This window comes from Sulfurospirillum sp. HTRB-L1 (assembly GCF_059415125.1).
In genome coordinates, this window is record NZ_JCAHZR010000010.1 from 1 (window position 1) to 56451 (window position 56451).

60 protein-coding genes (1 of these 60 only partly in view) are annotated in these 56451 nt (G+C 48.0%); 38 read left to right on the forward strand and 22 right to left on the reverse strand.

Features of this window, described 5'->3' with window-relative positions; all coding sequences use genetic code 11:
* From AC5SLM_RS12925 to sodB, 6 genes are all read left to right on the forward strand, one after another.
* On the forward strand, positions 1–3111 hold a 3111-nt coding region (locus AC5SLM_RS12925; RefSeq protein WP_495251384.1), incomplete at its 5' end, for a tandem-95 repeat protein.
* A gap of 57 nt (positions 3112–3168) precedes the next feature.
* The gene (locus AC5SLM_RS12930; protein WP_495251385.1) at positions 3169–3777 is read left to right on the forward strand and encodes a transglutaminase-like cysteine peptidase; all 609 of its coding nucleotides are present in this window, start codon (positions 3169–3171) and stop codon (positions 3775–3777) included.
* Positions 3774–5738, forward strand: a complete 1965-nt coding sequence (locus AC5SLM_RS12935) for a bifunctional diguanylate cyclase/phosphodiesterase (protein WP_495251386.1) — start codon at positions 3774–3776, stop codon at positions 5736–5738. The genes AC5SLM_RS12930 and AC5SLM_RS12935 overlap by 4 nt, the downstream gene beginning before the upstream one ends.
* Positions 5710–6360: a transglutaminase-like cysteine peptidase gene (locus tag AC5SLM_RS12940; RefSeq protein WP_495251387.1), complete on the forward strand. Its 651-nt coding sequence runs from the start codon at positions 5710–5712 to the stop codon at positions 6358–6360. Before AC5SLM_RS12935 ends, AC5SLM_RS12940 begins: the two co-directional genes overlap by 29 nt.
* A 69-nt stretch (positions 6361–6429) precedes the next feature.
* On the forward strand, positions 6430–8037 hold the full coding sequence (locus tag AC5SLM_RS12945) for a methyl-accepting chemotaxis protein (protein WP_495251388.1): 1608 nt from the start codon (positions 6430–6432) through the stop codon (positions 8035–8037).
* Positions 8038–8146: 109 nt separating this feature from the next.
* Positions 8147–8743: a superoxide dismutase SodB gene (gene sodB, locus AC5SLM_RS12950; protein ID WP_495251389.1), complete on the forward strand. Its 597-nt coding sequence runs from the start codon at positions 8147–8149 to the stop codon at positions 8741–8743.
* A 38-nt stretch (positions 8744–8781) separates the two neighbouring features.
* On the opposite strand, the gene AC5SLM_RS12955 is transcribed toward sodB, so the two are convergent.
* The gene (locus AC5SLM_RS12955; protein WP_495251390.1) at positions 8782–8991 is read right to left on the reverse strand and encodes a PhnA domain-containing protein; all 210 of its coding nucleotides are present in this window, start codon (positions 8989–8991) and stop codon (positions 8782–8784) included.
* 152 nt (positions 8992–9143) lie between these two features.
* Here AC5SLM_RS12955 and AC5SLM_RS12960 point away from each other — a divergent pair, with 152 nt between their 5' ends.
* From AC5SLM_RS12960 to AC5SLM_RS12995, 8 genes are all read left to right on the forward strand, one after another.
* The gene (locus AC5SLM_RS12960; RefSeq protein WP_495251391.1) at positions 9144–9854 is read left to right on the forward strand and encodes a response regulator transcription factor; all 711 of its coding nucleotides are present in this window, start codon (positions 9144–9146) and stop codon (positions 9852–9854) included.
* A complete protein-coding gene (locus AC5SLM_RS12965) occupies positions 9839–11395 on the forward strand; it encodes a PAS domain-containing sensor histidine kinase (protein WP_495251392.1) in 1557 nt (518 codons plus the stop codon). Before AC5SLM_RS12960 ends, AC5SLM_RS12965 begins: the two co-directional genes overlap by 16 nt.
* 105 nt (positions 11396–11500) lie before the next feature.
* Entirely contained in the window at positions 11501–12886 is a 1386-nt protein-coding gene (locus AC5SLM_RS12970; RefSeq protein ID WP_495251393.1) for a hypothetical protein, read from the forward strand.
* A 13-nt stretch (positions 12887–12899) separates the two neighbouring features.
* Entirely contained in the window at positions 12900–14063 is a 1164-nt protein-coding gene (locus tag AC5SLM_RS12975) for an MBL fold metallo-hydrolase (RefSeq protein WP_495251394.1), read from the forward strand.
* A 46-nt stretch (positions 14064–14109) separates the two neighbouring features.
* The gene (locus AC5SLM_RS12980; RefSeq protein ID WP_495251395.1) at positions 14110–15927 is read left to right on the forward strand and encodes a CobW family GTP-binding protein; all 1818 of its coding nucleotides are present in this window, start codon (positions 14110–14112) and stop codon (positions 15925–15927) included.
* 414 nt (positions 15928–16341) lie between these two features.
* Positions 16342–17154 carry a helix-turn-helix domain-containing protein gene (locus tag AC5SLM_RS12985; RefSeq protein ID WP_495251396.1) on the forward strand — a complete coding sequence of 271 codons (813 nt, stop codon included), beginning with the start codon at positions 16342–16344 and terminating at the stop codon, positions 17152–17154.
* Positions 17155–17244: 90 nt separating this feature from the next.
* On the forward strand, positions 17245–18492 hold the full coding sequence (locus tag AC5SLM_RS12990) for a hypothetical protein (protein WP_495251397.1): 1248 nt from the start codon (positions 17245–17247) through the stop codon (positions 18490–18492).
* Between the two features lie 17 nt (positions 18493–18509).
* Positions 18510–18998, forward strand: a complete 489-nt coding sequence (locus AC5SLM_RS12995; RefSeq protein ID WP_495251398.1) for a YceI family protein — start codon at positions 18510–18512, stop codon at positions 18996–18998.
* A gap of 59 nt (positions 18999–19057) precedes the next feature.
* Here AC5SLM_RS12995 and AC5SLM_RS13000 read toward each other — a convergent pair whose 3' ends face one another.
* The 3 genes from AC5SLM_RS13000 to tpx all read right to left on the reverse strand — a co-directional run bounded on the left by AC5SLM_RS13000 (position 19058) and on the right by tpx (position 21653).
* A complete protein-coding gene (locus AC5SLM_RS13000; RefSeq protein ID WP_495251399.1) occupies positions 19058–19792 on the reverse strand; it encodes a dienelactone hydrolase family protein in 735 nt (244 codons plus the stop codon).
* A gap of 120 nt (positions 19793–19912) precedes the next feature.
* Positions 19913–21109 (reverse strand): NnrS family protein, encoded by a 1197-nt coding sequence (locus AC5SLM_RS13005; protein WP_495251400.1) that lies wholly within the window; start codon positions 21107–21109, stop codon positions 19913–19915.
* Positions 21093–21653 (reverse strand): thiol peroxidase, encoded by a 561-nt coding sequence (tpx, locus tag AC5SLM_RS13010; RefSeq protein WP_495251401.1) that lies wholly within the window; start codon positions 21651–21653, stop codon positions 21093–21095. Before tpx ends, AC5SLM_RS13005 begins: the two co-directional genes overlap by 17 nt.
* Before the next feature lie 122 nt (positions 21654–21775).
* Here tpx and AC5SLM_RS13015 point away from each other — a divergent pair, with 122 nt between their 5' ends.
* From AC5SLM_RS13015 to AC5SLM_RS13025, 3 genes are all read left to right on the forward strand, one after another.
* Positions 21776–22471, forward strand: a complete 696-nt coding sequence (locus tag AC5SLM_RS13015) for an MOSC domain-containing protein (RefSeq protein WP_495251402.1) — start codon at positions 21776–21778, stop codon at positions 22469–22471.
* Positions 22472–22573: 102 nt separating this feature from the next.
* On the forward strand, positions 22574–22822 hold the full coding sequence (locus tag AC5SLM_RS13020; protein ID WP_495251403.1) for a hypothetical protein: 249 nt from the start codon (positions 22574–22576) through the stop codon (positions 22820–22822).
* On the forward strand, positions 22809–23144 hold the full coding sequence (locus AC5SLM_RS13025; protein ID WP_495251404.1) for a type II toxin-antitoxin system PemK/MazF family toxin: 336 nt from the start codon (positions 22809–22811) through the stop codon (positions 23142–23144). The genes AC5SLM_RS13020 and AC5SLM_RS13025 overlap by 14 nt, the downstream gene beginning before the upstream one ends.
* A gap of 3 nt (positions 23145–23147) precedes the next feature.
* Here AC5SLM_RS13025 and AC5SLM_RS13030 read toward each other — a convergent pair whose 3' ends face one another.
* The 13 genes from AC5SLM_RS13030 to AC5SLM_RS13090 form a co-directional block, all read right to left on the reverse strand.
* On the reverse strand, positions 23148–24020 hold the full coding sequence (locus AC5SLM_RS13030) for an ATP-binding cassette domain-containing protein (RefSeq protein ID WP_495251405.1): 873 nt from the start codon (positions 24018–24020) through the stop codon (positions 23148–23150).
* The gene (modB, locus tag AC5SLM_RS13035) at positions 24017–24700 is read right to left on the reverse strand and encodes a molybdate ABC transporter permease subunit (protein ID WP_495251406.1); all 684 of its coding nucleotides are present in this window, start codon (positions 24698–24700) and stop codon (positions 24017–24019) included. Before modB ends, AC5SLM_RS13030 begins: the two co-directional genes overlap by 4 nt.
* Entirely contained in the window at positions 24693–25097 is a 405-nt protein-coding gene (locus tag AC5SLM_RS13040) for a hypothetical protein (RefSeq protein ID WP_495251407.1), read from the reverse strand. Before AC5SLM_RS13040 ends, modB begins: the two co-directional genes overlap by 8 nt.
* A complete protein-coding gene (modD, locus tag AC5SLM_RS13045; RefSeq protein ID WP_495251408.1) occupies positions 25094–25924 on the reverse strand; it encodes a ModD protein in 831 nt (276 codons plus the stop codon). Before modD ends, AC5SLM_RS13040 begins: the two co-directional genes overlap by 4 nt.
* 10 nt (positions 25925–25934) lie before the next feature.
* Positions 25935–26588: a molybdate ABC transporter permease subunit gene (locus AC5SLM_RS13050; protein WP_495251409.1), complete on the reverse strand. Its 654-nt coding sequence runs from the start codon at positions 26586–26588 to the stop codon at positions 25935–25937.
* A 4-nt stretch (positions 26589–26592) separates the two neighbouring features.
* The gene (gene modA, locus AC5SLM_RS13055; RefSeq protein WP_495251410.1) at positions 26593–27288 is read right to left on the reverse strand and encodes a molybdate ABC transporter substrate-binding protein; all 696 of its coding nucleotides are present in this window, start codon (positions 27286–27288) and stop codon (positions 26593–26595) included.
* Complete coding sequence (modA, locus tag AC5SLM_RS13060; RefSeq protein ID WP_495251411.1) at positions 27285–28022, reverse strand: molybdate ABC transporter substrate-binding protein; 738 nt, start codon at positions 28020–28022, stop codon at positions 27285–27287. Before modA (AC5SLM_RS13060) ends, modA (AC5SLM_RS13055) begins: the two co-directional genes overlap by 4 nt.
* Positions 28023–28024: 2 nt before the next feature.
* A complete protein-coding gene (locus tag AC5SLM_RS13065) occupies positions 28025–28441 on the reverse strand; it encodes a TOBE domain-containing protein (protein ID WP_495251412.1) in 417 nt (138 codons plus the stop codon).
* A 102-nt stretch (positions 28442–28543) separates the two neighbouring features.
* Entirely contained in the window at positions 28544–29266 is a 723-nt protein-coding gene (locus tag AC5SLM_RS13070) for an energy transducer TonB (protein WP_495251413.1), read from the reverse strand.
* Positions 29259–29645 carry a biopolymer transporter ExbD gene (locus AC5SLM_RS13075; RefSeq protein WP_495251414.1) on the reverse strand — a complete coding sequence of 129 codons (387 nt, stop codon included), beginning with the start codon at positions 29643–29645 and terminating at the stop codon, positions 29259–29261. Before AC5SLM_RS13075 ends, AC5SLM_RS13070 begins: the two co-directional genes overlap by 8 nt.
* Positions 29632–30060 carry a TonB-system energizer ExbB gene (gene exbB / locus AC5SLM_RS13080; protein WP_495251415.1) on the reverse strand — a complete coding sequence of 143 codons (429 nt, stop codon included), beginning with the start codon at positions 30058–30060 and terminating at the stop codon, positions 29632–29634. The genes AC5SLM_RS13075 and exbB overlap by 14 nt, the downstream gene beginning before the upstream one ends.
* Before the next feature lie 7 nt (positions 30061–30067).
* A complete protein-coding gene (locus tag AC5SLM_RS13085; RefSeq protein WP_495251416.1) occupies positions 30068–30877 on the reverse strand; it encodes a class I SAM-dependent methyltransferase in 810 nt (269 codons plus the stop codon).
* Positions 30878–31008: 131 nt separating this feature from the next.
* Positions 31009–31788: a TOBE domain-containing protein gene (locus tag AC5SLM_RS13090; protein WP_495251417.1), complete on the reverse strand. Its 780-nt coding sequence runs from the start codon at positions 31786–31788 to the stop codon at positions 31009–31011.
* 227 nt (positions 31789–32015) lie between these two features.
* Between AC5SLM_RS13090 and AC5SLM_RS13095 the strand changes: the two genes are divergently transcribed.
* The 7 genes from AC5SLM_RS13095 to AC5SLM_RS13125 all read left to right on the forward strand — a co-directional run bounded on the left by AC5SLM_RS13095 (position 32016) and on the right by AC5SLM_RS13125 (position 39503).
* A complete protein-coding gene (locus AC5SLM_RS13095; protein ID WP_495251455.1) occupies positions 32016–33026 on the forward strand; it encodes an LLM class flavin-dependent oxidoreductase in 1011 nt (336 codons plus the stop codon).
* Positions 33001–34035 (forward strand): FecCD family ABC transporter permease, encoded by a 1035-nt coding sequence (locus tag AC5SLM_RS13100; RefSeq protein ID WP_495251418.1) that lies wholly within the window; start codon positions 33001–33003, stop codon positions 34033–34035. Before AC5SLM_RS13095 ends, AC5SLM_RS13100 begins: the two co-directional genes overlap by 26 nt.
* Positions 34036–34038: 3 nt before the next feature.
* Positions 34039–34830 (forward strand): ABC transporter ATP-binding protein, encoded by a 792-nt coding sequence (locus AC5SLM_RS13105; RefSeq protein ID WP_495251419.1) that lies wholly within the window; start codon positions 34039–34041, stop codon positions 34828–34830.
* A complete protein-coding gene (locus AC5SLM_RS13110; protein ID WP_495251420.1) occupies positions 34818–35837 on the forward strand; it encodes an ABC transporter substrate-binding protein in 1020 nt (339 codons plus the stop codon). The genes AC5SLM_RS13105 and AC5SLM_RS13110 overlap by 13 nt, the downstream gene beginning before the upstream one ends.
* Positions 35838–37835 (forward strand): TonB-dependent receptor plug domain-containing protein, encoded by a 1998-nt coding sequence (locus AC5SLM_RS13115; RefSeq protein ID WP_495251421.1) that lies wholly within the window; start codon positions 35838–35840, stop codon positions 37833–37835.
* A gap of 88 nt (positions 37836–37923) precedes the next feature.
* Positions 37924–38235, forward strand: a complete 312-nt coding sequence (locus AC5SLM_RS13120) for a cupin domain-containing protein (protein WP_495251422.1) — start codon at positions 37924–37926, stop codon at positions 38233–38235.
* Between the two features lie 125 nt (positions 38236–38360).
* The gene (locus AC5SLM_RS13125; RefSeq protein ID WP_495251423.1) at positions 38361–39503 is read left to right on the forward strand and encodes a Fic family protein; all 1143 of its coding nucleotides are present in this window, start codon (positions 38361–38363) and stop codon (positions 39501–39503) included.
* A gap of 76 nt (positions 39504–39579) precedes the next feature.
* Here the strand turns inward: AC5SLM_RS13125 and tupA are convergent, their stop codons facing one another.
* On the reverse strand, positions 39580–40416 hold the full coding sequence (gene tupA, locus AC5SLM_RS13130; protein ID WP_495251424.1) for a tungstate ABC transporter substrate-binding protein TupA: 837 nt from the start codon (positions 40414–40416) through the stop codon (positions 39580–39582).
* A gap of 86 nt (positions 40417–40502) precedes the next feature.
* Between tupA and tupB the strand changes: the two genes are divergently transcribed.
* Together tupB and AC5SLM_RS13140 are read left to right on the forward strand one after the other, a co-directional pair.
* A complete protein-coding gene (gene tupB / locus AC5SLM_RS13135; RefSeq protein WP_495251425.1) occupies positions 40503–41201 on the forward strand; it encodes a tungstate ABC transporter permease TupB in 699 nt (232 codons plus the stop codon).
* The gene (locus AC5SLM_RS13140; protein ID WP_495251426.1) at positions 41201–42235 is read left to right on the forward strand and encodes an energy-coupling factor ABC transporter ATP-binding protein; all 1035 of its coding nucleotides are present in this window, start codon (positions 41201–41203) and stop codon (positions 42233–42235) included. Before tupB ends, AC5SLM_RS13140 begins: the two co-directional genes overlap by 1 nt.
* Here the strand turns inward: AC5SLM_RS13140 and trxC are convergent.
* Both trxC and AC5SLM_RS13150 read right to left on the reverse strand, forming a co-directional pair.
* Positions 42232–42657, reverse strand: coding sequence for a thioredoxin TrxC (trxC, locus tag AC5SLM_RS13145; RefSeq protein WP_495251427.1), 426 nt, complete (start codon positions 42655–42657; stop codon positions 42232–42234). The two genes, AC5SLM_RS13140 and trxC, sit on opposite strands and share 4 nt — an antisense overlap.
* 19 nt (positions 42658–42676) lie before the next feature.
* On the reverse strand, positions 42677–43708 hold the full coding sequence (locus tag AC5SLM_RS13150) for an AI-2E family transporter (RefSeq protein WP_495251428.1): 1032 nt from the start codon (positions 43706–43708) through the stop codon (positions 42677–42679).
* 106 nt (positions 43709–43814) lie between these two features.
* On the opposite strand from AC5SLM_RS13150, the gene AC5SLM_RS13155 reads away from it, so the two are divergent.
* A complete protein-coding gene (locus AC5SLM_RS13155; RefSeq protein ID WP_495251429.1) occupies positions 43815–45065 on the forward strand; it encodes an arsenic transporter in 1251 nt (416 codons plus the stop codon).
* 1 nt (position 45066) lies between these two features.
* On the opposite strand, the gene AC5SLM_RS13160 is transcribed toward AC5SLM_RS13155, so the two are convergent.
* Positions 45067–45540, reverse strand: a complete 474-nt coding sequence (locus AC5SLM_RS13160; RefSeq protein WP_495251430.1) for an arsenate reductase ArsC — start codon at positions 45538–45540, stop codon at positions 45067–45069.
* 267 nt (positions 45541–45807) lie between these two features.
* Here AC5SLM_RS13160 and arsB point away from each other — a divergent pair, with 267 nt between their 5' ends.
* From arsB to AC5SLM_RS13200, 8 genes are all read left to right on the forward strand, one after another.
* Positions 45808–46863, forward strand: a complete 1056-nt coding sequence (gene arsB, locus AC5SLM_RS13165; RefSeq protein WP_495251431.1) for an ACR3 family arsenite efflux transporter — start codon at positions 45808–45810, stop codon at positions 46861–46863.
* Positions 46860–47180 (forward strand): ArsR/SmtB family transcription factor, encoded by a 321-nt coding sequence (locus AC5SLM_RS13170; RefSeq protein ID WP_495251432.1) that lies wholly within the window; start codon positions 46860–46862, stop codon positions 47178–47180. The genes arsB and AC5SLM_RS13170 overlap by 4 nt, the downstream gene beginning before the upstream one ends.
* Positions 47180–47590, forward strand: a complete 411-nt coding sequence (locus AC5SLM_RS13175; RefSeq protein WP_495251433.1) for an arsenate reductase ArsC — start codon at positions 47180–47182, stop codon at positions 47588–47590. Before AC5SLM_RS13170 ends, AC5SLM_RS13175 begins: the two co-directional genes overlap by 1 nt.
* The gene (locus AC5SLM_RS13180; RefSeq protein WP_495251434.1) at positions 47590–48543 is read left to right on the forward strand and encodes a permease; all 954 of its coding nucleotides are present in this window, start codon (positions 47590–47592) and stop codon (positions 48541–48543) included. Before AC5SLM_RS13175 ends, AC5SLM_RS13180 begins: the two co-directional genes overlap by 1 nt.
* Positions 48544–48553: 10 nt before the next feature.
* Complete coding sequence (locus AC5SLM_RS13185; RefSeq protein ID WP_495251435.1) at positions 48554–48835, forward strand: thioredoxin family protein; 282 nt, start codon at positions 48554–48556, stop codon at positions 48833–48835.
* Positions 48835–49278 carry a rhodanese-like domain-containing protein gene (locus AC5SLM_RS13190; protein ID WP_495251436.1) on the forward strand — a complete coding sequence of 148 codons (444 nt, stop codon included), beginning with the start codon at positions 48835–48837 and terminating at the stop codon, positions 49276–49278. The genes AC5SLM_RS13185 and AC5SLM_RS13190 overlap by 1 nt, the downstream gene beginning before the upstream one ends.
* Before the next feature lie 109 nt (positions 49279–49387).
* The gene (locus AC5SLM_RS13195) at positions 49388–51754 is read left to right on the forward strand and encodes an HD domain-containing phosphohydrolase (protein ID WP_495251437.1); all 2367 of its coding nucleotides are present in this window, start codon (positions 49388–49390) and stop codon (positions 51752–51754) included.
* Between the two features lie 75 nt (positions 51755–51829).
* Complete coding sequence (locus AC5SLM_RS13200) at positions 51830–52693, forward strand: PDC sensor domain-containing protein (RefSeq protein WP_495251438.1); 864 nt, start codon at positions 51830–51832, stop codon at positions 52691–52693.
* Here AC5SLM_RS13200 and AC5SLM_RS13205 read toward each other — a convergent pair.
* The gene (locus tag AC5SLM_RS13205) at positions 52673–54052 is read right to left on the reverse strand and encodes a diguanylate cyclase domain-containing protein (RefSeq protein WP_495251439.1); all 1380 of its coding nucleotides are present in this window, start codon (positions 54050–54052) and stop codon (positions 52673–52675) included. The genes AC5SLM_RS13200 and AC5SLM_RS13205 overlap by 21 nt on opposite strands.
* Positions 54053–54454: 402 nt before the next feature.
* Here AC5SLM_RS13205 and AC5SLM_RS13210 point away from each other — a divergent pair, with 402 nt between their 5' ends.
* From AC5SLM_RS13210 to AC5SLM_RS13220, 3 genes are all read left to right on the forward strand, one after another.
* The gene (locus tag AC5SLM_RS13210) at positions 54455–55150 is read left to right on the forward strand and encodes a superoxide dismutase (RefSeq protein ID WP_495251440.1); all 696 of its coding nucleotides are present in this window, start codon (positions 54455–54457) and stop codon (positions 55148–55150) included.
* A 108-nt stretch (positions 55151–55258) separates the two neighbouring features.
* Positions 55259–55942, forward strand: a complete 684-nt coding sequence (locus AC5SLM_RS13215; protein ID WP_495251441.1) for a response regulator transcription factor — start codon at positions 55259–55261, stop codon at positions 55940–55942.
* Positions 55932–56451: the 5' portion of an ATP-binding protein gene (locus tag AC5SLM_RS13220; protein WP_495251442.1), read on the forward strand. It continues 1148 nt past the right edge of the window; only the first 520 of its 1668 coding nucleotides appear in the window; its start codon is at positions 55932–55934; its stop codon lies beyond the right edge, outside the window. Before AC5SLM_RS13215 ends, AC5SLM_RS13220 begins: the two co-directional genes overlap by 11 nt.

Genomic DNA, 56451 nt, shown 5'->3' on the forward strand with positions numbered 1-56451 from the left:
GCTGTGGCAACACAAAACCTCACCGCAGTTGAAGATGGCGACCTTCTTACAGGACAGCTTGTGGCTAACGACATCGACAGCGATGATGATGCGACCACCTTAACCTACACCCTTGTAGGTGACGCACCTGCTGGCTTTGTGCTTAACAGCGACGGTAGCTACAGCTTCGACCCCTCCGATGACGCGTACCAATCCCTTGGCGTTAACGAGACTGCTGATGTCACCTTTACGTGGATTGCCACAGATAGCCATGGAGCTTCCTCTGAACCCCAAGAGGTTACCATTACCGTCGCAGGCACCAACGATGCACCGGTGGCAACAGATGATGGTAAACCAACCTTCACCTTTGGCGCACTTGTTGGCAACTACTATGCTGTGGATAGCGATGACAATGGCTTAAGCGGCGACACCTATGTCAACAACAACGCTTACCTCATCGACAACCTCACTGAGTTTAAACACATTGTTGCTACCACCGACCCTGCTGCCACCTTCGAGGCAACAAAAATATGGTACGGCTATGGCAACAGCAACGGTGTAGCGACAGGCAACAGCCTACAACAATTCTTGGGTGACGATGGCGCGTCCCTAGAGTACACCAACGGGCAAACCAACACCGCCGAGGGGGGTATGCACATCAGCGGAAGCGTGTATATCCAAGCAGGAACATACAACTTCAAGGTTTATGCAGATGATGGCTACGAAATCCTCATCAACGGTGAGAGTGTTGCCAAATACGACAACAACCAAAGCCCATCAACCCGCGTGCATGGCGAGTTTACCATCGATGCAGACGGATGGTATGACATTGAAATGTACTGGTGGGATCAAGGTGGCGAATACGTCTTCCAACCTCAAATCAGTGCCGATGGCGGACTAACCTACACAGCGCTTTCCAACGAAGGAACATACGTCACACCAGAAGATACGGCGTTTACCTTCCAACCTGAAGACTTGCTTGCCAACGATTTTGACATCGACGGCGACGTGCTCACTATCATCAGCGTAAGCAATGCGGTCAATGGTACCGTTGTACTCAACGATGATGGCACCATTACCTTTACACCTGCAGAAAACTTCAACGGCGTCGCCACCTTTGACTACACCATCTCTGATGGCAATGGCGGCGAAGACAGTGCAACGGTAACCTTACATGTAAGCCCTGTTAATGACGCGCCAGTGGCTGTAGATGATGCCCTTGAAACAAACGAGGACACACCGCTTACTATTCCTGTGACTACTTTGCTTGCAAACGACAGCGATGTGGATGGTGACACCCTGAGTATTACCCGCGTTGAAAATGCGACCAACGGCACCGTTGAGCTTAACGGAGATGGCACTATTACCTTTACGCCAGACCATAACTTTAGCGGAGAGGCAACCTTTGAGTACACCATCTCTGATGGCAACGGTGGCACAGATACCGCGACAGTTACTGTTGTTGTTGCTCCAGTAGCAGATGCGCCACAACTTGTGATGAGTATTGCTGAACCGAACGCAAGTGGCACTGGTGCCAATCTGATTGTCAATGGTAGTTTTGAAGACATTTCAGGCATTGACGCCAATGGCAATATCGTAGCCAGTGATTTTGATATTCCTGCTGGAGGGCTAGTTTATAGATTAGAAATTCCGGGCTGGAAACTTGATAATGCCAACTTGTCAGAACCTCAGATTTTTGCCTACCAAGGTGACAGTTACTTTGTAGGCACAGGAGGTGAGCTTAAGTCTTCAAATGCCTCTCTTACCACAACATCTAGCGGTTATGGCATAGAAGACAAAGGGGTTAACAAAAATGAAACACTTATGTTTGACCTCAAAAATCAAGTTGATTCTGCAACGTTTAATCTAAGCGGAAGCACTAGCAGGGGTCAATGGATAGCATATGATGCAAATGGAAGCGAAATTGCCAAAGGCTCGCTAAACGGAGGCGCATTAACCATTGAAGGAATTGGAAAATTCCAATATATTGCTTTCGATGGGGCAACCATCGGCTCCAATAACAATAACGGCTTCTTTGTGAAATACATAGAAAGCTCTGTAAGCATGCCTGCCATGGAACCACACCACCAAGACCATGGAGGGGTAGGTAGCACCGATGGAGACAATTACATGGACCTTGGAGCAAGCCCTGGCAACAGTGCCATCTACCAAGAACTTGAATTGAGCGAAGGCAAGTATTACCTTTCCTTTGACTATGCAGACAAAGCATGGATTGCGGACGAAAACGCAGACTCTGGAAAAATGCAAGTTCTCTGGAACGGACAAGTCGTCTTTGAAACAGATGGCGACAACACAACATGGCTCTCGTCTGGCTTCATTATCGTTGATGCAATAGATGGTATTAACAAATTAACATTTAAAGAGGTAGGTGTCGCCACAGACAATCATGGCATTGCTATTGACAATGTTCAACTTCAACAAAATGTTAGCTATGAATACACTCTTACTGTTACTGCGACATTGAGCGATGATGGTGAGATTTTAGGACCTGTTGTTATTGCCAAAGATTCGCTACCAGAAAATGCAATCTTATTGGGAGATAATCTCACAGAAACCGAAGACGCCTATGTCATTGCAGTTGAAGACGGTGTCGAAGTTACACTTACCCTCAGCACGACTTCTGTCCTTTCCCTTGAGGACATTAATGCCATCACAGGAAGTGTCACCTCCACTGATGGTACAGATACTGCCACCACAACAGCTACGGTCTTCAACGAGGTTGATGGCGACACAGGAACGGAAGGTAACGATATCTTCAAAACCTTCACAGGAGGAAGCCTTGATGGCGGGGATGGCACAGACATGCTACTTATTGAAGATGGCAGTATTGATCTTAGCAATGTTCACAACATTGAAATCCTCAAGCTTGACACCGACGCGCCTATCAGCCTTAGCGTAGAAGATGTGTTTAACCTCACAGACGACAACAATGTCTTGGTCGTTTCAGGCCAAGGGGATGTCCAAATCTCTGTTGACGCGATAGAAAACAACGACGTCTGGACGAAAAACGAAGGGGCAAGTACAGCAGAACAAAGTGTGTACGAGGCGGTTTATAATGGTAGCGATATTACACTCATTATCAACCAAACCGTCGATACGGACATTGTCTAAATACGCTATCATTAGCGTATGAAAAGACGCTTTACCCTTGGTATACTGGCGGCAGCGATGGCTGTCGCCCTTTTTAGCACCTCCGAGTTCATCATTGAAGGCCACTTGCTCGAGAAAGTCGAGAAAGAGTATGGCTTTTTTGCCAAAAACCGTGTAATAGCACTGGTTGGCATGATGAACAAAGCCCAAGAACTTGATGAGCGTGGCAAACTCGAAGCGGTGAATGATTTTTTCAACAAAACCCCCTATGGTCTCGACAAAGACGTGTGGGGCGTGAGTGATTATTGGGCGACACGGTTGGAGTTTATCGGCAAAGATAAGGGCGATTGTGAAGACTTCGTCATTGCTAAGTATTTCACCCTTGTGGAGCTTGGTGTTGACCCTGGCAAACTTTTTATGGGGTATGTTAAATACACCCCCACGAACATCGCCCACATGATTTTACTCTACTACGAAACCCCCCGTTCAGAACCTTTAGTACTAGACAATTACAACCGCAAAATCTTTCCTGCTTCTGCGCGCAAAGATTTGATTCCCGTGTACAGTTTTAGCGGCAGCGCTTTGCTGGACGCCAAAAACGTTCAGTTGGGCAAAATGCTCCCTGCAAGCACGCGGCAAACCCGCGCTTGGGACGAACTCAAAATCATCAAAAAGGACCGCCCATGAGTCTCTTTAAACAGATGGCTATCACCTTCACGCTTTTTTTAGCCCTCGTACTTACTTCTGTGATGGTGCTAAACTTTAACACCGCTACTGAATTTACCCAGCACCAACTCTACACCGAAGCTAAAAATACCGCCCATTCTCTAGGGCTCTCTTTAGCCAAAGCGGCCAGTCCTGATGATTTGGTCTTGATGGAGACCATGATAAATGCCATCTTTGATAGCGGGTATTACGAGCGCATCGCCCTTGTGGGCATCGATGATGCGCCGATTTATGTGCGCGAAACCAAAGTCCTCTTAAGCGACGTCCCCCAATGGTTTGTCAACACCATTGAACTTGAAAGCGTGAGTGCGCACAGTGAAATCATGATGGGCTGGCACCAGTTTGGCATCTTGGAAGTCAAAGGCCACACAGGCAATGCCTACCGTCAGCTTTACCACACCTTTTTAGAATTGTGTAAAACCTTTGCCCTCTTTGGTGTCTTGGTGTTTGGGGTGCTTTACGCCCTGCTCTCCCTCTCGTTGCAGTCTCTCAAGCGCATTGCCGAACAAGCCAGAGCCATCATCGACAATGCCTTCATTATCGAAAAAGAGCTTCCCTTCACCACCGAATTTCGCTCCACCACCAAAGCCATGAACGCCATGGTTGAAAAAGTCAAAGACATCTTTGACCGTGAAAATGAGACCCTTAAACGTTACCACGAACTGCTTTACATCGATGCGCAAACCAAACTCTACAATAGGCGCTATGTTAACACCACCTTGCCAGATTATTTTCAAACGGACACGGAGTTTTCCCGTGGGGCCTACGCCATGGTGAGCATCGACGAGGCGGAACGTTTTAAAAAAGATGCGGGATACGAGCGCTACAACGCACTCATCAAGACTATCACCGAAAGCCTCAAAGAAGCCTTTGGCGCGGAAGAAAACACCATCATCGCGCGCCTCAATGAAAGTGATTTTTTTGTTTTGGTGCCTTTTATGGAACTTGGAAGCATTGCCAAACGCATGGAAAATGTCATGAAGGCCGTCCATGGCGCGATGGAAACACGAACCACCCAAGAAAAATACCCCTACCTTGCAGGGTGCAGTGTGGGGATTTACCAAGAAAATGAAACGCTCAAATCCCTCTTTTCACGGGCTGATTATGGCTTGATGCACTCTAAGAGCGATGAAAATTTCACCGTGTACATCTGCGACAAAGAAGAAGAGCTGCTCACTTTTGGGCGGGAAGAGTGGAAAGAAGAATTGCGCAAAAGCATGGAAGAATCCCGCATCCAACTCGCACGCCAAAGCGTCATCAAAAAAGAAGGGGAAGAGGAGCATTTGCTACACGAAGAAATCTTTTTGCGCTGGCTTGACAACGAAGGAACCTTGCACGCCGCAGGACGCTTTGTGCCCATTGCGATGCGCTTAGGGTTGGTAGAAACACTGGACCGCTACATGATTGAAAAAGTGCTTCTCCACCTCAAACAACACCCTGGCACCCCTGCCCTTGCCTTAAATTTGAGTGGAGATTTTGTCAAAAACCATGAAAACATACAGTGGTTCAAACGGCTACTTGATGACGCATCGCCTGATGTGCGGGAGAAAATCTGGGTAGAGGTGCACAACACTGTTGCCCTCCATGCTCCTGCGGACACCCTCTTGCTAGCGCAAATGCTTAAAAACGCACGGTGCCACTTTGGCCTTGACCATTTCACCCTCCCTTCCCAAGGGGCTGGGTACCTCCAAGAGTTACGCCCTGAGTATGTCAAAGCCAGTAGTCCGTATTTGCACGATGTGTTTTATGACACCCTTACTGGCCAAGGACGGGAAAACTTCACCAACCTCATCCGAAGCTTGGGCATCACGCTCATCGCCACCAATACCGAAACCCAAAACGAAGTGCGCACCTTGTTTCCCATGGGTGTTTCCCACTTCCAAGGTAGGCATATTGCCTCTGTTTCGCCTCTCGTGTCGTAGCACACTCCTTCTTGGCGTGCTCTTGGCGTTTGCTTGGGCGCGTCCTTTTGTGCTTTCACCAGATTTTCTTGAAGCACAAAAGGCCCCTTTGGCACACCCTATTTTAAAAGACTACGAACGGTTTATGAACGAAGTCGCATCGGAAAACTCTTTACATGTAAGGCTTGAAAAAGTCAATCGCTACCTCAATGCCATTGTTCCCATGCACGACGCGCACCAGTATGCTTCTGAGGATTATTGGGCTACTAGGGGCGAATTTTTAGCCAGCGGGGGTGGGGATTGCGAGGATTATGCCATCAGCAAATACTACACCCTTAAGGACCTCGGGGTTTTGGCCGCGTCCATGGGCCTATGTGTCGTGCACGACCGCTACAGCGGGGCTTGGCACATGGTGCTAGCCGTGCAAACGCCTGACTCTTCTACTCTTGTGCTTGACAACCTTAGTTTTAAAATTCTTCCTTTTTTTCGTCGTACAGATTTACGTTTGGAGGTGTGCATGAATGAAGAGCGCGTCTTTACCATTGACACGCAAGACCGCTGGAACAGCGTAAAAAACCCACCCGCGTTTCCCTCTTTTGAACGCATGTTAGAACGCGTTAGGGCTGAAAAAATCTGGAAATAGCACCCATTTTTTACGTTCATTTTACGTTGAAACACTATAATGCCAACACTTTATTTTTAAAGGATTTTCATGTTGCGGACTATTCGGGCAAAACTTTACATGTTATTAGCCATTCTTGTGATTGGCTTTTCATTTCTTGGTTACGAGATTGTTAAAAACTCTACGTTTTCCAAAACGGCACTGACCCGCATGTTGCTTTTGGGGGAAATCGAATACTACGCCGCTAGCGCCATGGCCGAGCTTCGGGGCTACCAAATGTTTCTCTCGCCCCAGCGCCTTGAAGGCTACAACGCGTCCTATCAGAACCTGCAAAAGACCCTTGATGACCTTCTTGCCATCACCCGCTCTACCGAAAACCAAGCACGCTTACGCAACCTCAAAGAACTCGCTCAAACATGGGCCAAAGCCAATGAACCACGTCTTGTGATTTTACAAGCCCACGGAACCTTGGCACAACAAGAAAGCTTTATGCGCACGCACCCCACGGAGCACCAAACCCTCATGCGCCTCACCCAAGAGTCAGCAACTTCTTTTGATGCATTCATCAAAATAGCACACACACTAGTAGAGCGCATGCGTGACAATAACATCGCCACCATCGAGAAAAATGAGCTCTTTATAGAAATCGTTCTGAGTATCATTGGGTTGGTGTTTGCGGTGGTGTTTTTTATCATCGCCCGTTCTATTCAAGCTTCTGTAAGCAAAGCAAAAGAGGCCTGTGAGCACATTCAGCGCACCAAAAACCTCTCAGAACCCATCGAAACGGGTGCGCACGATGAAATCGCCGATGCGATGAATGCCGTCAATGCACTTTTGCGCGACCTTTCCAAGGCTATCGACGGTGCAAAACACACGGCCATCGAAAACGCATCGGTCGCCCAAGAACTCTCCAGCACCTCACTGAGCATCGGTAGACGCACCGAAGAGAGTGCCACGCAAATGGACCAAACCACCCAAGCCACCCAAGCGGTCGCTTCTCTTTTGAAAACCAGCGAAGAAAGCTCTTCCCATTCGGGTGAGCTCATCCAAGCTTCTGCGCTAGAGGTTGATAATGCGGCCAAAGAGGTGTTGGAAGTTTCAGGGCAGTTGCAAAACGTCGTCGTGCAACAAAACGCGCTCTCTACCCAACTTGAACAGCTTAGCACCCAAGCCGAAGAGGTCAAAAGCGTGCTCTTAGTCATCGCCGACATCGCCGATCAGACCAATCTTTTGGCCCTCAACGCCGCCATCGAAGCCGCCCGTGCGGGAGAGCATGGACGCGGATTCGCGGTCGTGGCCGATGAAGTGCGAAAACTGGCCGAGCGTACCCAAAAAAGTTTGGATGAGAGCAATGCCACGGTGGCACTCATCGTCCAGTCTGTTGCTGCTTCGGCCTCAAGCATGCAAAAAAGTGCGAAAAATATTGAAGTGTTGGGCGAAAGGGCCAAAACTACCGAAACCTTGATGCGCAAAAGTGTTGAGGGCATCACGCGCGCTAAAAATATCGCCCTTCAAACGGTACAAGATGCAAAAAATGGTGCCACAGAAACCGCCCAAACCCTCAAGCGCATCCAAACCCTCAATGAACTCACGTCCACTAACGCCAGAAGCGTTGAGGAAATCGCCTCAGCGGCAGAACATCTCTCCAAGCTTTCTGAAAACCTCAGCCATTCACTGTCTGTTTTCAAAACGTCTTAAGAACACTGCGGGGAGACTTTCCCCGCACATCTTCCTTTAAAACGCCAGTATCCTTTAAGTCCCAAGCAGGTAAAATACAAACAATAACTTTTCTTAAAGGAGAACAATTATGTCATTTACACTACCTGATTTACCCTATGACCCCAACGCCCTTGAACCTCACATTAGTGCCAACACGCTAGGATTCCACCACGGAAAACACCACCAAGCGTACGTCACCAATCTTAACAATTTCATCGAAGGAACCGAGCTTTCTAGCCAAACCCTCGAAGAGATTATCATCGCTGTTGCAGGAGATGCGAGCAAAGCAGGCATCTTCAATAACGCCGCGCAAGTATGGAACCACACCTTTTACTGGCACTCCATGAAGCCAAAGGGTGGTGGTGAGCCCACAGGGGCTATTGCTGCAAAAATTACCGAAGATTTTGGAAGTTTTGAAGCGTTTTTCAAAGAGTTTAAAACCGCAGGTGCCACGCAGTTTGGAAGTGGATGGGCCTGGTTGGTGCTTGAAGGTGACAAGCTAAAAATCACCAAAACCTCCAACGCCGACACACCCCTAGCCCATGGCCAAAAAGCCATCCTCACCGTAGACGTGTGGGAACATGCTTACTACCTTGACTACCAAAACCGACGACCCGATTACTTGGAAACCTTCTTCAAGCATCTTGTCAACTGGGATTTTGCTAACGCCAACCTTACCGCGTAAGCCTAAGCGGGCGCAAAGCCCGCTTACATGTAAATATTTTACGCTTTTTTCAAAAACTCTGTTTTTAATACAACCGTACTTTTGCCAATACGGCACTCTACTTCACTAGCACTGTCTGTCAGGCGAATGCCTTTGATGACTTCGCCGCGCTTGAGGGTTTTTGGCATCCCTTTGACTTTGAGGTCTTTGACCGTCATGACCGCATCACCATCTGCTAAAATATTGCCATTACTATCACGTGCTTCCATGGATTTTCCTTGTGTAAATATTGGCGCATTATAACGACAGCGCGCTGATAAAGAGTTTTACATCCCTTTTTTGAAAGTAACCTTTCTCTCATTCTTCCTTTAAGTCTGCCGTGCTACAATCCCCACAAATGCCTTACTTTTTTGAGGATGCCATGGACCAAAATGCCCTAAAAAAACTCATCGTAGCTTGCAAGCCTTTGCGTGTTTTATACGCCGAGGACAACCCGCAAGTACGCCTGCAAACAACCAAGATGCTCTCCTTGTATTTTGACCATATTGTCGCAGCAGCCGATGGAAAAGAGGCGTGGGAGCAGTTTCAAGTCCAGCCTTTTGATGTGGTTTTCACAGACATCAATATGGCAGGAATGGATGGGCTTGGACTCATCGAGGCCATTCGGGGCAAAGATTTACATGTACCCATTGTTGTGTTTTCTGCTTACAACAACCCTGAGTATTTTCTCACCACCATCAAATTAGGCATACAAGGCTATTTACTCAAACCCTTTCAGCTTGAAGAGGTTGTTCAAACCTTGCAAAAAATCCTCTCCCTCTCCCACCATACTTCTCCTTGCACCCTTGAATTAGAGGGAGGGTATTGCTGGGACAAACAAATCAAATGCCTGTGTTATGGAAAACAAGAAGTACCTTTAAGCAAACGGGAGGTGTTTTTATTCGACCTACTCACAAGCTCAAAGGAGCGCATTTTTAGTAGCGAAGAGATTGAAATAGCTGTTTTTGACGATGATGTGTGTGAAAACAAACGGGTGCGAAACCTGCTCTCAAGGCTTCGCCAAAAACTCACGTGCGACTTGATTTGCTCTGTTTATGGGGAAGGATACAAACTCCGATGGCATCACCCCTGAGCCCCCAAAGCCTTCACGCACAACAAGCCGAACGCTACGTGCAACTGTTTAACAACAGCGGCGTAGGGATTTTTATTGTAGATAAAGAACGGCTCATCGTGGAAGCCAACGATGCTTTTTGTAAAATCTTTGGGTACGCCCACGAAGAAATCATCTACCAATCCGCCCTTTCCCTTCACCTCTCTTACGCTGCGTATGTCAATTTTGCCGAAATTGCCTTCAATAAAGTACGCCAAAACGAAGCCCTCAACCTCAAATACCGCTTCAAACACAAAAATGGTCACGTCCTTTGGCTACGCATTGCGGGAGATTCCATTCCTTCCAATGAAGAGGTGCTCTGGACGATTACCGACATCACAAGTACCGTAGAAGCGCAAGAAAAGCTCAAAAACAGCGAAAAGCTTTTGCGCAATGCCGAAGCCATTTCCCACCTTGGCAGTTGGGAGATAGACCTGGCCACCCAAACCCTCACATGGTCCGATGAAATGTACCGCATCTACGGAGAACACAGGGAAACCTTTACCCCCACCCTTGAAACATTTGACAACTACCTAAACCCCGAAGATGCCAAGCGCGTTAGGCTCCTTAATCAACAAGCCATTTTTAGCAAAAAGACAGAAAAAATCGACTACATGATTTGCCGAAAAGATGGGGGCAAGGTGTTTATCAGCACCCAGCGCAAAGCCCTTTATGGAGACGATGGAACCCCTTTAAAGCTCGTGGGAACCTCCTTGGATGTCACCCAAAGCAAAGAAAACGAACGTCGCATCCACCACCTCAACAAAGAGCTTCACGAAGAAGTCAAGCGCCAACTCCAAACCTTGCGCGAAAAAGACAAACAACTTCAATTCCAATCCAGACTCGCCCAAATGGGGGAGATGCTCAGCATGATTGCCCACCAATGGCGCCAACCGCTCTCTGCCATCTCCGCCACTACAGGTTTTCTTTCCATGAAGCTGTTGCTTGAAGAATTTGATGCCACCGTTTTTACCCAAGAAATATACCACATCGAAGAATACGCTAGCCATCTCTCCCAAACCATCGATGATTTTCGCAACTTTTTCAACCCTATTCGCCACAAAGAAGAGGTCTCCTTGGAGGCTATCGTAGAAAAAACCTTGACCATCATTCAACCCATCCTAGACGCGCAAGGCATTTGTGTCCACACCTCTTTCTCCTCCCAAGAAGCTTTCTTTTCCCACAAAAACGAGTTAGGTCAAGTCCTTTTAAACCTCATCAAAAACGCCCAAGATGCTTTTGAAGAAACTTCCCCCTTGCGCCCAACCCTCCACCTTGTTACATGTAAAGATGCGCGCTTTTTGTATTTGATTGTCAAAGACAACGCAGGAGGTATTGACAAGGCCATTGCCCCGAAGATTTTTGATGCCTATTTTTCTACCAAATTTGACAAAGGCGGCACAGGCGTGGGCCTGAGCATGTCTAAAACCATCGTCGAAGAGCATTGCCAAGGAGAGCTTTTGGTTGAAAATGACGACGAAGGCGCTGTCTTTACTATCAAAATCCCCCGCAAAGACATTTAAGAGACAATCTTTCCCCTTTCCGCTTTTTTTGCGAGACAATCCCAAGACACTCTTTTTCTATACTGGTGTTAAGACTTTTATAATCTTGACACAAGGAGAGTTACGATGGAAACACCACTTTTTCTCGAAGAGAGAAGTTTGGTTAAGCGCTACAGCGGGCCCTTGCCCTTGCTTCTCAACACCCTGTTTATCGCCGTGCTGTTTTACGTAAGCTGGTGGATTTTTCAAGACCCCAGAGGCATCATGCGCATGTACACCCCTTTTGAGGGCTACATGTGGTGCCGTTGGTTGTTGGTTATCATGATTTGGATAGCCTACATTTTCGACTTTTGGCCCTTTAGCCGCAGTTGGCTAAAAAACACGCACCCCCTTGCCAAAGGCGTGATACTTACTGCGCTTACTGTGGTGCTGTTTACCCTTTTACTTAAGGTCTTTTTTGAGATTATCTTAGGTGAGCTGGCCATCGCTTACTTTAGCCCCAAACAACTCCAAAGCCTAGGCCTCATTGAATTTTACGCCATTGAGTACTCGGCCCAAGCCATCTTAATGTTCGCTGCCATCGCTTCGTGGTTAAGCCCTGCGTGGGTTGTAGCCGCTGAAAATGCGCCTTGGCAACACCTCAAACAACCCGTTAAAGGGTTCACGGTTTTGATGTTTACTTTTTTCCTCAGTTTCATCGTCTATTTTGTGGCCTTTCACTCTCACATGGCCATCTTATTTGACCCGTGGCAAGAATTTACCGCCATCACACCTCCTTGGTGGGAAGGCTTTGCTAACACGGTACACGGAAACTTTAACATTGCGTGGATTATGTGCTGTACGGTCATCGTGTGGATGCACGAAACCATTTGGGAACGCTATCCTTTTTCCATGATTGAGCGCCCTTGGCTACGACGTAGTGCTTCCTTTTTTGGCATTATCGCCATCGCCGTGGCCATTAGCTTTTTCCTTTACTACGCCCAAGAATTGGCATGGGGCGAAGCGATTCGAGGCACAAGACGGGATGAATCTCCGGATTGGCGTTGGTTACATGTAGGGGAATTGGCCATCTTTTGGTTGGTGCCGACACTTTTTATGCACTTTTACCTAGGCAACGGCGTGAACCGTTTTAGCAAACCTATCAATGTCCTCTTCCGCACCCTCATTTCCATCGCGGCGGCGGTTGCTTTGTATTACGTGTACTACAAAACTGCGCACCTGTTCCTCGGCACACAAAAAGGGTTTTCACACCCACAACAATTCCCCATGGTGCCCATGATTTGGCTTGTTAATGTGATGCTCATCAACTACTGGTTTATGGACGGATGGCCAGGATGGCGGCTCTCGCGAGAGGGTGAAGTGGTCAAACCTGCCCATGCCGTTCATGAAAAATACGTCCTCACTCCTGCGTTTTACCGCGGTGTGATTGGGGGAACACTTGGTGGGGTTGTCTTTTATTTTGCCCTTGTTTACCTCTTGCCAGCCATGACCAATGCGCTGCGCATTTACTAAAAAGGAGGCGATAATGCCAACAACACAAACGCAAGGACGACGGGAATTTCTCAAAGGGGCAGCCACAGGTCTTGGACTTGGAACGCTTAGCGCCATGGGAATCTTCTCCTACTCCCCCATGCGGGCATTTTTTCTGCCCGAGGCTGAACGAAAAATGGCGGATTTTGGTGCGTGCAAAAGCGTAAAAGTGACCAATATCTCCGAAACAAGCTGGTTTGATAACTCCATCTTAATGGGCGACATCAAAGGCGCGGGTGGCCTTTTGGTCAACCAATACGACTACAACTGGGCCCCTTTTGGGGACGGTTCGGGGCTAGCCAAAGGAAGCTATGAGCGAGGCATTGCCAAAATCAAACACTTACTCCCCAATCGCCTTGAAGAGGCGTGGGAGATTATCAAAACAAACAGTGTCAATCCCGACAACGCGGGAGGCTTTGCCGCCCTCGTGGAAATCGAAAGCTTGGAGGGCAAAAAGACAAAATACCTCCTAGATAGCGGATGGTCTTACGCGTGGATGGACGAATGCTTCAAGCGCGAGGGCATCGACAAGATGCTTCAAAACAACGAAATCGAAGCCCTCATCATCTCCCACGAACACTTTGACCACTTTTGGGGATTGCCCGTGACCATGAAGTACGCCCCCAATATCAAGATTATCATCCCTGATGGATTTTACAAAGAAGGACTTGCGTACATCAAAGACTCAGGCCACACGGGCGAAGTGGTGGTTGCCAAAAAAGGGCGCAATGACTGGGAGCCTGGCTTTTGCACCTACACCTTTGATGTGCCTATCATTTGCCGTGTTTTTGGAGAGCAATCCCTCTTTGTCAACGTGCAAGACAAAGGGCTTGTGAGCATCACGGGGTGTTGCCACCAAGGCATCATCAAGTTTGCCGACACGGCCTACAAAGAGCTCAGATACGACAACGACCAAATGTACGGGCTTTACGGAGGTTTGCACATTTCCCCCTTTGAAGATTGGGATCCAAAGTACGATGACCTTGTGATTTCACTGGGAAAATGGGACTTTCAAAAAGTCGGGTGCAACCACTGTACGGGCTTGTTGACCGCGCAAAAATTTATCCGCGCGGGCTATCCTGTGGTGGAAGGAACCGCCCAACATCGCTCTAAAAGCAAAGCCTACCTTGGCAATGGCGACATTATCACCTTTGGCTAACACGCTCACCCAAGGGGCGTCAAGCCCTTTGGGGAAAGGATAACCCATGCGTATCAATGACCTTTACCCTCTTGCTTTTGAGCACACCGCACAGGGCTTTCGCACCCTCATGCGTACCGTGCTTATCAAGGCAAATTACGACGGGGTCTTGAAAAAAAACACAGGTTTTAGAGGCATGCATGTGAGCGAAGAACGCCAAGAATGCTGGACGCTCAAGTTTGAACAATTCGCTGGCGTTTTTGGGATTTTTCTGGCCAACCTTGATGACACGTTTGGCCATTTTCACCTGCATTATTTTCCCTCTCCCCAAGAAGCCTTACTGGAAAAATGTTCTTTAGCAGAAGCTTGTCTTGCCAATGCCCCTGATTTTATCGACAAAGTGCGTGCTTTTTACGCCCACGATGCCCTCTTGGGCCATTTTTTCATTGGCACTTTGGCCTTACATGTAAACCCAAAAAACGAAAGCCTTTATGGGGCGTATCAGGGGCAAATTCGGGAGCGTATTTATGCCAAAGATGGCGTGGCCAACCCCCTTGCACCCCACACGCAACTTGTGCCAAAAGAAGGGCTTGATAAAGACTTCCCCGCCTTTCGTTTGCTCTTGCCCCTCATGCACTTTTTCAACACCGCCCTTTTGCGCCTCACCCAAGAAGCGCCCCAGTACTTTGAACTCTTTCGCGCCAAAGGAACGTGCTTAACGTACGATAACGCAGGCGTCTTTCACCTCGCTGCTGATGCGGGTTCTGTGAAGCTTTTGGTGGCCACAGGCTACGGGGAGATGGCCCACAGCACCTTAACCCAAACCCTTTTAGCAGGAACTCAAGCTAAAAAAATGGATGATTCTAAAAGCCTTACACTTTTTTTCCAAAAGGCACCGTGGTACGAACTCGATGCCAACAACCACCTCATCACCACCCCTTTTACCCAAGAAAATCCAAAGCCAAAACTCATTGTCGTGACGGGTTTTTTAGGCTCAGGAAAGACCAGTTTTTTACAGCACTACATCGAACACGAAACCCAAAACAATCGCTTTGTGGGGATTATTCAAAACGAAATTGGGAAAATCGGCCTCGATGGCAAGCTTTTGGATTATGATTATTCGTTGGTTGAGATGGACGAGGGGTGCGTGTGCTGTTCCCTTTCGGGCCAATTGCGCGCAGGCATTGGGGCCCTCACCCAAAAAGCTTCCCCCGATACAATCTTGCTCGAAACCTCGGGCGTAGCCAACCCCTTTAACCTCCTGAGCGAACTGGACGAACTGGACGATTTGGTGGATTTTGAAGCCATCGTGACGGTGGTGGATGGGGTGAATGCCTTAGAGCTCTTTGAGCAGTACCGTATTTTTCAAGACCAAGTGCGCGCGGCGGATGTGATTTTACTCAACAAAAGCGACCTACTCGATGAAATCACCCAAGCCAAGGTCTACGCACGCATCCTTGCCAACAACCGATGCGCTGCCATCTTGCCCGTGGTGGAGGGAAACATCCACCCTAACACCTTGCGCCACTCCATCGTGGCTTCCACTTCGCACATCGCTTCTTTGGTTTCCGAAGAAGAAAGCGCGCCGCACACCCATGTGCACGATGGGCTCTCAAGCATCAAATTTTCGCTAACAGCACCATTGGATAAAGCACTGTTTTGCACCTACCTTCAAAAATTGCCCCAAAAAATCTACCGCGTTAAGGGCGTGGTCTATTTTACCGGCGAGCCTCAGGCTTGGGTGGTGCAGTACGTCAACGGCCAATTTGAATTTTTAGAACAATGGGATACAAACACTGCCGAAGCGTTTTTGGTTTTTATCGGCAAAGATTTGGACAAGGGGTATTTTGAGGGGCCAAGGCAACCAGTGGCGAAGCCTCTTTAACCCTTTACATGTAAAGGGTTATGACACCATCACTGCACACTCGAATACTTTTCGTAGCAAGGTACTTGCGTGAAAATAAAAGAGCTTTAGTAATGATTAAATTTTAACCTTATTTATTTATTGGAAGTATCTTTTTTCACCAAATCCGTTCTCGTTTTTTTCCCGTAATACGACGAATTATTTATTTATTTTTTTTTAAAATTTCCCCGCGAAAACCATCCTTTTTCTTTACACTATTGAAGAAAAACACAAGAAAAGTGTCAAAAAATCCATTTTTTTTGCCATTTTTTTTTGATACAATCCATTTTAAACAATAATTACACTCATAATCTACTGCAAAACACTAAGATTTTTGAGCCATTTTGCCCTTTGGATGACGAAAAAAATCATCCAAATTGCATGAAGGGAGGCCCCATGACCATGCCAGCGTTCATCAACCCCAGCTACATCCTTGATAAAGAAATATTTCGCGTGCGTAAGATTGATTTTACTGACCCTGTGCCCTTGCATAAACATGCGTGCTATGAACTCTTTTTTGCCTACAAGGGCGAAGCGCGCTTTTATGTTGATAATGAATCTTACTTCATCAATCAACCCTGCCTCCTTCTTGTCTACCCCAACCGCGTTCACGGATGGGACGCCATCAGGGAGTTGCAAGGGTATGTGCTAAAGTTTGATACCACTGTTTTTACTGACCCCTCTTTCTTAAACCGCATCTCCGCCTTTCAAAGTGACCTCATTTTCCTAGAAGAGCGCGAAAGAATCATGATGATTCACAACACTTTTAAGGCCCTAGAAGACGAGTACCACACTTCTCTTTCCTTTAAAGAGCACACCATCAACAGCCTTTTGCAGATTTTGCTCGTTTACATTCAACGCTGCGTTCCTTCAACACTCGCCCCACAAGCTAGCCAAACCCTCATTGCAAAACTCAACGAAGCCATTGCACACAACCACTACGCCCTTGCCAAACCCACCTTTTATGCCAAAAAACTCAACACCAGTGTCCGTCTTCTCAACAAAGCAACCAGCGAAGTGGCCGACCAAAGCCTAGGCCAATACATCCGCAACCAAACCATCCAAGAGGCCAAACGCCTCCTTGCCTTTGAAACCATGACGTGCAATGAAGTGGCCTATCGCCTTGCTTTTTCAGATCCTGCTTACTTTAGCCGCTTCTTTAAACGCGAAGTTGGCACTGCCCCCAAAACATTTCGAGGCGAGTGCTAAAAAGTACAAGTTTTTGTATTTAAAATCCATTTTAAATTTTTTTACTAGCTGATAGAATTAATCTTGAAATTATTTTCAGGAGGAAGTTTTATGAAAAAATCTACTGTCGTACTGCTTAGTACCGCACTGTGTGCATCTTTGGCCAGTGCTAAAGTCGAGCATGTGTTTGAGCCTGCAAAAGACACATCTGCTTTTACGGGTGTGGAGTGGGACTGGAAAGCCGCTCTATCGTTTTACTACCAAGGGTTAACACAAGACTACACGCCCGTAACCGGTAGTGCAGAAAAAATCGATAATGGCCTCATTCTCCCCAACGCCAACCTTGATATTTACGCCAAAATCTTGAGTGGTTTTAATGTCAAGTTGCAAACCATGCTCTCTTCTAGCCACCACCCCGAAACGTACGTTAAAGGCGGTTACGCGACTATCGACAACCTTGATTTCATCACGCCGGGCTTTCTTGGTGACGTGATGGCAAACACCACCATCAAAATCGGGGTAAATGACATCAACTTTGGTGATGACCATTACCGTCGCACCGACAATGCCGAAGTAACACGCAACCCATTCATCGCCAACATGGTCGTTGAGTCTTACATGCAAGCCTTTCACGTGGAAGTCTTGCACCGTTTGCCAACACTCAATGCCTTTGTCGTGGGCGGTATCACCAACGGAAAAGCACAGCCCAACAACGTTGTCAAAACGACCGACACGAGTGATGCTAAAAACGCCTCTTATGCCCTTTATGGAAAAGTGGGTTTTGACAAGCAACTTAACGACGCATTGCGTGTGAGAATCACCGAATCCCTCTACTGGCAGCAAAAAGCGGCACGGGGCGACTTGTACTCGGGTGATAAAGCGGGTGACACCCTAGCAAACATCTTTGGCGCTTCAGCTTCTGCGACCTCACAACACACATGGAATGCCATGAGAGACAACACCCTTGGGCAAACTTACGCGGATATCCTTGCGTCTAAAACCAACTTTTTTGTCAAGTACAACGACACAGAATTTTACGGGTTGTATGAGATTGTTGATGGTGAAATGCGAAGTGGTGTGAGTATGGATTTGAAACATTATGCGTTTGACGTAGTGCAACGCTTTGCCAATGACAGATTTTACGTAGCAGCGCGCTATGAAAATGCGGTTAGAAAATACAGTGGTGACGTTAACGGTGATGCTGAAATTACGCAGTATCAACTCACTGCTGGCTGGTTTTTGTCTAAAAATGCCGTGGCCAAAGCCGAGTACATCAAGCACGAGCGTAGCAATTTTAACGAATACAATGGCAAAGCTAAATTTGACGGCTTCTTGATTTCCGCTGGCCTTAGCTTTTAATATCTCTAGGAGGAAGCATGAAAAAATTAATGGTTAGTCTTTTATTTCTTTCAAGTATCTGTTTTGCACAAAGCAGTATTGAGATTCACGGAACCTCAACACTGCACGATTGGAAGATGGTCTCTCAAACCATCGATGTGGGTGCATTTGAGAGCGAAGGTGGGGTGATTTTGGCCCTTGATGTAGGGGTGCAAATCGAAACCCTCAAAAGCGGCGACGCTGGCCTTGATAAAAAAGCCTACGAAGCCCTTAAAATCGACAAAAGTAATGTCATCACTTTTTCCCTCAAAGAGCACAACGTGGAAAATAAAACCCTCCGCGGTGTTTTTAAAGTGCTCGACATGGAACGCGAAGAAACCCTCACTCCTGAGGTTATCGAAGTAGACCGCGTGGCGGGAAGCTTTGAGGTAAACATGACAGACTTTGGCATCACGCCACCTTCGGTTATGTTTGGCGCCATCAAGTCTGGCGATGCCATTACGGTGAAGTACGACATCCAAAGATAGTCGACTTCCACACTCCTTAGAAAAATACCGAGGCTAGGCTAAGAGCCTCGGTGACTCCTTTATTTCCCAAAAACCTCTTTCAAATACCCGCTAAAACGCTCCCACGACTTGCGATCAGCTTCGGCATGGTAACGGGGTGAGCCAAACACGCTAAACGCATGGGGTGCGCCACTGTACGTGTGCATTTCATGGGAAATGCCTGCACTTTCAAGCTCTTTAGCAAAGGTGGCAAACTCTTCCATACTAATGGCCGTGTCTGCGGTTCCGTGAAACACAACCACCTCACCCGTGATGCCCTCCACGCTTTGTCCTTGTGGAGTAGCCAACCCTCCATGAAAAGAGACAAAGGCTTTAAGCGGCGCACTTGAACGGGCAGAATCCAAAATCACCGTACCGCCAAAACAATAGCCGATGCCTATGGCATTATCCACATTAGCGCCCGCTTGCCTTGCCGCGTCAACACCTGCTTGTAAAATCGCCCGCATTTTGGGGCGGTCGTTGTACAAATCCCCTGTCAATGCGCGCCGTTTTTCCACCGTGTCGGCGACAACACCCTTACCGAACATATCCACCGCAAAGGTAGCATAGCCCATCGCGTAAAGCATACTCGCACGCTTTTTTTCGTACGCATCTAGCCCGTCCCAATCGTGCACCAACACCACCAAAGGCGCCTCTTTATGGGGCGAAGTATAATACCCCTCGTACGCCTTGCCCTCGACTTCATACACCACAGGCGCTCCATTAGCAAAGGCCAATACGCTGGCACAAATCCATCCTACAATACTTCGGGTCATGGTTTCTCCTTAGGGAAGATTAACGTAGTATTTTACGTCAATCTTAACCCTCCTTGGCCAAAACCTTCTTAAATCTTTGAAGCTAGTCCCCAGAAGTAAAACGCGCTTAACACACCCTTGCTACTTCTCAAACAAAATCTTCCCATACCGCCCTGCCCACCAACCAAATACCCCTAGCCACGCTAGGGCACTCAGGCCAATAAGGCTCGTGTAATGGCTAGGCACCAAGTCTGCGCCCACGCGCAAGAGCGTCATGGTTTGCACTAGCCCAAACAGCGCCACCGCGTAGCCATCGGCCACAGGCGTGCGCCCTGAGTGGCCCAATAAAACCCGCGTGCCAAAGCCAATAAGCACGGTCGTAAAATACCCAAGCGCTAAGGCGTGCAGCGGTGCGTGGCCAAAATGCCACCCTAAATCAAACCACTGGGAGAGTCCTTGGAGCGTGAAAAGCAAAAAGCCCACAGGCGCCCACCAAATGGAAAGAAACAGCACCCATAAAATAGGCGGAGACTGGCGAAAGGGGAGTTTCCACCGCACCAGTTCAAGGGTGATAACCCCAAGCAAAAGCCCATCGGCAAGCAAGGCATTAAACCCCAAAGACTCTAGCGCCACTTTCAGTAAAAGCCCGCCAAACACTAACGGCAAAAAGTACTTAGACTTGCGCACTTCGTATCCTTGAATGCGGTTAGCCGCAAAGAAAGGAATCATCTTTTGCGAGACCACAATGACCACCAAAAAGAGGTACATGTAAAAGCTCATGGTGAGCGCTACATGTAAGGTCGGTGCAACAAAGGAGGCAAAAAACAGCACTTGGGCGAGTGCGCCAAACGCAAAGGCTAAAAGCATCCACGAAGTGTCTTGTTTGTTAGGCACGCTACTTTGACGCTGAAAATCCCACAGCACCCACACCAGTTTTCCATACCCCACAAACACAAGCATCAGGGCAAGCAACACCCCTGTTTCAGAAATAAAACTGAGCACTGCCAACCCTACGCCACCAAGATTTAAGGCCAATGCGGGCCACAGATAAGCGGCCTTTGGCGCACTTGGGCGCGCAAGGTAGCGGGGAAAGGTGGTAAGCAAAAAGCCCACAAAAAACTGGGTAAACACCACAAACGCCATGGCATACCCGTGGTAAAATTCTGGCCTTACATGTAAGGCAATCCACCCGCTAAACTGCATCCCAAGCAGGGCTACAAACACCACCCCTTGCACAATGCCCGCAAAGAAAAACAACCGATGGGGCAATGCCAAGAGGTTTTGCCACGGCGTGGTTTTGGGGCTTGGCGGGGGCGTGAGGCTACTGACAAAAACCACAACAACTCGCTCCTTGGTTTGCCGCCGCGATGGCTTTTTGGAGCGCCTCCTCATAGTTTGGCTCGTCCGTGACATTTGGGACAATTTGCTTGTACACCACACGACCGTCTTTACTGACGATGAAAATTGCCCGCGCGCACAGCCCTTCTAGTGGCCCGTTTTCAATGAGCACGCCGTACGCTTTGGCAAAGGCTTTGGCTTTAAAATCACTCACAAAGGTGAGGTTTTCCACCTCGGAGCGGTTGCAAAACGAAGCCGCCGCAAAGGGCAAGTCCATGGAAACAAAGATGCCCTCAATGCCTTCTTGCTGGGCCAAACGCGCGCTAAACTCATGGGCTTCTTTGGCGCATATGGGCGTGTCAAAGGAAGGGGCAGTGAGGATAAGCTGGATGGTATTGCCCTCCATTCCAAGAGTTTTTGGCTCCAAGTGGGGATCAGGAAGTGTCACAATGGGCGCAGGGTTCCCAAGCTCCAAAGGGGTTCCGCCAAGGCGCAAGCGTTCGCCCTTAAAGGCTGTGTAGTCGGCTTTGTCTTTAAATAGCATGCATGTCTCCTTATTTTTAGGAGTCATTTTATCCTATTTAGCATCCTTGATGCATTGATGCACATCAAAGCTTTTAAAGGTTGCTTGGATTAAAATCAATCACTTATCAGTGGAGCGTCCCCATGCAACAGCCTTTTAGCACCGTCCTTGCCCTCAAAGTTGGTACCGCCCAAACCACCTCCCTTCCAGACTCAAACCGCAAAACAATGGTTTCAGCCATCATTAAAGAGCCCGTGCAAAGCGCCGCCCTCTCCCTTTTGGGATTTGAAGGAGACGAACACGGCGACCCCGCCCACCACGGAGGATTGGTTAAAGCTGTTTTTATGCTAGGAACCAAAACCTACGCCGCCATCAATGCCTTGTGCGGCACAGCGTTTAGCCCGATGGAGGCGACGCAATTTGGAGAAAACATGGTCTTTTCTGATGTGGGAGAAGAGGACGTTTGCGTGGGAGATATTTTGCGCGTGGGTGAAGTGCGCCTCTGTGTCACCCAACCCCGCCAACCCTGCTGGAAACTGGGTGCGAGTACCCGCATCCCCACCATGACACAGACCATTTTTCGCCACGCTCACACGGGATGGTACGCCAAAGTCCTCCACGAAGGACGCGTGCAGGTGAACGACACCGTGTTGCTAGAAAAGCGCCCCTTTGCCCATCTCACTATCCGCGCCCTCAACCAAAGTTTATTAGACCCCAAAGCACACAAAGCGCTCATCCAAGAAGCCCTAACTTGCGACGTGCTTGGCCCTTCCTTTAAAAGCGCACTTGCCAAAAAAGCGGGAGGCGAGGTGGTTGACTTGTCTTATCAAACCCTTTAAAAAATGAAAAAAACGAAGCACTAAAGCCTTACATGTAAAGGATGTTGTAATGTTTTAGTTTATAAGTTATAATTCTTATAGATTAAAACTAAAGGATGTAAAATGCTAACCTACGGTGTTACCGACATTCAAAACAAACCTTCCCTGATAAAAGGGATGGGTATTGCCCAGATTGTCGACAAAAGAGCCCACGCAACTTTGGGGTATTTCATCTCTTCAAAGTACGAAAGTTACATCAGGCCCATTCTTGACCAAATCGACAAAGATGAAAAGCGCGCCAAACTCCACAAGCTAAAGCACCATCAGGACTTGGAATTTGCTGAAATCGGGGTGGATGATGGAATTGCATAGAGGGGATATTGTCATTGTCAATCTTTACCCCAAAAAAGGGGATGAAGTGGGAAAAATACGGCCAGCCCTTATCCTCTCAGGAAACGATGAAAATGCCATTTTAGACACAATCATCCTCATTCCCCTCTCAACAGACCTTATCGACGACATGCTTCCTTATCGGATGCGAATACCCAAAAGAGGTGGCCTTAAAGAAGATTCTGACCTTCTTATAAACCAAATCAGAACCCTCTCAAAAACACGCATCAAAGAAAAAATCGCCACAGTAACCGACGCGGAATACACGTTAGTCGTGGAAGCACTTTGTAAAAATTTTCAGTAGCGCCTATAGCACATGAATGAGCGGATTAAAGGCTTTGGAAGAGAGCGTGACGCGCTGCCCTACATGTAAAGCGTTGGCTTCTTTAGCGCTAGAGACGACTTTGATGATGTCTTGGCCCACAAGCACACTCACCACAAACACGATGTCGCTAGGCTCGATGGCGACCACTTCGCCGCTAAATTTGAACTTACCGCTGATGTTGCCCCCGCCAAAAATCTCCGCAGGGCTCCCTTGGGAAACTACCTTGCCATTTTCCAGCTCCACAACCTCTTGGGCAAGCTTGTACACCTCGCCAATGTCATGGCTCACCAACAACGTCGTGAGGCCAAAGTGCCGTTGCACACGCAAGAGCTCATCTTGAAGTTTGGCGCGCATAGCAAAATCAAGAGCAGAAAGCGGTTCGTCTAACAGCAAGATTTTAGGCTCTCGCACTAACGCGCGCGCGAGGGCTACGCGTTGGGCTTGGCCGCCTGAGAGGGTGATGGGTTTTTCGCTGGCCAATGCCTCAAGCTCCATCACTTCCAACACTTCATCCACCTTAGACACAGGCGCGTTTTTCTCTAGGGCATAGCGCAAATTTTCCCGCACATTCATGTTGGGAAACAGCGCGTAATCTTGAAACACAAAGCCTACTTTGCGCTTTTGCGGCGGGAGGTTAATCCCTTTTTGGCTATCAAACCATGTCTCGCCCTCTACCACAATGCGCCCAGAATCAGGCGCAAAAAGCCCTGCTATCATCTTTAAAATGGTACTTTTTCCCGCCCCACTTTTGCCAAAAAGCACGTTTAAAGAGGCTTCTTGGAGCCTTACATGTAAAGCCATTTCAATAGGCCCATCGGCCCCGCGGAGGGTTTTATTGAGTAAAAATTCATTCATCTAATTTCCGCCTTCAAAAAGTGCTTGTTGATGCCGTACACAAAGAGCAAGATGGCAAAAGAGACCACAAAGAGGGTAAGAGCGTAGTTGTTTGCCGCCGCGTAATTCAGGGCTTCGACTTCATCGTAAATGGCAATGCTTGCCACTCTGGTTTCCCCTGCGATATTCCCGCCCATCATGAGCACTACCCCAAACTCCCCCACCGTGTGGGCAAAAGAGATGACGATGCCCGTAAGAAGCGAGGGGCGAATGTTGGGCAAAAGCACGCGAAAAAGCACATTAAGTTTGCTTTTGCCTAACGTGTACGCCGCGTCCATGAGGTTTTTAGGCAGCGCTGAAAACCCGCTTTGGATGGGGTGCACCATAAAAGGGAGTGAAAAGATGATGGACGCCACCACTAAGCCTTCAAAACTAAACACAAGCCGCAAATCAAAGGTTTCATCTAGCCATTTTCCAAAACCATCCCGCGGGCTAAAAAAGACAAGCATGTAAAACCCAAGCACGCTGGGAGGAAGCACTAAGGGCATGGAAACGATAGCCTCAATGATGGGCTTAAAACGGGTTTTCGTGAGGGCCAAAAAATACCCCAACGGCACCCCGATAAAAAGCAACAACACCGTGGTGATGCCTGCTAGTTTGAAGGTGAGGCCCATGGTTTGCACAAACGCATCATCAAACATTGCGAACCTTTTGCAGGGTAACTTCGTTGGCTTTAACAAACCACATAAAGGATTTTCCCGCCTCCACGCCAAGACGTTTTAAAGAGGCTGTGGTAATCATCGACACCACCTCATCCTCCCCAAACCCAAACCCCACTTCGCTCACAAGTTCTCCTTGGTTGACCCACAAAACGGGCGAAACAAAAGCGTTCGCCGCGCTCACGGAGGATTTGGGTGTGGCGATGAGCACTTCGCTTTCTTTAAACAGCACCTTCACGGCCGTCCCCTCTTCTAAGGGGGCAAAGGCGTCGATGTCTACCATGAGCGCGCGCATGGCGTGTTCTCCCACACGCAAACTCACCTGCGAAAGCAAGGCAACACTCTCTATCTTTTCCACTTTGGCACGCAGAATATTCACCGTTTATCCTTGGGGCGCATGGTTACTTTCACGTCTTTTGGCTTGGCAAAATAGGGCGAAGAGGTCACGAGAAAATCCACCCCGCACGCGGCGGTCGCTTGGGCGTTGCTTACGTTGATGCCGCCTGTGGCCGAAAGCAACACCTGAGGGAATTTTTCCTTAAGCTTCACGCACCGTTTTAGCTCCTCATAGCCCATCTTTTCGCACTGTAAAATATCTGCGCCAATGGTAGCAAAATAGAGTGCTTCTTGGAAGTTTTCCACCTCAACGGTGATTTTTTTCTCCAAAAATCTTTGCTTAAGCTCCCAAAAATGGCGCGCAAGGGCTTCTTTATCGCCCAAAAAAATGCGGTGTTGGGCAAACACTAGCACCGAATCGTACAGCCCCAAACGGTGTGGCGCACCACCACCTGAGAGCACGGCGGTCAACATCATCTTTTTGGTGCCGGGGAAATGCTTACGCGTGGTAACCACTTCCGTGCGAGGATTCCCCTGCTTGGCCTCGTGCACCAAGGCTTTGGTGTAACTGGCCACGCCACTTAAGTGCTCCAAAAGATTTTGCGACACCTTCCACGCTTGGTGCAAGGCTTGCGCACTACCGATGCAATGCAAGAGGCGTTCCCCTGCCCCAACTTCCTCACCCTCATGGGCATCAAAGGTAAAAGCCAGCCCAAGCTCTTGTAAAATCTCTTTCACATAAACGCAACCACTGAGCGTCATGGCTTCTTTGGCGTGCATTTCCATCACCCCACTTTGCCCCCCAATGCCAAGCCCAAGGGTCGTAATGTCCATCATTCCTACGTCTTCTTCTAATAATACGTTGCCCATTTTTTCCTCTTTACATGTATGCTAATTTTTTCAATCCTAAAAAGATGCCCGTCGAGACAAACGCCAAAACAACTGCGAGTATGATAGCCTTTTCTAAGTCTCCTCCAAAGGCGTGGTTGTAAATGGCCAAGGAAAGGGTGTCGGTTTTGCCGATGATGTTGCCCCCAAGCATCAAGGTGATGCCCACCTCGCCCAAAGAGCGTCCAAACCCTAAAAACAAAGCGATGAGGATGACTTTTTTGCTGTTAGGCAAAACGACCCGCATGAGGGTCTCAAACTTCCCTTTTCCCAGAGTATACGACGCTTGGGCGTAGCGTTTGGACTGCTCGTCGATGGCCGACTGGATGGGTTTTACCACCAAGGGTAACCCCGCCACAAACGAAGCGATGAGCACGCCCCAAAAACTAAAAATGACTTCCACCCCCCACAAAGCTAGCGCCTCACCAAACCAACCGTTCTTCCCTAAAAGCAAGAGCAAAAACAACCCCAGTGCAATGGGTGGAAAAACGATGGGGATGCTCACCAGCAGGTCAACAATCCCCTTTAAAAAACTCTTTTGACCACTCAAATAAGTGGCCAATCCCACCCCCAAGACCAAATGCAGCGCCACCGTCCATGCCCCTACATGTAAAGAAAGCAGCGCAGGCCCAAGGAGCCAATCCATAAGGCTAGAGCCCGTGTTTTGTGAGGATGTGACGCGCTTCTTGGCTTTTAAGAAACGCTAAAAATAGGTCCATCTGGGGGCTTTGCTTGCCCTCAAGAACGACGGCGATGATGCGAATGGGTGCGTAAAGATGCTCTTCAATCACCACGCGGTTGCCCACTTTTTGGGCGATGCCAAGGTAATCTGTTTCGTTTAAAAACCCCGCGTCCACGTCGCCACTGACCAAATACGCACTCACCTGTGGCACGGTTTGTACTACCACTAACTTCTCTTTGAGCGCGTCATAGTGGGGCGTCAAAAAGGTGTTGGCCGCGTTGCCATAAATGGCCCGTTTGGGGTCAGGCATGGCGATTTTAGCGATGCGCTTTTCAAAAAGCGTCTCCACCGTGCCCTCTTTTTCTTTGGCAAATACGAGTACGAGTTTGCCTTTGCCCAGTTCCACCACTTCCTCGTATTTAACCCCAAGACGGTTGATAAATTCTTCATCCCCGAAAAAAAGGGCTACCTTGTCCGTGTGGTCAAGTTGCTGTTTGATCTGTTGCATGTTGCCAAAAATAGGGTTAATACGCACGCCAGATTCTTTCGTAAACACTTCCAAAAGCTCCGTAATGGGGCGTTTGTACCCTGCCCCGCCCGCAATCACAAGCTCGTTTGCTACAAGGGTGAAGCTCAACAGTGCTGCAAGAAAAAGCGCTCTCATTGGGGCGTTCCAAAGCCGTATTTTTGAAACACTGCTTGGGCCTCTTTAGTGAATACAAAGTCTGCAAAAGCGAAGGCAGTATTGTTGTCTTTGGCGTATTTGGTGATCACAAACCCTTGCTTAATGGGCTCATACAACGTATAATCCACTTCCATGTACTCTTCAGGTTTTGCGGTATTTTTGATGAGCGAAAATGCCACCAAGCCAATATCCGCCGCACCCGTGTCCACAAACTGCACGCTCTGCCCGATGTTTTCGCCTTGGGCGATTTTGCCCTCAACCGCCTTGCTAAGCCCCGATTTTTCGATGATTTGCATGGCCGCAACCCCATAAGGCGCAACCCGTGGATTGGCGATGGAAATCTTTTTTACCTCGGGCGTACCAAGCACGCCAAGCCCCTTGGCTACCAAGGCAGGATTGTGCGAATACAACGCCACCGTGCCAAGCACAAAGGGTTTTGGGTCACTAATGGCATCCCCTTGTTTGACCAACGCTTCTACATAACCCATGTTTGCCGCAAAGAAAAGGTCGTACTTAAACCCGTTGGTAAACTGGGCAAAAGCTTTTCCAGAAGCACTGTAGTACATGTCCACTTGGGCGTTTGGATTGGCTTTTTTAAACAACTCCACCACTTCTTCCATAGCAAACTTCGTACTCGAAGCAGCAAACACCGTGATTTTTTCTGCAAACAACGCAACACATGTTAGCATTAACGCTACAATAATTTTTTTCATCTTTACACTCCCATGATTAACGCACTGGCTTTGACGATGGCAACAACCTCGTCCCCTTTTGACAACCCTAAACTTTGCATGCCCTCTAGCGTAAGACTAGAAACAATTTTATCACCTCCGACAGCGACGATAACTTCGCTACTTACAGGCCCCTTGGTAATCTCAAGCACTTTCCCTTTAAACTGGTTTCTTGCGCTTAACTTTAGGCCATTTCCTTTGGCGAGCATAACCGCATTGGCTTTAAAAATAGCGGTTGCGTTCATCCCTACATGTAAGCCCAGATGCTTAACGCTCTCTTCGGTCAATGTCGCAGTAACACGCATTCCCTCTTTAGTTTCAAGCACCACCTTGGCATTGACTGCCCCATCTTGCACTTCAATGATTTTACCGCTGATTTGATTGCGCGCACTTAGTTTCATACAACTCCTTTTTAGCAAAGTTTTGGCAGTATAACGCGATATAACTTAAAATACAACGACGCAATTGATGAAAATTTAAACACGCAACTATTCGCCCAACCCTCACAACAACCGATACGCCACAGGCACCTTCACCGTGATACGCACGGGAGGTTTAGGAAAGAAGCGGCTTGCGGCTTGAATGGTTTCGAGGGTGTGTTGGTCCAAAAAAGCGTGGTTTGAACTTTGCACAACGCTAAGATTTAGCACTTCCCCTTGGGGTGTAATCTCAAAGGTGACGATGACTTCTCCTTGAAGTTTCAGCTTTCGTGCCCGCAACGGATAGCTTCTGTGTTGCAAGAGGACCGCTTGCAAGCGTTGCAAATAGACCTCCTCTTCCCATGCTTGCGCTCTTCCTTGAACAGGCAAAGAGACAGGAGCGTGAGCGGAAGCTCCTTGGGATGAGGCGATTAGGACCGTGTTTGGCATCCTTGTACCAACAGGGATTTCTTGAACAGGTTCTTGGGGTGTTTCGTTGGCTGTTATGTCCTCTTCAGGAGGAGCCTTTGGTGCGGGTTTCTTTGGCTTCGCTTTGGGTTTTTCTTTTGGCGGCATCGGGCTAACAAGAGGCGGTTGCTTGGGTGGCGGGGGACTTTCTTTGGGAGGTTCAATCGCCAAAGGTGGAGTTTCTTGCGCAGAAGGTGAAGTAATGTGCTGAAGAGAAAGAACAAGAGGACGCTCGTGTAGCACGGGTGGTTTTTGGGCAGGTGTCTCTAGGAGTAACCCACCCAAGACCAGTACATGTACACTCGCCGAAAGGCCCATCCCCCACGCCAGCTTACTCATCGTCTTTGACCATAATCCTTACTTCGGTGTAGCCTTTGGTTTTTAAGATGTCCATGACTTTTACAAAGGTACCAAAGGCACTTTGGGTGTCGCTACGCAAGACAATGGGTGTTTGGGGCAAAATGGATGCCAAAGATACCTCTAACGCTTCAAATGCAATGGGAGAACCGTTTACATGTAACCGGTTGTCTTGGGTGATGGTAATCTCAAAGGGCGTTAAGGGTGTGGGAGCTTCTTCGGAGCTTGCCTCAGGAAGGGTCACGCTTATGGTACCTTGAGAGATAAACGTTGAAACCGTTAACACAATGGCTAAAAGTACCAACATCACATCAATCAACGGGATGACATTGAGTCCTTCGGGACGCTTAAGGGCGCGCATGGAGGCTTTTCCATTGGTTCATGAGCACATCCACTTTACGCAAACAGGCCGAGTAGACCATCAAGGAAGGAATGGCTACCAAGAGCCCCAGAGCGGTTGCTTTAAGGGCCAATGAAAGCCCTACAAGCACGGCGTCGGTGTTAATCCCACCGCCGCTTCCCATGTCGTAAAAAGTCACCATCACTCCCGCTACAGTGCCTAGTAATCCCACATAGGGTGCATTAGAACTCACCACCGAAAGAAAGGTGAGGTGACGAGTCAGGGTTGTTTCAAGGGCGTAAATGTCACTAAAACTTGCCACGTTACATGTACGGTAATACAACCACCGCTCAAGAGCAAAGCCAAGGGCAAGCACACTCATCATACCCAGCACTCCAAAAACCGCATAGTCCATGTAGGTTTTTAGCCATTCCATGAGGCTCTTAATACCCTTTGGGGCAATAGGTGTGTTTTCGTACCGTAGAAAACAGAACAACCCCCTTTTCCGCTTCCGTCTTCACCAATACCCTATTCCCTTGCATAAACATCTTGATGACCGCTTCAATCACGCTCATATCAGGTTCCACTTCTTTACGCATCAGCATCATGGTGGCATATTCCTTGGCTTCTTCGGGCGAAAAAATATCTTCCCACTCTGTCTCAAAAAAATGGGTTTGACAGGGAATATTTTTTCGCTTTAGCGTCTCAATAAACTGCTTTACCTTAATACATCCTGTAGATGTTTTGTCAGGGATGTTGTGAAACTGTGCGAGTGCGTCCAGAAAGAGGTTCTTTTTATAAGCCCCCCATCCTACATAAATCCCCGTGTCATGTGTCACGTTGAGCATTTTTTCAATTGCCGCTTCACTAGAGATGGCAGGGCTCAACGACGCCATGGCGATGTCATAGGTCTGCTCAGGCGCGTAGACTTCCCAATCGCCTTGACAGATGCAAATATTGGCCTCTAGCTCCAGTACTTTCGTGTACTCGTCAAGGACGCCTAGCATCCCTTCTGAAATATCAAGTGCGGTGATAGAGGCACCTTCTTTAGCTAAAGGAATGGCCACCGCCCCTGTTCCACACCCAATATCTAGGATGGTTTTTCCTGAAAAATTCACCCCTTGTTTTCCGCACCATTGCAGCACATGGCGTACATCTTTTTGCATCGCTACGTCGTCGTAACGTGGATAGGTTAATGCCATTTTGTCCCAAACACCCATTGCTTTTTCTAAAACATCCATTAGAGCCCCCATGCAAATCCTTTAAATTTGATACCGTAGTATAAATGAAAATATAACGGATTTGCAAAGAAAATACAAGAGAGGGGTGGTTAAATAATGAACATCGTAGTATTAAAAAATAGCATCAGACGCCTAAAATAGCATCAGACGCCTAAAATGACATTAGAAGCTTCAAAGCATGCGTAGACTTTTTGGCCATCTTCAAGGGCTAACGCTTTACATGTATGGTTAGAAATGGTGGCGGCGATGGTACTTTTACTCTCAAGCCCCACAATCACTTCCGTGTGTGTGGCGCCCTCTATAAGGTCGATAATCGTGCCTTGGAGCTTATTTTCATAGGAAGCGCCATCGGGTTTTTCTTTGAAAATAAGCACCGAACTGGCCTTGATGATGGCAATGGCTTTGTCGTGGACGCCAATCCCCAACGTCTCGAAACTTTGTAGGGTAATGGAAGAATAAAGTTTATCAAATCCTTTCACCGTCAGCTCAATCTCGGCACGCACGGCGTCTGCTTTGATGCTAGTCACCACGCCCAAGAGTTGGTTTCTCGCACTTAAGCGCAACGCAACCCTATCAAGAATCGAAATCATCTCTTCCATGGTTTCGTTATCTTTGGAAAAAAGGTCTAAAAACTGCTGATGTTTTTCTTCAATGGTATGAAAAGCTTTGATTAATGCCTCGCCTCTGGGGGTTAAAAATGTGCCGCCTCCTCCTTTTCCACCACTCACACGCTCCACCAACGGCGCGTCGGAAAGGTTATTCATGGCATCCACTGCGTCCCATGCCGCTTTGTAACTCATCTTCATCCCCTTGGCGGCTGCATGGATGGAACCCGTGAGTCGGATTTGCTCCAAAAGCTCAATCCGCCCACGGCCAAGGTAGTTTTTATCGCTCTTTGTCATCCACAATCGCGCTTCAAGCATGGTATTCCTTTGTGCTATCAATGGGCAAAGTATAGCCAAATCGCGCCTAAGGGTCAATTTTTAATCACCTTAGCGTTGTATTTTAAAATATATTACGATAGACTTTCCCTATCCTTTTCCTAAGATACGCCCCACGTGTTTTGCCATGGAACATATGGGGTGTTTTTTGTTTGAAATACGTGATTATTTTAAGATACTACGACCTAAAAAAGAGAGGCTTTGTTGCGATGCATTACGGGCTGTTTTGCTTATTTGAGCGATTTATGGGATCACAAAAAGAGGCTATCGACGACCAATTTAAACTCGTTGTCTTAGCAGATGCGTTACACTTTGACCAAGCGTGGTTTGGAGAGCATCATTTTAACAACTTTAGTCTTTGCCCCTCCCCCACCCTTTTGCTCTCCTATGCTATTGCCAAGACACACCGTATTAGACTTGGATGTGCAGGATTCTTAGCACCTTTTTACGATCCCATCCGCCTTGCGGAAGAGATTGCGATGCTTGATATTTTAAGCAAAGGAAGGCTCAATCTTGGCTTTGCCAAAGGGGCATTTGCGCCCGATGCTAAACATTTTGACGTTACCATCCAAAACCTACGGCCCAAAATGTTTGAATGCGTGAGCGCCATAGAACGCCTTCTTAATGACCTCACGCCCGCAAATTTCAAAGGCACCTTTGTTGGCTTTGAAGCAACCAATATCCAACCCAAGCCCATTCAAGAAGACATACCCACCTACATCGCAACCTTTTCTTCGATAGAGACTGTTATTTTTGCAGCCCAAAGAGGATTTGGCTTGATGTTCTCCCAAGGAGCAACCCTCGAAGAGTGTGTCTATGCTTGCGAGGCCTATGAGGCTATCGCGGGTGTCAAACCTCAAGTTATTCTCTTGCGTACCCTATGCGTTAACCCCGACCATGCACAGGCTGTTGCCTTTGCGCGGCCCATCCTCGACCATTTTGTAAAGTCTATGCGTGCTGCTTCTTCTTTTGGCACTGCACCACACTTTGATTCTCAAAAATACCAAACCCTTATTGCCCAAAGGGATGTTTTTTTTGATGGCGAAAAGATGTTTCGCTGCGGCATTATTGGCAACGAAGAAGCGTGTATTGCCAAACTGCGAGACATTAAACAGCATATCCAAAACGTTACGGTTGTGTTTAAGCCACTAGGCACAAACTTTCTCGACAACAGCACGTTTCTACGGAGATTCAATGACGACATTCGCCCCTACTGTTAAACAGGTTTTTTTATTTGCAGGCATGGTGCTTTTACTGTGTTTTTGTATCCTTAGTGCATTTTGGATAGGGCACTATCCTATCTCCGCTGCTCAATACTACGAAGTAGTGCGTTATGGGCTTGGGCTGAACCACGACACTTTGGCAGTTGAAAACATTCAGGCCATCTATACGATTTTATACGACATACGCTTGCCCCGCATTGTTGCTGCTGTGCTTATCGGGGCAGGACTTTCTGTCTCGGGGGCTGTGTTTCAAGGCATCTTTGTCAATCCGTTGGTCTCCCCAGGCATCTTGGGCGTACTCTCAGGCGCTTCCTTTGGTGCAGCTCTTGGGATGTTGGGCGCTCATACACCCCACGTGGTACAACTATGGGCCTTTGGGTTTGGGTTTATAGCCGTGTTTATGGCACTAGGTATCGCTAAGTTTTATGGCAAAAACAACACTGTTTTAATGCTCGTGCTTGGCGGCGTGATTAGCTCTTCCCTTTTTGGCGCATTGCTCTCCTTGGTCAAATACGTTGCCGACCCTTACAATGCACTGCCTTCCATCGTCTATTGGCTCATGGGTTCTTTGGCTTTGGTGAACAGCGAAGGTGTGCAAATGGCTACTCCTATTATGCTTGTTTCCATGCTAATTCTCATTGCTTTTAGCAAGCATATCAACGTGTTAAGCCTTGGGGAAGAAGACGCCAAAGCCCTAGGTGTTTCGGTAGAAAAAATCCGTTTTATTCTCATTGTTCTTGCTACTTTACTGAGCGCCATCAGTGTCATGCTTGCAGGTATCATCGGCTGGGTTGGGCTTGTTGTGCCACACATTGCGCGTTTTTTGGTGGGGGCAAACCACATGGTACTGCTTCCTTTTTGTGCCCTTTTGGGTGCGGTGTTTTTACTGGTTGTGGATTCTCTTTCACGAGGTGTTTTTAGTGTTGAAGTACCCCTTGGCATCTTAACGGCTTTGGTTGGAATTCCTGTGTTCATACTAGCACTCCAACGCACGGCGCGGCGGTAGCCCATGCTAAGACTTGAAGAAGTAAGTTGCAGCTATGGCACCACAACCGTCTTAAGCGATGTGGGGTTTCATGTAAAGGCAGGAGAGATTCTTTCTCTCTTGGGTGCCAACGGCAGCGGAAAAAGCACCTTATTAAAAGCCATCGTCGGATTGCTTCCTTATAAAGGAAAGGTGCACATCCAAGAGACTGAGGCCAAATACCTTAGCGCATCTAAGCGCGCGGCATTGTTAGCGTACGTTCCTCAAAGTACCTTTGTGCCTTTTGATTTTAGCGTGCTAGACATTGTCCTTACAGGGCGGTTTCATGCGGCTTCTTTTGGGCTTAGCTACACCAAGAAAGACAAAGAAATCGCGCGGTTGGCACTAAAGCGGGGGGGTATTGCCTGCTTTGAAAATAGGATTTACCGCACCCTTAGCGGCGGGGAGCAGCAATTGGTGCTCATTGCGCGAGCATTAGCGCAGCAAAGCGCGCTGATTGTTATGGATGAACCCGTAACAGGGCTTGACCTTGGCAATCAAATGCGCCTGCTTGACACTTTACAAACCTTAGCGAAAGAGGGGTATGCCATTGTACAAACCACCCATTATCCAGACCATGCTTTACGCATTTCTGATGTAGTGGCGTGGATTCATGAAGGCAAGGTGCTTGATTGTGGGATGCCCGAATCTGTCATCAGCACTAGCCGTATTCACGCCATTTATGGTGTGGAATCTCAAACGGTCGTCGACCTTCGAGGCTCGCGTCATCTCTTGCCGCTAGGCTTTACATGTAAGGAAACCTCATGCGCTTTTTAATTTTATTGTCGTCTATCTTACTGTTTTCCACAGCTCTTTGTGCTCAAACGGATATGCTAGGAAGAACCGTGCCCGTTCCTGTGCACGTGACTAAAGTCTTTTCCGCATCTCCGCCCATGATGGTGTTGTTATATACCCTAGCACCCGAAAAAATGGTAGGAATAAATTACAATTTTCTAGAAGTGGAAAAACGCTTTATGTTGCCCGCCGTACAAACCTTACCTGTATTGGGCGGGTTTTTTGGCGGAGGGAATCATGCCAATCTTGAAAAAATCCTTTCTTTAAAACCCGACATTATCTTTGCCTGGGACACAAGCCACCAAAGTGCTGTGGCCTTTGAAAAAACCTTAAACACCTTTGGCATTCCCGTGGTATACATCCGCCAAAACACCCTGCGCGACAGCCTTGAAGCACTCACGGTGGCGGGAATCTACCTCAAGGAAGAAGCACGTGCACACACCCTTGTTGCGTATGGAGAAGCCAATCTAGCCCGTGTGGAAAAAAGTGTTGAGACCTTGGGAACGCGACCACGAAAACGGGTCTTTTTTGCCCAAGGGCAAGATGGATTAAATACCGAATGCTCTAACGACCGCCAATCTGAAATCATCTCTTTCACAGGTGGGGTCAATGTTCATGCGTGCCCCAACACGCCAGAGGGAAGTTACAAGCGTGAAAAAATCACCCTTGAAAAACTTTACATGTACGACCCTGATGTCATCTTTGTGCGGGAAAAAAGCTTTTTTGAAAGCCTACATGACACGCATCCGTGGCACAACCTCACCGCATACCAACAAGGACAGATTTACCTCGTGCCCTCTTCCCCTTTTGCGTGGCTGAGCCGACCGCCCTCACTGGTACGATTTTTGGGGGTTGTGTGGATGCACCATGTGTTGTATCCCGAGCATTTTCCTGTTGCTATTGACGAAGAAATTAAAAAATTTTACGAAATGTTTTTACATGTAAGTTTAAGCGATACACAAATCCAGCATCTACTAAAAGGAGAGTAAATGAGAAGAGTGATTTTAGGAAGCATCATTGCTGCGGCGGCATTACAAGCAGATGTGTACGAATTGGGGCGGGTAGAAGTGGTGGCCCAAACGGACATCAGTCAAAACAAGGCGACAGAAGTCGTCGATGCCCAAGTGATGAAAGAAACCGAGAGCAAAACTGTCGTGGAAGCCTTGCAGTACATTCCTGGTGTTTTTGTAGACCAAACGGGTGCTAAAAACCAAATGGACGTGCGGGTGCGTGGGTTTAAAAAGAGTCGCGTGCCTGTTTTTGTGGATGGGATTCCTGTGTATGTACCCTATAACCGCGAAACCGACCTTAGCAGATTTACCACTTACGACATTGCTGAAATCACGGTATCCAAAGGGTACACCTCCCCTATGTACGGGGCAAATACCATCGGTGGGGCTATCAATATCGTCACTAAAAAGCCTAGCAAAACCTTTGAAGGAGAGGTGGGTGCTGGTATTTTTAGCGGAGACGGACACGAAGAATACGTGACTCTTGGCACCAACCAAGGTACCTTTTACGGACTTTTGTCAATCTCTAATTACCAAAGGGACTATTTTAATCTTTCAAAAGACTTTACCGACAACGGCCATCAAGAAGGTAAAAAACGCGCCAATTCTGACAATAAAGACCGCAAACTCAACCTCAAAGTCGGTTACACGCCCAATGATACAGACGAATACTCCTTTAATTACATCGTGCAACGGGGCGAAAAAGGGCAACCTTATTACGCAAGTGATTTGACCGCACCCTTCGTAGGTAGCAATATGCGAAACCGCTACTGGCGTTGGCCTGATTGGGATAAAACCAGTTACTATGTCATCACCAAAACTGCCCTAGGCGACATGGTTACTCTCAAGACGCGCTTTTACAGGGATGAGTTTTATAACTCAATGGAAAACTACGGCAACCTACCAGGTGCTGCTAACGCCACAACGCCAGTTGATACTTCTGCTTATGATGACTATTCGTTAGGCGGCAATGTTCAGCTAGATTTCAAGCTATCTGATAACCAATTGCTAAAATTCTCAGCAACACAAAAAAGGGATTTCCACAAATCTATAGACTCTACCCAACCTGGATTAGACACAAAAACAGAGGGCACAACCACCTCGCTAGGGATAGAATACGCGTTGCAAGCAAACGCAAAACTTACGTGGGTTGTTGGGGCATCTTATGATAAAAACAAAGTGGATAAAGCAGAGTATGTCACAGGAGGAAATATTAGCGAATACGACAAATACGACTCCGACGCCTTCAACCCTGCCACAGCACTTTACTACAGCCTCAACGACGCCACGACCCTTTACGGGAGTATCGCCAAAAAAAGCAACATGCCCACGTTGACAGAACGCTACTCAACCCGCTTTAACATGTTCGTGCCAAACCCTAGCCTCAAAGCTGAAAAATCCCTCAACTATGAAGTGGGCGTGGAACATAAACTCAACGATGAGCACCTTGTAAAGGGCGCTATTTTCTTAAACTACTCCGATGATTACATCGCGTCCGTATCGGTTGCACCTTCTGGAACCTGCACGAGCAATTGCAGTCAAAGTCAAAATATCGGCAAAGAGGAGCACAAAGGGTTTGAACTTTCCTTGGACTCTTACTGGAGCGATGCGCTCTCAAGTAGCGTGGCATACACCTACATTGACGCTAAGGTTAAAGACAATGCAGACAACCCTTACGTGAGCGACATTCCAAAACACAGCCTCATCGCAAGGGCGAAGTATTCGCCGCTGAGTGCGCTAGACATCATCCCGCAAATTCGCTACGAGAGTGAGCGATATGTGCGCAGTGAAGCCATTTACAGCGACTACAAAACCAAAGAGTTTTTTCTCATGGATATCAAGATTGCCTATCGCGCCATGAAAGATTTAGAGCTCTCAGCGGGCATAAAAAACCTCTTTGACAAAGACTATTTTTACAGTTATGGCTACCCTCAAGAAGGCCGAAGCTATTATGCTAACGTACGCTACACCTTTTAACCTTTTGCTTGCCCCATGCTATTTGGGGTAAGCAATTACTTTACATGTAAAGAAAAAATGGGGTAAGATGGGCAAAAAAAGGAAGGTCATGGCCCACTACAACCTCTTCACTCCCGTGCCACACTTAGAAAACGAAGAACACACCACCACCTTGCTCTCTCATCCGCACGCCACCCTCTTGCGCCTCGTCTCGCCACCCCATTTTAAAAGCGCGCCATTTTGCCAAAAAGAAGACGAGTGGGTGAGCTTGCTCCAAGGAGAAGCGACCCTAGACATCGCAGGAAAATGGCACACCCTAAGGGCAGGCGACACCGTGTTTATCCCCGCTAACACGCCCCATCAGGTGGTGGATACTTCCGAAACACCTTTGGCCATTTGGCTAACGGTACATCTGTTCTAGGGGGTTAATGCAAACACCGTTTATAAAAGCAAAAGGGGGTCTAAGCTCCGATAGAAACGATTAATAGCTTTAATCGGCTCATATTGTGGTACTATTAAACCCACTAATCGTTTCAAAGGTTGCGCATGGAAGCAGGTACTAAAAAATGGATATGGCAACACCATGATTATCCAAATTTTCACTATGACACATTAAAATTAACCACGCTAATCAGTCAGATTGACTACAACAGAGGCCTGCTTGAGGGCATGTCAAAACTCTTTGGCGAAGATGATGTTGTAACCATTGAAGTAGAAACCTTAACGGACGAGGCACTTCACACCTCCTTAATAGAAGGTGAAGTACTTAAAAGAGAAAGTGTCAGGTCATCTTTTAGAAAAAAACTGGACAAAGAGTTTGATGCAAGAAACGACAAACACGCGACCATAGCAACGGATAATCTTGTTGAAATTTTAATTGATTCAAATTTAAATAAAGCAAATCTGAGCCTAGAGAGACTCCACGGTTGGCACAACTGCCTTTTTGGACACACGGGGTATAGCAAATTAGACAAAATCCGTATTGCAACATTTAGAAGTCATAGTGATATGGAGGTTGTCTCAGGTGCGATGGGATATGAAAAAATCCACTACAGAGCAGTTCCCGTTCAGAGGTTTAATGAGGATATTAACACCTTTTTAAAATACTGCAATCAAAGCAATGAAAACGTGTACATAAAATCTGCAATAGCACATATTTGGTTTGTGATTATCCACCCTTATGATGATGGCAACGGAAGAATCGCGAGGGCTATTACGGATTATATCCTCTCAAAAAATACATCAAGCATACCGTTCAAACTCTATTCTATCTCCACTGCAATCAGTCACGAGAGAAAGGGCTATTATGCTATTTTAGACGAAACGACGAACCTGCTTTTAAACAAAAATTTTGACATAACGCCTTGGCTAGAGTGGCACTTGCGGGTGTTAAATAACGCAATGGAACAAGCGTTAAAAAACATTGAGTACCTTGTGCAAAAAACAAAGTTTTGGGGCAGACACAAAAATCAAGCACTAAACCGAAGACAGATAAAAGTGTTAAATAAAATGCTTGACAAAGGTGCAGAAAACTTTCAAGGTGGATTAAATACAAAAAAATACATCTCACTGACAAAAGTGAGTAAAGCAACAGCCGTTAGGGACATTGCCGAGCTTTTAACCTTTGGATGCATTGAACACATCAAGGAAACCGCGGGTCGAAATGTGAGTTATAGGGTCAAAATCTAAACGCTTACAGTTTGTTTACATGTAAGGCTCAGCCCTGAAACATGCTGTTTTGGCATATTTCAGGGTCTAAAAAAAATCACTCCTTGCGGGTAGCCGCGTCGGGGGTGAAGAGTTGTTTGTCGAGCAGTTTGAATGCGCCAATGGCGTGTTGGATTTTGGGTGAGACAATCCATTCTATAAACTGTGTCGCGCCTTTGTAATCGGCTTTAGCACAGTGTTTTGGGTTGACCGCCATGATAGAGTAAAAGTTATTCAAATTCGCATCACCCTCAAACACGATGACAAGGGGTGGGTTGCCTTTGTGGTTTGACTCGTATTTGATAAACGTGCCGCGATCTGCTAGGGTTAACCCTTTTTGCTCCATAGCCACGTTAATGGTCGCAATCATCCCCTGACCCGCTTCAATGTACCAAGGTTCGCGCTCAGGTATGGCGCCAGTGGCGGCCTTCCAGACGCTTTTTTCTTTGGAGTGCGTGCCCGAATTATCCCCGCGACTCACAAACTTAATCTGCTCCTTTTTGACGATACTAAAGGCCTCTTCAATGCTTTTACCCGCAAATTTTGCCTTGTATTCTGGTGCGCCCAAGATAACAAAGTCATTGTACATGACGGGTTTTCTATCCACGCCAAAACCATCTGCCACATACTTTTTCTCCAGTGCTGGAGCGTGCACAAACACCACGTCCACATCACAATTTTCCCCAAGCTTGAGCGCATTGCCCGTACCAACAGCTATCCACTTAAGCTCTACGCCCGTGTCGCTTTTGTACAAGGGTGCAAGCACGTCAAGTAAACCTGTATTGTCCGTACTGGTCGTGGTCGCCATCTTGAGTTCGCCCGCGTTTAAAAGTGACACAGCAAGCACAAAAGCCCCTAAAATTCGGCCTCTTAAGCGAGGTTTTACTGAAAACATAGGATAATCCTCCTTCGATTATGCAAATTTAGAACATTCGAATGGTAGCTTTTCTTTACCATCGATGTCAAGACAACGGGGTGGGCATGGAGTTTATTACACAAGGGGTCGTGGAGGCCTTTTGGCTGTTGGTGCATTTGGACGCGGAGACCATTTCTGCTATTGATGTCACCCTTCGCACCTCGACCATTTCTATTTTACTGAGCATTGTGATTGGCTTTCCCCTTGGCTTTATCTTGGGCTTTTTTGATTTTCCCTTGCGTAAAACCTTTCGCCTCATCTCCGACACCCTCCTTGCCACACCTACCGTTGTCATCGGCCTTTTGGTTTACGCGTTCATCTCTTACCGCGGGCCCCTTGGCGAACTTGGCTTGCTCTTTACGATGGAAGGCATCATCATCGGCCAAACCATTCTGGCTCTTCCTATCGTCGTTTCCCTCACCGCTTCGGCCATTGAGGGGATGGACCGCAAGCTGTACTACACCTTAAGTTCTTTTGGACTCACCTTGCCGCAAATGGTGGGCAATGTGGTCTGGGAACTGCGCCACGGGCTTTTGGCCGCCGCGGTCACGGCCTACGGGCGCGTCATCGCCGAAGTGGGCGTGGCCATGATGATCGGCGGAAACATCAAATACCACACCCGCACCATCACCACCGCCATCTCCTTAGAAACTAGCAAAGGGATGTTTTCCATGGGCATCGCCCTTGGCATCGTGCTCATTGGCATCGCCTTTTTAGTCAATCTCTCTCTTAATTTTCTGCGCAAAAACGCAAGGCAGTACTGATGCAACAGCCCCTTTACACCATCACTTCCTTGCAAAAAAACCATGGCCATAAACCCGTCCTTGACATCAAAGACATCACCCTTTACGAGGGCGAAATCATCGGCCTCGTGGGTTCAAATGGGAGTGGCAAAAGCACCCTCTTGCGCCACCTTGCTTTTTTAGAAACTCCCGACAAGGGCGAGGTGTGCTACCGCGGCTACACCCCCTCAACCCTCCCCTTACATGTAAGGCGCGAAATTGGCACCTTGCTTCCTGAACCCTACCTTCTTAAGCGTAGCATCAAAGACAATTTACTGTTTGGGTTGCGTGCGCATGGCATCAAAGACGACGAAACCGCACGCCTTCATGAAGCCCTCGAACTGGTAGGTTTGTTGCCAAAAAAATTTCTCAAACGCTCGTGGCATGAACTCTCTAGCGGTGAAACCCAACGGGTGGCCTTTGCAGCGCGCCTCATTTTGCGGCCCAAAACCTTACTCCTAGATGAGCCAACCAATAGCCTAGATATCAGCGGCGTGCCCGTGTTTACCGAGGCTATTTTACACGCGCACGAAGCATGGAAAAGCACCATCATCATCGCTAGCCACGACCTTGACTGGCTCTCTTCTATCGCCACACGAAAGCTAGGCTTGCATTTTGGACGCATGATGGAGTTTTCCACCACCAACCTCATCGTGGGCAAGTGGATTGAAGAAGGGGAGTCTTTGGTCTACCATTTTAACGCCACCGAGTCCATGGCCCTTCCTAAAAACTGGCGCATCGGTGAAAAACGCGGTGTGGCTATCAACCCGCGCATGATTGAGATTTTCTCCAAAGAAATGGCCTGTTACAGCACCAACAATTACATTTCCCTCAAGGGGATTGTGCGAGAAATCCTCCACCTAACTAAAAGCAACGAGGTTTCCATCAAAGTAGCGGTGGGAAGCCAACTCATCGAGTGCATTGAGCCCTTTGAGGTCTTTAAATCGCGCCCGTTTTACCCCTCACAACCCTTGCAGATTTGCTTTTCCCAAGAGGCTATTAAGATTCCAAATTAGCCAACAAACCCTTGGGTGAGGCTCACAATCGCGGCTTCTTTAAGAGCTCCTGACATGCGGTAAAGCTCTTTGCCTTCTTTAAACACAATGAGGGTAGGGATGGAGCGCACGTCAAAACGCTGAGCCAGCCACTGCTCGTCTTGGGTGTTAACTTTGGCAAACAACGCTTTGAGGGGAAAGTGCTCCGCCGCTTTGGAAAAGGCTGGGCCCATCACCTTGCACGGCCCGCACCACGGCGCCCAAAAGTCCACTATTACGGGGATTTGCGAGTTTTCTACCACTTCATCAAAATTTTCTGAAAAGAGTTCAATGACGCCAGTATAAAGCAACGACTCACGGCATTTGCCGCAGTTTGCCTTGGTGTAGTGTTCTTTTTGAGGGACGTTATTGAGGCTAAAACAATAGGGACACATCACACGCATAGTTTTCCTTTATCGTAGTCTATTCTGCTTGATACAGTTGCACCAGTCGCATGAGCGAGAGCAACATGGCTACAATCGTTGGGCCTAAAATGATACCAAAAAATCCAAACATCCCAATCCCAGCTATCATGGCAAAAAAGACGAGTACTTCGTTCATGCCACGCGCTTGACCAAGCAAGTGTTTGTTGACCCAACTCACCACCACAGGACGGGCGAAGTTGTCTACCAATGTCCCAAGCACAAGCGCTGAGTAAAGAGCAATAACCACAGCGGCGGTTGTGGAGAGGCTCAAGTAAGCATACAGCCCCACAGGAATCCACACCAACATCCCGCCCACCACAGGAATCATCGACGCAATCCCATAAAGCAGTCCCAAATACAGGGCATTTAGGTCATAGAAAAAGACAAGTATCCCAAACAACGCCCCTTGCAAAAACGCCGTGATAAAGAGTGAATAAAAAAGCGACCGCACGGTGATGGAGGTTTCTTTGATGAGGGTATCGGTATTGGATTGAGACAATGGCACGGTTTTAAACACATAATGCACCATCTCTTTGCCGTAAATGAGCAAGAAAAAGTAAAACAAAATGATAAACAGTGTGTCTTTCACCAGCGAAGCACTTTTGGCGGTAATAAGCCCCACGTACCCAAAAATAGTTTTACTAATGGACGCAAGGTCAAGATTGGTGTAAAACTCCATCACGCGCTCTTGGATGCCGGGAGTTCTTGCCAAAAGGTCTTCGCCTAGCTTCGCCACTTCCACCACGCGCGCTTGCACCAACCCCAAATCAATCTGCGACGCCAAAGCCACGCTTTTAAAAACCAAGTACCCCAAAGGCACAAACAGCACGACCATCATGAGTAGCAACATCGCCACCGCGCCCACCACGGGATTTTTAACATATTTACAAATTTTTATATAAAAACTGTGCGTAGCCGTAGCCAACACCATAGCGATGATAAAGCTCCCCAAATACCCCTGAAACAGTACAAAGGTAGCATACACAGCCACGCCCAACATAGTAGCCAATACAAGGGGTTCACGACGCATAGCCTTCCTTCAAAAAGTAGTGATTAAAGGCAAATGATACCATAAATACACACTTTAAGAGTTCTTGTGTTAGCGTTTCATTTTCCGTTACATGTAAAGGATTAACGTGCTAGCATTGGGCGTGTTTGGGGTGACGTTATTGCTCGTTTTGTGGCGGCCTTTGGGGGTGCCTATTGGCACTTCTGCGTTGCTTGGGGCGGGTGCGGCGTTGGTGTCTGGGGTGGTCACGGTGGGTGATGTGCTTGAGGTAACGCACATTGTCTGGGACGCGACCTTGGCGTTTTTGGGCATCATCTTGCTCTCTTTGGTGCTAGATGCCATCGGGTTTTTTGAGTGGGCGGCGCTGAAAACGGCACGCCTTAGCAAGGGCAATGGGCACGTGATGTTTGTGGGCATCATCCTTTTGGGTGCCCTTGTTTCGGCACTGTTTGCCAATGATGGCGCCGCCCTCATCCTCACGCCCATCGTTTTGGCCAAAATGCGCTTGTTGCGCCTTGATGCCAAAGCCCTTTTTGCTTTTGTGATGGCAGGCGGGTTCATCAGCGACACCGCCTCCAACCCCCTCATCATCTCCAACCTCACCAACATCCTCACTGCGGGGTTTTTTGGCATCGGTTTTAGAGAATACGCCCTAGCGATGTTTCTCCCCAACCTCTTAGCCATCCTTGCCTCCACCGTGGTGTTGTGGCTCTTTTTTCGCCGCGCCATTCCCCGCACCGTGCCTACCCACGCCCTCCCCGCTTCCTCCACCGCCATCAAACACCCGCGCATGTTTAGGCTAAGTTGGTGGTTTTTAGGGTGGTTGCTCGTGGGCTATTTGGTGGGCGATGGGTTAGGACTTCCTGTCTCACTTTTTGCCCTTGGGGGCGCGCTCGTGTTTTTGGGGCTTGCCGTGGGCCTTAAGGCTGTTGAAGTAAGGGGTATCTTGCGCGACGTGCCGTGGCAAATCATCTGGTTTAGCGTGGGGCTTTACGTGGTGGTTTTTGGCCTTAAAAACGCAGGGTTGACGGACACTATCGCGGAATTGTTGCTGTGGTTCAAAGGCTTTGGCCACACCGCGCACATTCTTGGCACAGGCTTTTTAGCCGCACTGTTAAGTTCCATCATGAACAACCTGCCCGCCATCATGGTCATGGACATCGCCATCCAAACCACGGGTGACACCTTTTTAGCTTACGCCAACATCTTAGGGTGCAACCTTGGGCCAAAAATGACCCCCATCGGCTCCCTTGCCACCTTGTTGTGGCTGCATGTGTTAGCGCAAAAAGGGGTGAAGATTGGGTGGTGGGAATACATGAAAGTGGGGCTTATCATCACCCCACCCGTGCTGCTAGTGGCGCTACTGGGCTTGGTCTAGCCTACCGTCCAAATTTCCACTCACTTGGGGCATTTTGGGCGATTTCTCCCTTGGAAAAGAGCACCAAAAAGTCCTCCACGTGCGTGCGGATAGCATCGCGGATTTCACGCACTTGCGCCATTTTTTCCTCATCCGTTCCCTCTACTTCAGCAGGGTCTTTGAAACTCCAGTGGATGCGGTGGGAGACCCCAGGAAAAATGGGGCATTTTTCCGCATTGCCCTCATCGCATACGGTGATGATGTAGTTAAAGCGAAGCCCGCGCTTGAAAAAATCAAACACGCTATCACTTTGCTTAGCACTAATATCCACCCCGACTTCCTCCATGGCGCGCACCGCCAAAGGGTTTAGCCCACGGGGTTCAAACCCCGCGCTCATAGCGGTAATATCGCCATGGGAAAGTTCGTTGAGCCATGCCTCAGCCATCTGACTTCGCCCGCTGTTGTGGATGCACACAAACAGTACTTTAGGATTCATTTTCGTCCTTATAAAGATTTTAGCACTAGTCCAAAGGGGCGTTGAGCGGATTTTTGAGGCCATAAAGCGCTCAGGAGGTGCGCTGGCCGAAAATCCTCGGAGGTTTGTCAGGACGACAAACCGAGAATGAGCGAGACGTCCCTTTGGGTTAGTGCATGCATCTTACGCCCGTTTTATAACAAAACGGTTACTAACGTTTAGAATATATTAAGATATGTTGATATATAGTTCCATCAGTTTCATTTCTTTACATGTAAGGATATTTCCATGGAAAATAACGCCCAACCCTCTGGTGGCATCGGCTTTTTTGAACGTTACCTCACCGTGTGGGTAGCACTGTGTATTGTTGCGGGAGTGGCCATCGGTCAGCTTTTTCCTGCTGTTCCTCAAACCCTGAGCCGTTTTGAGTACGCTAACGTTTCCATCCCTGTGGCGATTTTAATTTGGCTCATGATTTACCCCATGATGCTCAAAATCGACTTTGCTAGCGTCTTGGAAGCGGGCAAAAAACCCAAGGGGCTTATCATTACATGCACCATTAACTGGCTCATCAAGCCCTTTAGCATGTACCTCATCGCCGCACTCTTTTTCAAAGTCATCTTTAGCGCCTTCCTCCCTGCATCTTTAGCCAACGAGTACCTCGCGGGTGCTATTTTACTAGGAGCAGCACCCTGCACTGCCATGGTCTTTGTGTGGAGCCACCTCACCGAAGGCGACCCCGCCTACACCCTCGTGCAAGTAGCGGTCAACAACCTCATCTTGCTCGTCGCGTTTACGCCTATCGTCGCGTTTTTACTGGGCATTAGCGATGTGTTTGTGCCTTACAACACCTTGTTGCTTTCGGTCTTTTTGTTTGTGGTCATCCCTTTAGCGGGCGGGTATCTCTCCAGACGCTACGTCATCGGGCGCTACGGATTGGCGTACTTTGAAGACGTGTTTGTCAAAAAATTTAGCGGCATTACCGTAGCAGGACTGCTCCTCACCCTTGTTATCATCTTTACCTTTCAAGGAGATGTCATCTTGGGCAATCCTTTACATGTACTTCTCATCGCCATTCCGCTCACCTTGCAAACCTTTTTTATCTTTTACATTACCTACGGGTGGGCAAAAACATGGAAGCTTCCCCACAACATCGCAGCACCCGCGAGTATGATTGGAACGAGCAACTTTTTTGAACTGGCTGTTGCCGTAGCCATCACCCTCTTTGGTTTGCAATCGGGTGCAACCTTAGTGACCGTCGTGGGCGTACTCGTAGAAGTGCCTGTGATGCTTGCCCTTGTAGGCATCGCCAACCGCACACGCCATTGGTTTGGAGAAAAATGATGGACACCTTCATCGACACCACCGCGGCCGTGAGCAACGAAACGCGGGTGCATATCTTGGCGTTCTTGCAAAAACACGGCAAAAGTTGCGTGTGTGAGCTAGAACACAGCCTGCAAATGGGCCAAGCGCGCCTCTCTACCAACCTCAACATCCTTAAAAAAGCAGGGTTTGTTAGCGTAGAACGCGAAGGGAAATGGGCCTACTACGACCTCGCGCCCAAAACCCCTTTGCACACCCAACTGCTAGAGGCTATTGGGGCTTTACATGTAAAGGTGCCTTGCAAAGTGGATGCATGTGTCATTAAAGGAGAAGGATAATGGGCTCTGTTTTAGTTTTGTGTACAGGAAATTCGTGCCGAAGCATCATCGCCGAAGCCCAAATCAACGCCTTTTTAGAGGGCATTAGCGCTCAAAGTGCGGGTGTAAAAGCCAGTGGTCGCGTGAACCCGCACGCCAAGGCCCTCCTTGAAGCCAAAGGCATCTGGAAGGAAACCTACCACTCCAAAACCCTTGAAGCGGTGCAAGAGCACCCCTTTGACCTCATCGTTACTGTATGTGACCATGCCAATGAAACCTGCCCTATGTTTCCCCGCCCTGCACCCCGCTTGCATGTCAGCTTTGAAGACCCCGATGGCAAAGGGCCTGAGGCGTTTGTGGCGACCTATGAAGCCATTTACGAGACACTCTTGCCGCAAATCACCACCTTTTTTAACAAAGTAGGTGTATGATGTTTAGTTGGTGGGAAGCGCTCAGTGCACAGTTGGTCTTTGGTCTGTTTGGGTTAAAAAAAGGGACGCATTTAGGCGAAGCGGTGCACTTTTTTATCTACGACACTATTAAGATTTTTATTTTGCTCGTGAGCATTATTTACCTGGTGAGCCTCTTGCGGAGTTATTTTCCCGTGGAAAAAGCTAGAGAATACATCGCAGGGAAAAACAAAGTCTTAGGCCATGTGCTTGCCGCTCTTTTTGGGGTGCTCACGCCCTTTTGCTCGTGCTCGGCTATTCCGTTGTTTTTGGGTTTTTTGCAAGCGCGGATTCCTCTTGGCGTAACCTTTAGCTACCTCATTAGCGCGCCCATGAGCGACGCGGTGGTGATTGCCTTGTTGTTGTCCCTTTTTGGATGGAAAATCGCTGCCCTTTATGTGGGGCTGGGGCTACTTGTGGCTATCATTGCGGGGCTTATCATCGGGGCGATGCACCTAGACAAAGAGGTGCTCATCGAGATAAAACCCGTGGACGCAAGTTATGAAGCGCAAAAAATCCCCTTTAACGTGCGCGCAAAGGAAGCGTGGGAATTTACCCGCGATTTGTTTAAAAAGATTTACGTGTATGTCATCGTGGGCGTGGGAATTGGGGCGTTTATTCACGGGTATGTACCCCAAGATTTCATCACCCAATACGCCGGTGGCGATGCGTGGTACGCGGTGCCAATCGCCGTACTCATGGGCATTCCCATGTACGCCAGTGCCGCGGGGGTTTTGCCTCTTGTGGAAGCACTCACCGCCAAAGGGATGCTCATGGGCACCGCCATCTCTTTTATGATGGCCGTCGTAGCACTGAGTTTACCTGAAGCGATGATCTTAAAACGGGTGCTTTCCATGAAACTCATCGGCATCTTTTTTGGCACCGTAGGCTCTGGGATTTTGCTTGTAGGGTTTTTGTTTAATATCATTTTATAGGAGAAGACAGATGAAGATTGAAGTACTAGGCACAGGATGTGCCAAATGTAAAACATTAGAAAAAGTGGCACTAGAGGCTGTGGCAAAACTGGGCGTCTTTGCGCAGGTGGAAAAAGTCGAAGACATCACCGCTATCATGGGTTATGGGGTCATGAGTACGCCCGCTTTGGTGGTGGATGGGGTAGTAAAACTCAGTGGGCGTGTGCCTAGCGTGGAGGAGCTTGTCACCCTCTTAAAAGAGGCCAGTGCGTCCGCTCCCGCCAAAGGGTGCGGGTGTGGTGGGGCGTGCTAATGCGCCTTACTCCCCTTTTGCTCACCCTTGCTTTGTGCGCTTCTTTTGCTTTTGCAAAGGATTTAGGCACGTATTTGCGTGGTTTTGACTACCAAGAACGCAGTGCCATGAAAATCCAAACCCCCGAACTTTTGGTGCTCTTAGAAGAAGGCAAAGCCCAAGCCATCGACATCCGTTTTAAAGAAGAGTTTGAAGCGTGGCACATGGGTTTTAGCATCAACATTCCCCTCAACGAACTGCCTGACCGCCTCCATGAGCTGGACAAATCCAAGCTCATCGTTACCATGTGCCCCCACAATGACCGCGCCAACCTTGCGCGCACCTACCTCATGCTTCAAGGCTACAATGTGCGCTACCTCAGTGATGGCCTTTTGCGCACCGCCGATTTTTTGCGGGGTGAAAACGCCAAAGAGTTCGTGGAAGAATATCAAAAAATTAAATAGGCCCCTCAAGGGTCAAGTCCCGCTCCTTGACCCTTGAGGCCTTTTCGTGCTAGAGTAACGTTTTGCGTGGTTGTTGTGTTTACATGTAAACCAAAACAAAGGGTTTTTGATGAAAAAACCAACCCGTTTTACGTTCACCTTTGGCCTTCTTTCCCTCTTTGTTGGCCTTGCTGTTTTTTTATCCCTTTCGCTCATCGGCTACAGTTACAAGGAAAGTGCTAAAAATTCTTATAAGATGATTCAAAAACGCAATGCAACTGCGCGGCAAAATGTCATTGATAGCCTCAACACGTACCTTAAAAATACTTCCGCTACCCTTTCTGTGCTGATCCACACCCTTGAAGGAAAATCGCTTTTTTATGCCAACGATGTTTTTATGCGCACCTTGTGGGAAATGCTCCTCTCTAATGATAAAATCGCCAGTATTTACCTTGCCGACACGCTGGGAAACTTTATCCAAGCCAGACGCGACCCTAAACTGGCCTTACGCGTCATAAATCTACACGAAAAAGAACCCAGTGACCGCTGGCTACTAAAAGACCGACAATTTAACACCCTTGACACCCAAGACATCGCCATTAACTACGACCCAAGAGTGCGCACCTGGTTTCAAAAAGCCTGGCAAGCTTCAGGATTTTACTGGTCTGAGCCCTACTCTTTTGCCTCCACGAGTGCCTACGGCATCACCGTTTCATTGGCCGATACCGCTTCTTTACACGGCAAGGTAGCGGGTGTTGATTTCACCATTGAGCGCATCACGCATTTACTCCAAGAACAAAGTCAAACCGTAGAGGGACCTATTGTATTGTTTAGTGAAACGGGACATGTAATCGCCACTTCCTTGCAGCTTGATCACGCTCCTCAAAACTTTGACGAACTTGGTTCTGCTTTTTTCCCCGCCTCTTACGAAGCCTTCAATAACGGCGTTTTGCAAGGCAGGGTTTGGGACGAGAGAGGCGTGGCACACTTGTTTGCTTTTTCGGAGTTTTCTTCAGATTTTGGTTTAAAATGGCACATTGGCACCTACTTACAAGAACATAAAGTCACCCAAGAAGCCAACCAAATCGCCCTTGAAACCGCCACGATTTCACTGATTATCTTGCTATTGATTGTCCTTTTAACGTGGTTTTTATTGCGGCGTATCATCATCTATCCCGTGGATCAACTAAAAACCATGAGTGATAGCGTGACAGCCAAACGCTACAACGCAGTGCGTCCCATCAAGACCCGCATTAAAGAGTTTCATCAACTCAGCCACTCCATGGTGCACATGGCTAGAGCCATTAAGCAACACAGCAAAGAGCAAGAAACACTTATAGACGCGTTCATCCACCTCATCGCCGAAGCCATCGACGAAAAATCCCCCTACACAGGTGGCCATTGCCAACGCGTTCCTGAACTCTCCCTCATGCTCGCCAAAGCCGCCGATGCCTCCACGGAGGGTGTTTTTGCTACCTTTAGCTTTCCAAACGAAGCAGCATGGCGTGAATTTCGCATGAGTGCTTTGCTACACGATTGCGGCAAGGTCACTACACCTGAATACGTCGTAGACAAGGCCACCAAGCTCGAAACCATCTACAACCGCATCCATGAAATCCGCACCCGTTTTGAGGTACTGTTGCGAGACGCACACATTGCCTATTTAGAGGGGTGTTTGGAGGGCAAAGAAAACGCGGAAGCGTTGCGTCAAAAACGCGACAAAGCCCAAGAGAAGCTTTACGAAGATTTTGCTTTTTTAGCAGAATGTAACATCGGGGGAGAATTCATGGACGAAGGGCGCATAGAACGCTTGCGCACCATTGCAGCAACCACATGGACACGCCATTTTGATGACCGCCTTGGTCTTAGCAATGCCGAAAACCTGCGCCTTAAAACCCTGGCTGCTTGCCCCCTTCCTTGCCAAGAAACCCTCTTAGGCGACAAACCCGAACACTGCATCCCAAGAGACCATCCCATCGACCAAAAACGCTACGAAGAACTGGGCATCAAGATGGAAATTCCCCCCTACTTTAACAACCAAGGAGAACTGTACAACCTCTCCATCCGCAAAGGAACCCTTAACGACGAAGAGCGCTACAAAATCAACGAACACATCATCATGAGTATCCGCATGCTAAAGACCCTCCCCCTTTTGGAAAACCTCAAAAAAATCCCCGAATACGCCGGTGGGCACCATGAAACCATGATTGGCACAGGCTACCCGTGTAAGCTCACCAAAGAAGAGCTCTCCTTGCCCGCGCGCATCATCGCCGTAGCCGATATTTTTGAAGCTCTAACCGCCAATGACCGTCCGTACAAAAAAGCTAAAACCCTCTCTGAATCTATCCATATTTTAAGCCTCATGGCCAAAGACCAACACATCGATGCTGATATTTTTCGCCTTTTTCTCTCTAGTGGCATTTACGCGCAGTACGCTAAACGCTATCTCAAGCAAGAACAAATTGACGCAGTAGAGGTAAGCCAGTACCTTCAATAGTGACGTGATTAGAAAATAAACCCCTTCCCTTGCTTTTTTGTATTATAATGCACGCCATACCCAAGGAGGGTGCCCATGAAAGAAGCCGTTATTATCTTTAAACGCAACCGCAATATCATCGAGAACTTTATGCGCTCTACCATCGAACTCAACGACCTCACCCATGTGGATGAGACCAACGCTAGGTCCATTTTCAACCTCTTGCGTTCCTTAGAACTTGTCTACATGGTAGACGCGCAGTTTCGTCAAGTGACCTCGTACTTTTACAAAGAAAAGCGCGATGACATCACCCTTGGACTTTCCAAAGGGCACCTGTTTTCAAAAATCAAACTCAACCCTGATACTATTTTTATCAGCAACCCTTACATCAGTTCCCACACGGGCAATATGTGCATCACCGCCGCGCGCCCCGTGGAGGGCGGGTACCTCATCTTGGACTTTAAACTCTTAGACATCTTAAAAGGCCTTTCGCTCATCGAGCTCAACCAACCCTTTAACCGCGCCTCCAAACTCATCTACGGGCTCATCGGATTTGCGCTACTGCTCATGTCGCTCGTATTGCTTGCCTTTGGGGCAAAAGTCAGCATCAACTCCTTCTTTTCAGGCAGTTTACTCCATGACATCGGTACCATTTTTACCCCCATCATCGCCATCACCCTCGCTTTGGCCATTTTTGATTTGGCGCGCACCATTTTAGAACGGGAAGTGTTTTACAAAAACTACAGCGAGTCTGAAGAAGTGGAGGATAAAGTGCTCAGCAAGTTTCTCACCTCTATCATCATCGCCCTTTCCATTGAAGCGTTGATGGTGGTCTTTAAAATCACCTTGAGCGATTTTTCCAACATGCTTTATGCGCTCTATCTCATCAGCGGAATTTCCCTGCTCATCCTCTCTTTGGGTGCGTACAAATGGGTAAGTTTAAAGCGAAGCGCCACTTAACCCGTACCGCACACAGCGGTTTTTTCCTGCTTCTTTAGCAAGGTACATGGCGCGGTCCGCGTAGCGCATCAACGCTTGGGGGTCTTGTGTTTCCAATGGGTACAAGGCCACCCCAATACTCACCGAAAGTTCTAGCGCCATCCCCCTTACATGTAAAGGCTTTCTTGCCACTTCAAGCAAGCGTCGCGTGCTAAGAAGGTGCCCTTTGGGGTCTTTGAGTTCTTCTAAAATCGCGACAAATTCATCCCCACCTAGGCGGGCAAGGGTGTCGCCTTGGCGCAATTGTGCTTGCAACCGTTTGGCAATAATCGCTAAAATCTCGTCACCCACCTCGTGGCCATGGGTGTCGTTGATGGCTTTGAATCCATCAAGGTCAATGTATGCAACTCCCATCAACGTTTTTTTGCTTTTGGCGCGGCACATCGCGTGTTCGAGCCTTTCCATCAAAAAAGCGCGGTTAGGCAACCCTGTTAAAAAATCATAATACGCCGCCCTTTCTAGCTCTTGTTCGTGGGCTTTAAGGTGGGAAATGTCTGCGTACAACCCCACATAGTTTTGAACGTTCCCTTGGGCATCTTCGATGGCACTGATGGTAAGCAAGCGCGGGTATAAGGTGCCATCTTTGTGTTGATTCCAAATCTCCCCACACCAATGCTTTTGGGTCTTTAGGGCTTCCCACATGGCAACAAAAAACTCCTTAGAATGCATGTGGGAGCACAATAAGCGCGGGGTTTGGCCAATGATTTCATCGCGCTCAAAGCCTGAAATCTTCACAAAAGCCCCATTAGCATCCACAATCTTGCCTGCGGCATCTGTGATGAGGATTCCCTCGTTGGCACAGGTAAACACGTTTGCGGCAAGCTGTTGGCGCAGGGTGGCTTCTTCGCGCCAAGCCTTGTCCATCATCACCGCTACCACATTCACCTCCCCTTCTTTGTTGCAATAAAAAGAGGGTCTTGCGCGTGGCGATAAGAGTTGCTCAAGGCTGTGCTTGAACGCTGCTTCCCGTGTCACCTCGCGGGCCACTGCAAAAAATAAGGGTTCCCCCGCAACATCCAAGGGAAAACAGTGCAATGCAATCTCTTTGTGCGCCCCATTGGCACACGCACAAGAGAGACTCAAACGTGTCCCTTCCTCCTTGGAAGCTGCGGTAGGACTAAAAAAGGTATGTAAAGGGGGTTGAGGATGCATCTCTTTAAGCGTCATCGCACAAAGGCATGCAGGAGGAGAGCAAAAAAGCACACAAGCGGCGTCATTGGCATCCATAATCTTGCCAGTATTTGGCGCAACGACAAGCATCGCTGTCGCGCTTTGACGAAAAAAGTCCAACACTGAGGGGACGAAAGTTTGCAGCGGCATGGGCCCTCCCTTCTTCGTTTACAAAGCAGGCAGATACGTGCAATAAAGTCCTATTCAATGCTAGCCCAAAGCCTCTTACAGCTTTCTTATATGGCACAAAAATAACATATTATTTTTACGATTTTCCACCTTTTAACCTCTGTTTTTGCCCCATTGGTTTTGGGTTTAGGTTCAGCCTCTCAAATAATAAAATTAAAAATAATTTATAAAAAGAAATAAAATTACCAATTTAATAAAATTAATCAATAAGCCGCTTTTTTTGACGAAAATATGGTACAATTTTTCTTAGATTGTCTTTTTTAAGTTTTTAAATCTTCTTCCGCGCCAAGAAGATGTCACACAAAAGTTAGAGAAGGCTGTCTACAGGGCAGTACTACAACAGTTACACCTTAGGAGGTTCTCATGTTTACATCCGCTCTTTCACGTCACACCCTTGCGACGCTTGTGCTAGCGTGGCTTGTGGTGCCCTTTGCAATGGCAAACCCTTTTACTCTTGCGCCCCTTCCCTACGCTGCTGATGCCCTTGAACCTGCTATCGACAAAGCAACCATGGAGATTCACCACGGCAAACACCACCAAGCCTATATCAACAACCTCAATGGCCAAGTCGCCACCTATCCTGACCTTGCCAAGATGAGCTTGGAAGAGATAATGGCCAAAATGTCCACCTTCAACACCGCTGTGCGCAACAACGGTGGCGGACACTACAACCACGACCTTTTTTGGAAACTCATGGCACCCGTGGGTAAAGGTGGTGAGCCCTCAGCTGCCCTTAAAGCAGCTATTGAGCGCGACTTTGGCTCCATAGAAAAGATGAAAGAAGAGTTCCAAAAAGCAGGCGCAACCCGCTTTGGCTCAGGTTGGGCATGGCTCATCGTGACTCCTGAGAAAAAACTCGCCGTAACCTCTACTGCCAACCAAGACAATCCTCTCATGGACATCATGGACGTGAAAGGCCAGCCTCTTTTAGCCCTTGACGTGTGGGAACATGCCTACTACTTAAAGTACCAAAACCGCCGCGGGGATTACCTCAAAGAGTGGTGGAGTGTCGTCAACTGGAACAAAGCCAACGCACTTTTTACCGCTGCGACGAAATAACTTCTTGCCATGTAAGGGATTTTTCCCTTACATGGTAGGCTTCCTCTTCTCCTTTCTCTTTTATGTTAAAATACCCCACAAACACCCTTATTCTTGCAAAGAAATGCGATGAGCAATATTTTAAACATTCTTGAAAACCGCACTGTTTTGTACGCCGAAGACGAGGCGGGCATTCGTTCCAATGTCACCCAAATTTTGGGGCTGTTTTTTCAACATGTCCTCATTGCCAAAGATGGCAAAGAAGCGTGGCAGCGTTACGAAGAAGAGCGCCCTGATGTGTTGATTGTCGATATTTGCATGCCGCTTATGGACGGGCTTGAGGTGGTCACGGCGGTGCGAAAAACCAACCAAAACATTCCTATCATCGTCCTAAGCGCGCACCGCGATGAGGCCAATTTGTGGCGCGCGGTGGAGCAAAAAATTTCCAAATACCTCACCAAGCCTTTTCGCAAAGAAGCCTTGCTTGAAGCGTTGCATGTCTGCGCCCTTGAACTTGCAGGCGGAGCCTTACATGTAAGGCTCTCTTTAGACATGACCTATGCGCCTTGTGAAAAAAGTCTTACATGTAAAGAGGGAAAAATCGCCCTGAGCAACCAAGAAAGCAGGTTGTTGGAATATTTCATCGCCAGGCGTGGTCAAACCCTCTCTTTTGAAGAGATTGAAGACCACCTGTGGGGCTACGAAGCGCCCAGTAAAGAAGCCATCAAAGCCCTCATCAAAGCCTTGCGCAAAAAAGTGGGCAAAGAACGTATCAAAAACCACTACGGCATCGGATACACCCTTGATTGCTAACTTGCACACCTTGCATGAGCGCCTTTCCACAAAGCTTAAAACCATCGTTCTTGTGCTTGGGCTTTTTGTCTTGCTCTCCTTCGTCTTTGTCTATTTGCGCTACAAGGACACGCGCACCTTCACCGAAGAGTCCCAAACGTTTTACGTAGAGCGCATCCATTCTGTCTATACCGAAACCCTTAAACGCACGGAAGATTTTTACCGCAACCGCGGCTACGCCAACCTCAACTCCTTTGGTATCAGTGCGGCACTAGAAACCTCCAACGGTGCATTGCTGCAAGAGCTTTCAACGTACCGATGGGAGGTGCTAAAATCCGAAAATCCCCACCTCTCTTCCATGGCCTTTTACACCCTTGATGGCTCTCTTTTAGCCCAACTTGGGCGGGACGTGCCTGCCTCGCTTTCTAGCACAGAGGCCTTAGCGGGGTTTTGGCTTGATGAAAAACTGTGGTACCGTGTGCTCGTGCCGTGGAAGCACTATGGGTATCTTATGTTTGAACTTGACCCTC

What these genes read in the sequence shown, in the direction of transcription:
- AC5SLM_RS12930 (WP_495251385.1), top strand. Translation starts at nt 3,169, where the DNA reads ATGGCTGTCGCCCTTTTTAGCACCTCCGAGTTCATCATTGAAGGCCAC.
- AC5SLM_RS12935 (WP_495251386.1), top strand. Translation starts at nt 3,774, where the DNA reads ATGAGTCTCTTTAAACAGATGGCTATCACCTTCACGCTTTTTTTAGCC.
- AC5SLM_RS12945 (WP_495251388.1), top strand. Translation starts at nt 6,430, where the DNA reads ATGTTGCGGACTATTCGGGCAAAACTTTACATGTTATTAGCCATTCTT.
- sodB (WP_495251389.1), top strand. Translation starts at nt 8,147, where the DNA reads ATGTCATTTACACTACCTGATTTACCCTATGACCCCAACGCCCTTGAA.
- AC5SLM_RS12955 (WP_495251390.1), bottom strand. Translation starts at nt 8,991, where the DNA reads ATGGAAGCACGTGATAGTAATGGCAATATTTTAGCAGATGGTGATGCG.
- AC5SLM_RS12960 (WP_495251391.1), top strand. Translation starts at nt 9,144, where the DNA reads ATGGACCAAAATGCCCTAAAAAAACTCATCGTAGCTTGCAAGCCTTTG.
- AC5SLM_RS12965 (WP_495251392.1), top strand. Translation starts at nt 9,839, where the DNA reads ATGGCATCACCCCTGAGCCCCCAAAGCCTTCACGCACAACAAGCCGAA.
- AC5SLM_RS12970 (WP_495251393.1), top strand. Translation starts at nt 11,501, where the DNA reads ATGGAAACACCACTTTTTCTCGAAGAGAGAAGTTTGGTTAAGCGCTAC.
- AC5SLM_RS12975 (WP_495251394.1), top strand. Translation starts at nt 12,900, where the DNA reads ATGCCAACAACACAAACGCAAGGACGACGGGAATTTCTCAAAGGGGCA.
- AC5SLM_RS12980 (WP_495251395.1), top strand. Translation starts at nt 14,110, where the DNA reads ATGCGTATCAATGACCTTTACCCTCTTGCTTTTGAGCACACCGCACAG.
- AC5SLM_RS12985 (WP_495251396.1), top strand. Translation starts at nt 16,342, where the DNA reads ATGACCATGCCAGCGTTCATCAACCCCAGCTACATCCTTGATAAAGAA.
- AC5SLM_RS12990 (WP_495251397.1), top strand. Translation starts at nt 17,245, where the DNA reads ATGAAAAAATCTACTGTCGTACTGCTTAGTACCGCACTGTGTGCATCT.
- AC5SLM_RS12995 (WP_495251398.1), top strand. Translation starts at nt 18,510, where the DNA reads ATGAAAAAATTAATGGTTAGTCTTTTATTTCTTTCAAGTATCTGTTTT.
- AC5SLM_RS13000 (WP_495251399.1), bottom strand. Translation starts at nt 19,792, where the DNA reads ATGACCCGAAGTATTGTAGGATGGATTTGTGCCAGCGTATTGGCCTTT.
- tpx (WP_495251401.1), bottom strand. Translation starts at nt 21,653, where the DNA reads ATGCTATTTAAAGACAAAGCCGACTACACAGCCTTTAAGGGCGAACGC.
- AC5SLM_RS13015 (WP_495251402.1), top strand. Translation starts at nt 21,776, where the DNA reads ATGCAACAGCCTTTTAGCACCGTCCTTGCCCTCAAAGTTGGTACCGCC.
- AC5SLM_RS13020 (WP_495251403.1), top strand. Translation starts at nt 22,574, where the DNA reads ATGCTAACCTACGGTGTTACCGACATTCAAAACAAACCTTCCCTGATA.
- AC5SLM_RS13025 (WP_495251404.1), top strand. Translation starts at nt 22,809, where the DNA reads ATGGAATTGCATAGAGGGGATATTGTCATTGTCAATCTTTACCCCAAA.
- AC5SLM_RS13030 (WP_495251405.1), bottom strand. Translation starts at nt 24,020, where the DNA reads ATGAATGAATTTTTACTCAATAAAACCCTCCGCGGGGCCGATGGGCCT.
- modB (WP_495251406.1), bottom strand. Translation starts at nt 24,700, where the DNA reads ATGTTTGATGATGCGTTTGTGCAAACCATGGGCCTCACCTTCAAACTA.
- modD (WP_495251408.1), bottom strand. Translation starts at nt 25,924, where the DNA reads ATGGGCAACGTATTATTAGAAGAAGACGTAGGAATGATGGACATTACG.
- AC5SLM_RS13050 (WP_495251409.1), bottom strand. Translation starts at nt 26,588, where the DNA reads ATGGATTGGCTCCTTGGGCCTGCGCTGCTTTCTTTACATGTAGGGGCA.
- modA (WP_495251410.1), bottom strand. Translation starts at nt 27,288, where the DNA reads ATGAGAGCGCTTTTTCTTGCAGCACTGTTGAGCTTCACCCTTGTAGCA.
- modA (WP_495251411.1), bottom strand. Translation starts at nt 28,022, where the DNA reads ATGAAAAAAATTATTGTAGCGTTAATGCTAACATGTGTTGCGTTGTTT.
- AC5SLM_RS13065 (WP_495251412.1), bottom strand. Translation starts at nt 28,441, where the DNA reads ATGAAACTAAGTGCGCGCAATCAAATCAGCGGTAAAATCATTGAAGTG.
- AC5SLM_RS13070 (WP_495251413.1), bottom strand. Translation starts at nt 29,266, where the DNA reads ATGAGTAAGCTGGCGTGGGGGATGGGCCTTTCGGCGAGTGTACATGTA.
- AC5SLM_RS13075 (WP_495251414.1), bottom strand. Translation starts at nt 29,645, where the DNA reads ATGCGCGCCCTTAAGCGTCCCGAAGGACTCAATGTCATCCCGTTGATT.
- exbB (WP_495251415.1), bottom strand. Translation starts at nt 30,060, where the DNA reads ATGGAATGGCTAAAAACCTACATGGACTATGCGGTTTTTGGAGTGCTG.
- AC5SLM_RS13085 (WP_495251416.1), bottom strand. Translation starts at nt 30,877, where the DNA reads ATGGGGGCTCTAATGGATGTTTTAGAAAAAGCAATGGGTGTTTGGGAC.
- AC5SLM_RS13090 (WP_495251417.1), bottom strand. Translation starts at nt 31,788, where the DNA reads ATGCTTGAAGCGCGATTGTGGATGACAAAGAGCGATAAAAACTACCTT.
- AC5SLM_RS13095 (WP_495251455.1), top strand. Translation starts at nt 32,016, where the DNA reads ATGCATTACGGGCTGTTTTGCTTATTTGAGCGATTTATGGGATCACAA.
- AC5SLM_RS13100 (WP_495251418.1), top strand. Translation starts at nt 33,001, where the DNA reads ATGACGACATTCGCCCCTACTGTTAAACAGGTTTTTTTATTTGCAGGC.
- AC5SLM_RS13105 (WP_495251419.1), top strand. Translation starts at nt 34,039, where the DNA reads ATGCTAAGACTTGAAGAAGTAAGTTGCAGCTATGGCACCACAACCGTC.
- AC5SLM_RS13110 (WP_495251420.1), top strand. Translation starts at nt 34,818, where the DNA reads ATGCGCTTTTTAATTTTATTGTCGTCTATCTTACTGTTTTCCACAGCT.
- AC5SLM_RS13115 (WP_495251421.1), top strand. Translation starts at nt 35,838, where the DNA reads ATGAGAAGAGTGATTTTAGGAAGCATCATTGCTGCGGCGGCATTACAA.
- AC5SLM_RS13120 (WP_495251422.1), top strand. Translation starts at nt 37,924, where the DNA reads ATGGCCCACTACAACCTCTTCACTCCCGTGCCACACTTAGAAAACGAA.
- AC5SLM_RS13125 (WP_495251423.1), top strand. Translation starts at nt 38,361, where the DNA reads ATGGAAGCAGGTACTAAAAAATGGATATGGCAACACCATGATTATCCA.
- tupA (WP_495251424.1), bottom strand. Translation starts at nt 40,416, where the DNA reads ATGTTTTCAGTAAAACCTCGCTTAAGAGGCCGAATTTTAGGGGCTTTT.
- tupB (WP_495251425.1), top strand. Translation starts at nt 40,503, where the DNA reads ATGGAGTTTATTACACAAGGGGTCGTGGAGGCCTTTTGGCTGTTGGTG.
- AC5SLM_RS13140 (WP_495251426.1), top strand. Translation starts at nt 41,201, where the DNA reads ATGCAACAGCCCCTTTACACCATCACTTCCTTGCAAAAAAACCATGGC.
- trxC (WP_495251427.1), bottom strand. Translation starts at nt 42,657, where the DNA reads ATGCGTGTGATGTGTCCCTATTGTTTTAGCCTCAATAACGTCCCTCAA.
- AC5SLM_RS13150 (WP_495251428.1), bottom strand. Translation starts at nt 43,708, where the DNA reads ATGCGTCGTGAACCCCTTGTATTGGCTACTATGTTGGGCGTGGCTGTG.
- AC5SLM_RS13160 (WP_495251430.1), bottom strand. Translation starts at nt 45,540, where the DNA reads ATGAATCCTAAAGTACTGTTTGTGTGCATCCACAACAGCGGGCGAAGT.
- arsB (WP_495251431.1), top strand. Translation starts at nt 45,808, where the DNA reads ATGGAAAATAACGCCCAACCCTCTGGTGGCATCGGCTTTTTTGAACGT.
- AC5SLM_RS13170 (WP_495251432.1), top strand. Translation starts at nt 46,860, where the DNA reads ATGATGGACACCTTCATCGACACCACCGCGGCCGTGAGCAACGAAACG.
- AC5SLM_RS13175 (WP_495251433.1), top strand. Translation starts at nt 47,180, where the DNA reads ATGGGCTCTGTTTTAGTTTTGTGTACAGGAAATTCGTGCCGAAGCATC.
- AC5SLM_RS13180 (WP_495251434.1), top strand. Translation starts at nt 47,590, where the DNA reads ATGTTTAGTTGGTGGGAAGCGCTCAGTGCACAGTTGGTCTTTGGTCTG.
- AC5SLM_RS13185 (WP_495251435.1), top strand. Translation starts at nt 48,554, where the DNA reads ATGAAGATTGAAGTACTAGGCACAGGATGTGCCAAATGTAAAACATTA.
- AC5SLM_RS13190 (WP_495251436.1), top strand. Translation starts at nt 48,835, where the DNA reads ATGCGCCTTACTCCCCTTTTGCTCACCCTTGCTTTGTGCGCTTCTTTT.
- AC5SLM_RS13195 (WP_495251437.1), top strand. Translation starts at nt 49,388, where the DNA reads ATGAAAAAACCAACCCGTTTTACGTTCACCTTTGGCCTTCTTTCCCTC.
- AC5SLM_RS13200 (WP_495251438.1), top strand. Translation starts at nt 51,830, where the DNA reads ATGAAAGAAGCCGTTATTATCTTTAAACGCAACCGCAATATCATCGAG.
- AC5SLM_RS13205 (WP_495251439.1), bottom strand. Translation starts at nt 54,052, where the DNA reads ATGCCGCTGCAAACTTTCGTCCCCTCAGTGTTGGACTTTTTTCGTCAA.
- AC5SLM_RS13210 (WP_495251440.1), top strand. Translation starts at nt 54,455, where the DNA reads ATGTTTACATCCGCTCTTTCACGTCACACCCTTGCGACGCTTGTGCTA.
- AC5SLM_RS13215 (WP_495251441.1), top strand. Translation starts at nt 55,259, where the DNA reads ATGAGCAATATTTTAAACATTCTTGAAAACCGCACTGTTTTGTACGCC.